At 44.3% G+C, this 48,871-nt stretch carries 44 protein-coding genes (1 of these 44 only partly in view); 25 read left to right on the top strand and 19 right to left on the bottom strand.

Annotated elements, in window-relative coordinates; all coding sequences use genetic code 11:
- Nucleotides 1-203: 203 nt before the first annotated feature.
- Together WS40_RS05695 and WS40_RS05690 are read right to left on the bottom strand one after the other, a co-directional pair.
- On the bottom strand, nt 204-395 hold the full coding sequence (locus WS40_RS05695) for a hypothetical protein (protein ID WP_046440873.1): 192 nt from the start codon (nt 393-395) through the stop codon (nt 204-206).
- A gap of 17 nt (nt 396-412) precedes the next feature.
- Nucleotides 413-1,405 (bottom strand): replication protein, encoded by a 993-nt coding sequence (locus WS40_RS05690; protein ID WP_278642573.1) that lies wholly within the window; start codon nt 1,403-1,405, stop codon nt 413-415.
- A 325-nt stretch (nt 1,406-1,730) separates the two neighbouring features.
- Here WS40_RS05690 and miaB point away from each other — a divergent pair, with 325 nt between their 5' ends.
- The 17 genes from miaB (at nt 1,731) to WS40_RS05605 (ending at nt 18,251) form a co-directional block, all read left to right on the top strand.
- The gene (gene miaB, locus WS40_RS05685; RefSeq protein ID WP_046440871.1) at nt 1,731-3,131 is read left to right on the top strand and encodes a tRNA (N6-isopentenyl adenosine(37)-C2)-methylthiotransferase MiaB; all 1,401 of its coding nucleotides are present in this window, start codon (nt 1,731-1,733) and stop codon (nt 3,129-3,131) included.
- A gap of 36 nt (nt 3,132-3,167) precedes the next feature.
- Nucleotides 3,168-3,578, top strand: a complete 411-nt coding sequence (locus WS40_RS05680) for a YlbF family regulator (RefSeq protein ID WP_022287374.1) — start codon at nt 3,168-3,170, stop codon at nt 3,576-3,578.
- Between the two features lie 216 nt (nt 3,579-3,794).
- A complete protein-coding gene (mutS, locus tag WS40_RS05675; RefSeq protein WP_022287373.1) occupies nt 3,795-6,410 on the top strand; it encodes a DNA mismatch repair protein MutS in 2,616 nt (871 codons plus the stop codon).
- 9 nt (nt 6,411-6,419) lie between these two features.
- Nucleotides 6,420-6,773 (top strand): TIGR04076 family protein, encoded by a 354-nt coding sequence (locus tag WS40_RS05670; protein ID WP_046440906.1) that lies wholly within the window; start codon nt 6,420-6,422, stop codon nt 6,771-6,773.
- A 14-nt stretch (nt 6,774-6,787) separates the two neighbouring features.
- Nucleotides 6,788-8,866 (top strand): DNA mismatch repair endonuclease MutL, encoded by a 2,079-nt coding sequence (gene mutL, locus WS40_RS05665; protein WP_046440868.1) that lies wholly within the window; start codon nt 6,788-6,790, stop codon nt 8,864-8,866.
- Between the two features lie 21 nt (nt 8,867-8,887).
- Nucleotides 8,888-9,832 carry a tRNA (adenosine(37)-N6)-dimethylallyltransferase MiaA gene (gene miaA / locus WS40_RS05660; RefSeq protein WP_046440866.1) on the top strand — a complete coding sequence of 315 codons (945 nt, stop codon included), beginning with the start codon at nt 8,888-8,890 and terminating at the stop codon, nt 9,830-9,832.
- A 72-nt stretch (nt 9,833-9,904) separates the two neighbouring features.
- Entirely contained in the window at nt 9,905-10,147 is a 243-nt protein-coding gene (hfq, locus tag WS40_RS05655; protein ID WP_022287370.1) for an RNA chaperone Hfq, read from the top strand.
- A 14-nt stretch (nt 10,148-10,161) separates the two neighbouring features.
- Entirely contained in the window at nt 10,162-11,397 is a 1,236-nt protein-coding gene (locus tag WS40_RS05650) for an HlyD family efflux transporter periplasmic adaptor subunit (RefSeq protein ID WP_046440864.1), read from the top strand.
- The gene (locus WS40_RS05645; RefSeq protein WP_325208441.1) at nt 11,345-12,091 is read left to right on the top strand and encodes a YggS family pyridoxal phosphate-dependent enzyme; all 747 of its coding nucleotides are present in this window, start codon (nt 11,345-11,347) and stop codon (nt 12,089-12,091) included. Before WS40_RS05650 ends, WS40_RS05645 begins: the two co-directional genes overlap by 53 nt.
- 2 nt (nt 12,092-12,093) lie before the next feature.
- Nucleotides 12,094-12,543 carry a cell division protein SepF gene (locus WS40_RS05640; protein ID WP_022287367.1) on the top strand — a complete coding sequence of 150 codons (450 nt, stop codon included), beginning with the start codon at nt 12,094-12,096 and terminating at the stop codon, nt 12,541-12,543.
- A gap of 2 nt (nt 12,544-12,545) precedes the next feature.
- Nucleotides 12,546-13,328 carry a YlmH family RNA-binding protein gene (locus tag WS40_RS05635; protein WP_046440862.1) on the top strand — a complete coding sequence of 261 codons (783 nt, stop codon included), beginning with the start codon at nt 12,546-12,548 and terminating at the stop codon, nt 13,326-13,328.
- Nucleotides 13,329-13,347: 19 nt separating this feature from the next.
- On the top strand, nt 13,348-14,124 hold the full coding sequence (locus WS40_RS05630) for a DivIVA domain-containing protein (RefSeq protein WP_046440860.1): 777 nt from the start codon (nt 13,348-13,350) through the stop codon (nt 14,122-14,124).
- Nucleotides 14,125-14,180: 56 nt separating this feature from the next.
- Nucleotides 14,181-14,696: a signal peptidase II gene (gene lspA / locus WS40_RS05625; protein ID WP_046440859.1), complete on the top strand. Its 516-nt coding sequence runs from the start codon at nt 14,181-14,183 to the stop codon at nt 14,694-14,696.
- Nucleotides 14,683-15,600, top strand: a complete 918-nt coding sequence (locus tag WS40_RS05620) for an RluA family pseudouridine synthase (RefSeq protein WP_046440856.1) — start codon at nt 14,683-14,685, stop codon at nt 15,598-15,600. The genes lspA and WS40_RS05620 overlap by 14 nt, the downstream gene beginning before the upstream one ends.
- A 17-nt stretch (nt 15,601-15,617) precedes the next feature.
- Nucleotides 15,618-16,439 (top strand): Cof-type HAD-IIB family hydrolase, encoded by an 822-nt coding sequence (locus WS40_RS05615; RefSeq protein ID WP_041337186.1) that lies wholly within the window; start codon nt 15,618-15,620, stop codon nt 16,437-16,439.
- Between the two features lie 21 nt (nt 16,440-16,460).
- The gene (locus WS40_RS05610; protein WP_046440854.1) at nt 16,461-17,300 is read left to right on the top strand and encodes a transketolase; all 840 of its coding nucleotides are present in this window, start codon (nt 16,461-16,463) and stop codon (nt 17,298-17,300) included.
- A gap of 3 nt (nt 17,301-17,303) precedes the next feature.
- The gene (locus tag WS40_RS05605; RefSeq protein ID WP_022287360.1) at nt 17,304-18,251 is read left to right on the top strand and encodes a transketolase family protein; all 948 of its coding nucleotides are present in this window, start codon (nt 17,304-17,306) and stop codon (nt 18,249-18,251) included.
- Nucleotides 18,252-18,337: 86 nt separating this feature from the next.
- Here the strand turns inward: WS40_RS05605 and WS40_RS05600 are convergent, their stop codons facing one another.
- Entirely contained in the window at nt 18,338-18,952 is a 615-nt protein-coding gene (locus WS40_RS05600) for a TetR/AcrR family transcriptional regulator (protein ID WP_022287359.1), read from the bottom strand.
- A gap of 278 nt (nt 18,953-19,230) precedes the next feature.
- On the opposite strand from WS40_RS05600, the gene WS40_RS05595 reads away from it, so the two are divergent.
- Together WS40_RS05595 and WS40_RS05590 are read left to right on the top strand one after the other, a co-directional pair.
- A complete protein-coding gene (locus WS40_RS05595) occupies nt 19,231-21,330 on the top strand; it encodes an efflux RND transporter permease subunit (protein ID WP_046440851.1) in 2,100 nt (699 codons plus the stop codon).
- A gap of 20 nt (nt 21,331-21,350) precedes the next feature.
- The gene (locus WS40_RS05590; RefSeq protein ID WP_046440850.1) at nt 21,351-23,783 is read left to right on the top strand and encodes a hypothetical protein; all 2,433 of its coding nucleotides are present in this window, start codon (nt 21,351-21,353) and stop codon (nt 23,781-23,783) included.
- 123 nt (nt 23,784-23,906) lie between these two features.
- Here the strand turns inward: WS40_RS05590 and purD are convergent, their stop codons facing one another.
- From purD to WS40_RS05535, 11 genes are all read right to left on the bottom strand, one after another.
- Complete coding sequence (purD, locus tag WS40_RS05585; RefSeq protein ID WP_046440848.1) at nt 23,907-25,262, bottom strand: phosphoribosylamine--glycine ligase; 1,356 nt, start codon at nt 25,260-25,262, stop codon at nt 23,907-23,909.
- A gap of 89 nt (nt 25,263-25,351) precedes the next feature.
- Nucleotides 25,352-26,059 carry a PsbP-related protein gene (locus WS40_RS05580; protein ID WP_046440846.1) on the bottom strand — a complete coding sequence of 236 codons (708 nt, stop codon included), beginning with the start codon at nt 26,057-26,059 and terminating at the stop codon, nt 25,352-25,354.
- Between the two features lie 55 nt (nt 26,060-26,114).
- Entirely contained in the window at nt 26,115-27,296 is a 1,182-nt protein-coding gene (locus WS40_RS05575; RefSeq protein WP_022287354.1) for a phosphoribosylaminoimidazolecarboxamide formyltransferase, read from the bottom strand.
- 42 nt (nt 27,297-27,338) lie between these two features.
- Nucleotides 27,339-28,055 carry an IMP cyclohydrolase gene (locus tag WS40_RS05570; RefSeq protein ID WP_046440844.1) on the bottom strand — a complete coding sequence of 239 codons (717 nt, stop codon included), beginning with the start codon at nt 28,053-28,055 and terminating at the stop codon, nt 27,339-27,341.
- A gap of 22 nt (nt 28,056-28,077) precedes the next feature.
- A complete protein-coding gene (purN, locus tag WS40_RS05565) occupies nt 28,078-28,710 on the bottom strand; it encodes a phosphoribosylglycinamide formyltransferase (RefSeq protein ID WP_046440842.1) in 633 nt (210 codons plus the stop codon).
- Between the two features lie 12 nt (nt 28,711-28,722).
- A complete protein-coding gene (gene purM, locus WS40_RS05560) occupies nt 28,723-29,763 on the bottom strand; it encodes a phosphoribosylformylglycinamidine cyclo-ligase (RefSeq protein ID WP_046440840.1) in 1,041 nt (346 codons plus the stop codon).
- Nucleotides 29,764-29,785: 22 nt separating this feature from the next.
- On the bottom strand, nt 29,786-31,210 hold the full coding sequence (purF, locus tag WS40_RS05555) for an amidophosphoribosyltransferase (RefSeq protein WP_022287348.1): 1,425 nt from the start codon (nt 31,208-31,210) through the stop codon (nt 29,786-29,788).
- A 5-nt stretch (nt 31,211-31,215) separates the two neighbouring features.
- Nucleotides 31,216-32,637, bottom strand: coding sequence for an amidophosphoribosyltransferase (locus WS40_RS05550; RefSeq protein ID WP_046440838.1), 1,422 nt, complete (start codon nt 32,635-32,637; stop codon nt 31,216-31,218).
- Nucleotides 32,638-32,642: 5 nt separating this feature from the next.
- On the bottom strand, nt 32,643-33,359 hold the full coding sequence (purC, locus tag WS40_RS05545) for a phosphoribosylaminoimidazolesuccinocarboxamide synthase (protein ID WP_022287346.1): 717 nt from the start codon (nt 33,357-33,359) through the stop codon (nt 32,643-32,645).
- Between the two features lie 167 nt (nt 33,360-33,526).
- The gene (gene purE / locus WS40_RS05540; RefSeq protein ID WP_041337200.1) at nt 33,527-34,024 is read right to left on the bottom strand and encodes a 5-(carboxyamino)imidazole ribonucleotide mutase; all 498 of its coding nucleotides are present in this window, start codon (nt 34,022-34,024) and stop codon (nt 33,527-33,529) included.
- A gap of 412 nt (nt 34,025-34,436) precedes the next feature.
- Nucleotides 34,437-34,655 (bottom strand): YdeI/OmpD-associated family protein, encoded by a 219-nt coding sequence (locus WS40_RS05535; protein ID WP_022288720.1) that lies wholly within the window; start codon nt 34,653-34,655, stop codon nt 34,437-34,439.
- A 721-nt stretch (nt 34,656-35,376) separates the two neighbouring features.
- Here WS40_RS05535 and rsmA point away from each other — a divergent pair.
- The 6 genes from rsmA to WS40_RS05500 all read left to right on the top strand — a co-directional run bounded on the left by rsmA (nt 35,377) and on the right by WS40_RS05500 (nt 44,886).
- On the top strand, nt 35,377-36,237 hold the full coding sequence (gene rsmA / locus WS40_RS05530) for a 16S rRNA (adenine(1518)-N(6)/adenine(1519)-N(6))-dimethyltransferase RsmA (RefSeq protein ID WP_046440836.1): 861 nt from the start codon (nt 35,377-35,379) through the stop codon (nt 36,235-36,237).
- A 270-nt stretch (nt 36,238-36,507) separates the two neighbouring features.
- On the top strand, nt 36,508-38,784 hold the full coding sequence (locus WS40_RS05525; RefSeq protein WP_325208440.1) for a PP2C family protein-serine/threonine phosphatase: 2,277 nt from the start codon (nt 36,508-36,510) through the stop codon (nt 38,782-38,784).
- 243 nt (nt 38,785-39,027) lie between these two features.
- Nucleotides 39,028-41,055, top strand: coding sequence for a 1,4-alpha-glucan branching protein GlgB (glgB, locus tag WS40_RS05515; protein ID WP_046440832.1), 2,028 nt, complete (start codon nt 39,028-39,030; stop codon nt 41,053-41,055).
- 35 nt (nt 41,056-41,090) lie between these two features.
- The gene (locus tag WS40_RS05510) at nt 41,091-42,293 is read left to right on the top strand and encodes a glucose-1-phosphate adenylyltransferase (RefSeq protein ID WP_022287953.1); all 1,203 of its coding nucleotides are present in this window, start codon (nt 41,091-41,093) and stop codon (nt 42,291-42,293) included.
- Nucleotides 42,294-42,310: 17 nt separating this feature from the next.
- Nucleotides 42,311-43,438: a glucose-1-phosphate adenylyltransferase subunit GlgD gene (gene glgD, locus WS40_RS05505; protein WP_046440830.1), complete on the top strand. Its 1,128-nt coding sequence runs from the start codon at nt 42,311-42,313 to the stop codon at nt 43,436-43,438.
- A gap of 35 nt (nt 43,439-43,473) precedes the next feature.
- Nucleotides 43,474-44,886, top strand: coding sequence for a glycogen synthase (locus WS40_RS05500; protein WP_022287951.1), 1,413 nt, complete (start codon nt 43,474-43,476; stop codon nt 44,884-44,886).
- Nucleotides 44,887-45,046: 160 nt separating this feature from the next.
- Here WS40_RS05500 and WS40_RS05495 read toward each other — a convergent pair whose 3' ends face one another.
- From WS40_RS05495 to WS40_RS05475, 5 genes are all read right to left on the bottom strand, one after another.
- Nucleotides 45,047-45,577 (bottom strand): HDIG domain-containing metalloprotein, encoded by a 531-nt coding sequence (locus WS40_RS05495; RefSeq protein ID WP_022287950.1) that lies wholly within the window; start codon nt 45,575-45,577, stop codon nt 45,047-45,049.
- A 232-nt stretch (nt 45,578-45,809) separates the two neighbouring features.
- On the bottom strand, nt 45,810-46,706 hold the full coding sequence (locus WS40_RS05490; protein ID WP_046440828.1) for a radical SAM protein: 897 nt from the start codon (nt 46,704-46,706) through the stop codon (nt 45,810-45,812).
- Nucleotides 46,703-47,797, bottom strand: a complete 1,095-nt coding sequence (locus WS40_RS05485) for a hypothetical protein (RefSeq protein ID WP_046440826.1) — start codon at nt 47,795-47,797, stop codon at nt 46,703-46,705. The genes WS40_RS05490 and WS40_RS05485 overlap by 4 nt, the downstream gene beginning before the upstream one ends.
- Nucleotides 47,798-47,810: 13 nt before the next feature.
- Entirely contained in the window at nt 47,811-48,692 is an 882-nt protein-coding gene (ispE, locus tag WS40_RS05480) for a 4-(cytidine 5'-diphospho)-2-C-methyl-D-erythritol kinase (protein ID WP_046440824.1), read from the bottom strand.
- A protein-coding gene (locus tag WS40_RS05475) for an aminotransferase class I/II-fold pyridoxal phosphate-dependent enzyme (protein ID WP_022287946.1) crosses the window boundary here: on the bottom strand, nt 48,676-48,871 show its 3' end. 989 nt of this gene lie beyond the right edge of the window; 196 of the gene's 1,185 nt are visible here — the last part of the coding sequence; its start codon lies beyond the right edge, outside the window — the gene reads right to left on this strand; its stop codon occupies nt 48,676-48,678. The genes ispE and WS40_RS05475 overlap by 17 nt, the downstream gene beginning before the upstream one ends.

Raw genomic sequence — 48,871 nt, 5'->3', positions numbered from 1 at the left:
CTTGCCGTTTTTAAGCGTTCCAGAGTTTTTCTTAAAACCTTTGATTATGTACATAAACGTACACTCCTTTCATTTACTGTACAATTATTTGTACTCTTTGCTATGCTTAGATATTAACACACATCACGCGAAATGTCAATACAAATCAAGATTTTTCGTATGTTTATATTTTTGTAGGGTGTTTTTTTGTACACATTGTACAACTAGCACGATTGTATTTTCTTTTTGAAATAAAGAGCCTTTTTCCTGCACTCATATTCACCGCTAAGAAAATACTTAGCCATATGAATATTATAGCTGTCAAGATACGGCTTAAGGAATTGGTGGGAAAGCACAAACCTTTCAAGGCTGTCTGCCTCATAACGGAACATTTTCGGATTGTCATAGTTTTTCATTTTCATTCGTCCTTTCGTTATGGTTGTAAGTTTTCATCTTTATCAAGATTATACTTCAATTTATATGATTTGAGGTCAATTTCCTCAAAAATCATGCCGTCTTTATATGTAACAATCTTGTCAATACGTCTAACAAAGGCGTTCCACGTTTCATAATACTTGTGCTGAATAGCGGTGTACTGTTCTTCAAAATTCCAATTTGATATGATGTACACCTTTGTAAAACAAGCTATCCTATTCATATATCTTGCAGGAAGTTCAAGAGGGTAACCGTCAAGGTAGTTAAGCATATTATCAATAGGCAGGCTGTTTCTGAACTCCTCAAAGACAATAACGTCCTGCCCGTGGTAACTGTCAAAAGGGTGTTTGTAGTCGGTGATACGATAAACTTTATCATAGCCGTATTGCTCCATAACACTTCTTGTTTTACCTGTTCCCGATTGTCCACAGATATATGTGACCTGAACATCACGGAACACATTTCGCCATTTATCAAAGACGTATAAATCACGGACTTTTTGCAGGCGGTCAATTTGATTCCAAAGTTGCGGAAATTCTTCAAGAAGTCGGATATCGTCAGCACCTTCTTTTATACGTTGTAGGATATCCTCATTTGTAAGTTGCTTACCGCCTTTTGTTACACGCAGTTCGCCCCACTCATGAACCTCGCCAATGCGAGTATCTGACTTCTTGCAATAGTCACTTGCTTGCTGTGCTGTGCCGTTGGCGAACTCTCCGTGAAAAAACTGTGGTGGAAACATATTCTGCAAGGTTGTACCACGCTTGCGGTTTTTAAATTGGATAAAGCCTTGAATATGTTCGGTATTCTCGTTGTGACCTCGTTCACGCTGAAAGACGTAATAGTTTACTTCCTCATACTGCATAATGAATTTTATCACCTTTTCATCAGTATCAAACGTGAGGTCTTTAAATTTATCCTTTTCTCCACAGGTCTTGACCTTTGACGGATTATTTATTGTAAAACACCAATTACAAGATTGTTTCGGCATTATTTTTCACCTCTGTGCGATTATATTTGTGCGTGTGCGATTGTTATTGCATATGACCGCACAGCCGTAAACGGCGTGTTTACTTGCCTTACTGCCTGCTTGTGCGCTTGTGCGACAGGGGGTAAAGGGTAATACTAACCTTTACCCCCTGCATACCTACTTCCGATTTTTCAAGATTTAGGCATAAAAAAAAGATGTGATACGTTTCGTAACACAACTATTGTAAACCTACAATCTGTTTGGCTCTTCGCTCCCAAAACGCTTGACAAGAAGCCTTAAAAGATTTATAATTAAAAGGAATGTACGAAATGAAATGAGGATATCAATGACTGAGAATTTTTCGGAAATAATAAATGAGGAAACCGCTCCGCAGAAGCTGCTCCAATGGTCTGGTGAATACGAAAGAACTTGCGGTCACAAGCCACTTGCCCTTATCCATTCATACGGCTGTCAGCAGAACGTCAGCGACGGTGAGAAAATAAAAGGTATGCTCTCAAAGGTGGGCTATGACTTCACATCTGACGTGAACGAGGCTCAGCTTATATTGTATAATACCTGTGCGGTAAGAGAAAATGCCGAGGACAAGGTGTTCGGCAAGCTTGGCGACCTTAAACATCTCAAAGAAAACAATCCCGAGCTTATTATAGGTATCTGCGGCTGTATGGCTCAGCAGAAGCACGTTGCCGAGAAGATAAAAAAGACCTACCGTCAGGTGGATCTTGTTTTCGGAACTTTTGCATACAACGATATGTACAATATGCTGTGGGAGATAATATCAAAGCATGACAGGATTTTCAATCTGTCAGAAAATCATGTTGACATAAACGAGGACTTCTTGCAACTCCGTGACGATAAGATAAGAGCGTTCGTGCCTATCATGTATGGCTGCAACAATTTCTGCACCTATTGCATAGTGCCTTACGTCAGGGGCAGAGAACGCAGCAGAAAGCCTGAGTCCGTTATCGCAGAGGTAAAAGCTCTTGTGAAAAACGGCTATAAGGAAATAACATTGCTTGGTCAGAACGTTAATTCATACAGTTATGGTTTTCCTGAGCTTTTGAGAGAGCTTGACAAGATAGAGGGCGATTTTCGCATAAGATTTATGTCAAGCCACCCAAAGGACGCAAGCCATGAGCTTATTGACGCTATACTTGAATGCAAAAAGGTGTGCAAGCATTTGCATCTTCCTGTGCAGGCAGGCTCAGACAGGATACTAAAGCTTATGAATCGCCGCTATACCACGGCGGATTATCTGAAAATAATCGACTATGCCAGAAGCAAAGACCCTGAGTTTTCATTCACAACAGACCTTATCGTAGGCTTCCCAAGTGAAACATACGAGGAGTTCTGCGAAACTAAGGAGCTTATCAAAAAGGTAAAGTACGATAATATCTATTCTTTTGTGTATTCAAGACGAAGCGGCACAAAGGCTGCCGAAATGGAGGATCACATCTCAGACAAGCAGAAGGGTCTGTGGCTGAGAGAACTGCTTTTGGAGCAGAGAGAGGTGTCAACAGCGTGGCTTTCAAGATTTGTGGGAAGAACTGTAACCGTGCTGCCAACAGGCGAGGGCAGAACTGGCGCTGATTATCTCACAGGCAAGAGCGACGAGGATATGATCGTCGAGGTGAAAGCGGATAAAAAATATATCGGTAAATTCATTCAGGTTCGCATAACAAAAGCAATGAACTGGGCTTTGAGAGGCGAGCTTGTTGAAGATAAATAACAGCGAAAGCTGAATAATATTTAAAGGAGAATTACCATGGATGTAATTGAAATGACAAGAAAGCTTGGACAGGCTATTCAGGAAGACGAGAGATACAAGGCTTATATGGAGGCTTGTTCTATCAATGATACAGATGTTGAGATACAGAACAAAATAGGCGAGTTCAATCAGCTCCGTTCACAGCTCAGCGTTGAGATGCAGAAGCCTGATAAGGACGGCGAGAAGATGACAGCACTTGACACTCAGATCAGAGAGCTTTATGACGAGATCATGGCTATGCCTAAGATGATCGCATTTAACGAAGCTAAAGAAGTTATGGATAAGCTTCTCGGCTCTGTAAACTATATCATCTCAATGGCTGCAAACGGCGAAGACCCAATGACTTGCCCGGAGGAAGCTCCTCATAGCTGTTCAGGAAGCTGCGCATCATGCGGCGGCTGTCACTAAGACAGTATCAAAAAACGAATAACAGTCAGGGGGAGCTTATCCCCCGTCTGCCCGAATCTGAAGATACCTTCGGACTGGGGCGGATAATTTCTATGGCGATATGACACCAAAAGTGTTCGTATCGAAAAAACAAGTAGGGGCGAACAGTGTTCGCCCGCATTTTGAAAGCATGAGAATATTGCGGTATGATAAATATATGAAACGGAGTGAGTTTGAGTGGAAACCAAAGATATAGATTTTTCAAAGCTGTCACCAATGATGAAGCAGTATTTTGAAGTAAAGAACAAATATAAAAACCATATACTGTTCTACAGACTGGGAGATTTTTATGAAATGTTCTTTGATGACGCTATCATTGCGTCAAGAGAGCTTGAACTTACTTTGACAGGCCGTGACTGCGGACTAGAGGAAAGAGCGCCTATGTGCGGTGTGCCTCACCACGCCTGCGACGTTTATCTGAAAAAGCTTATTGAAAAAGGCTACAACGTGGCTATCTGCGAGCAGACCATGGACCCTGCAATGTGCAAGGGTATAGTGCCGAGAGAGGTCATAAGAGTAGTCACCCCCGGTACGCTTATAGAAAGCAGTATGCTTGATGAAACGTCCAACAACTATATCTGTGCATTTTATATGAGAGCCAAGGAAAGCGCATTGTGCCTTGCGGATATTTCCACAGGCGAGGTGCATCTGTTTGAGTTCGAGGGCAAGGAAATGACAAGCTCGGCTATAAATGAGCTGTCGAGATTTTCCCCTGCGGAGATTCTTATAAATGACGCTTTTCTTTCAAATAAAGAGCTTTCAAGCTTCATAAGAGAAAAGCTCAAGACCAGCGTTCAGCTTTTGGAGGAGAACGATTTTTCCCCTGAGATACATACAGAAGAGGTGCTGAAACAGTTTTCCACAAACAGCCTTGAATCTATCGGCGTTAAGCCTGACACAGTTGCAGCATTTGCAGTGTGCGGACTTTTTGCATACATACACGATACACAGAAAGCACTGGTGGGCAGATTTTCCGAGATAATAAAGCATGACGCCGACCCTATCATGACTATCGGCTTCACTGCAAGAAGAAATCTGGAGCTTACAGAAACTCTCAGAAATAAAGAGAAAAAAGGCTCGCTCCTATGGGTGCTTGACCATACCAAAACTTCCATGGGCAAGCGTATGCTAAAATCCTTCCTTGAACAGCCACTTGTCAATCCTGCAAAGATAATCGACAGACTTGACGCTGTTGAACAGCTCACAATGAAGCCTGTTGAACTTGGAGAGCTAAAAGAGATACTGGGAGGAGTCTATGACCTTGAAAGACTCATGACAAGGGTAATGTATAAGACCGCTACCCCTAGAGATCTTAAATCATTGTCGCTGACAGCACTTAAACTCCCTGAGATAAAGGAGCTTCTCAAAGGTTTTGATTCAAAGCTTCTTGCAAACTGCAACAATAAAATATCCACCCTTGAAGCTATCTCAAACCTTGTTGAGAACGCCATTGTTGACGAACCGCCTGTTAATGTCAAGGACGGCAACGTTATCAAAGACGGCTTCAACGAACAGCTTGACGGACTGAGAAATATAATCTCAGGAGGCAAGGGTATAATTGATGATATCGCGGAGCGTGAAAGAGAAAAAACGGGTATCAAAAATCTGAAGATAGGCTATAACCGAGTTTTCGGATATTATATCGAGGTAACAAAGTCTTACTATGACCTTGTGCCTGACAACTATATAAGAAAACAGACCCTTGCCAACTGCGAGCGTTTTATCACGGACGAGCTTAAAGTCGCAGAGAACACTATCCTCGGTGCAAGCGATAAGATAGTTACTCTTGAGCAGGAAATATTTGCGGAGATAAGAGATTTTGCAGCCACACAGCTTAGACTTGTGCAGGAAACTGCCACAGCAGTGGCGCAGATAGACGTGCTTTGCTCGTTTGCAACTGCGGCGGTGAACAATAACTATACAAAGCCTGAAATAGCCATTGACGGCATTATTGATATCAAAAACGGCAGACACCCCGTTGTTGAGCTTATGCAGAAAGACGAGGTGTTCGTGCCTAACGATACATATCTTGATCTTACAAGCAACAGAATGGCTGTCATCACAGGTCCGAATATGTCAGGTAAATCAACTTATATGCGTCAGGTTGCTCTTATCACACTTATGGCGCAGATAGGCTGTTTTGTGCCTGCAGACTATGCAAAAATATCTGTGGTCGACCAGATTTTCACAAGAATAGGTGCGTCTGATGATCTCACCGCAGGTCAGTCTACCTTCATGGTGGAAATGAGCGAGGTTGCAGATATCGTAAAGCACGCCACCAAGAACAGCCTTGTTATCCTCGACGAGGTGGGCAGAGGTACTTCAACCTTTGACGGAATCTCCATTGCAAGGGCAGTGTCGGAGTATATCTCCACCAACAGATCAATGGGTTGCAAGACCCTGTTTGCAACACACTATCATGAGCTTATCAGCCTTGAAAAAGAGCTTGACGGCGTTAGAAATTTCTCTGTCGCAGTAAAGCGTCAGGGGGATAGTATCAAGTTCCTTAGAAAGATAGTTCCGGGCGGAGTTGACGAAAGCTACGGCATAGAAGTTGCAAAGCTTGCGGGTCTGCCAAACAAGATAATAAACAGAGCCAAAGAGCTTCTCGAACAGCTTGAAGCGGAAAACAAAAAGGCAAGACTTGCCGCTCAGCAGATAGAAAGCGACCAGATATCCTTTGACAAAATAAGCGACAGCATCGTTACCGACAGACTTAGAAAAACCAACATAGACGAAATGACCGACAGCGAGCTTAGAGATTTTGTGAAAGACTTGCTGAAATATGTTTAGGTGAGCGTTATGAAAAAGTGGTATGACGAGGAGTACGAGTTTGAAATAGAGGTCACGGGCTTTCTCCGTGGCGACCATACCGAAAGATATTGCCGAAACGGCGAGGAGATAGGGGATAAATATTTCTGCACCTATGGCTGTCCTGTGAATAAGAACGGCTATGGCATTTGCAGTAAAATAATGATGATGCTTTATCCCATTATGGAAGCTGTCCGCAGCGGAGGAGATCTCACTAAGATAGGCGGCGACAGCAAATATACAAAAACTATCGTTTGTCCTGACGGCTGTGTCATGTTCCGCTTGACAGCAAAGCCGACAGGCAAGGAGAATTTTCATACAGGCGGCTTTTGGAAAGAGCCATAGAAAAGGATAGAAAAATGTCAGAAATAAAAGTTCTGAGCAAGGAAGTTTCCGAGCTTATTGCGGCAGGCGAGGTAATAGACAGACCTGCTTCAATAATAAAGGAGCTTCTTGAAAACGCAATAGACGCAGGTGCGAACGTCATAACAGTTGAGATAAAAAACGGCGGCCGCACCTATATAAGAGTGACGGATAACGGCAAGGGTATCTCAAAAGATGATCTGCCTATAGCCTTTCTTCGTCATGCAACAAGTAAGATATCAGTAAAAAATGACCTTGACAGTATTATGACCCTCGGCTTCAGAGGTGAAGCACTTGCTTCTATCTGTGCCGTATCAAAAGTGGACGTGCTCACGAAACGTCCTGAGGAGGATTACGGCACGCATTATGTTATCGAGGGCGCAGTGGAAAAGACCTGCGAGGAGTGCGGCTGTCCTGACGGCACAACATTCGTTGTGAGGGATATTTTCTATAATGTTCCTGCAAGACTAAAGTTTCTGAAAAAGGACGTTTCAGAGGGCAATTTTGCCGCAGACCTTGTTACAAAGCTTACCCTTTCACACCCTGAGATATCATTCAAGTTCATCAGGGATAATAAAGTTGAGATATTGACAGCAGGGGACGGCAAGATATATTCCGCAGTTTATTCAGTTTATGGCAGAGATTTTGCAAACTCCATGCTTGAAGTTGACTATACATGGCAGGGTATGCACATAACAGGTTTCACCGTCAAGCCACTGTCTGCAAAGCCTAACAGACGTTTTCAGAATTTCTTTGTGAACAAAAGATATGTGAAATCAAGGGCTTGTGCGGCGGCACTTGAAGAAGCCTACAGAAATCTTCTTATGACGGGAAAATTCCCGGCTTGTGTGCTTTATATCGATATCCCACCGAATACCATAGATGTGAATGTCCACCCTACTAAAATAGAAGTGCGTTTTTCAGACGAAAAGCTTATGCACGAGGCTGTGTTCTTTGCGGTGAAAAATTCCCTTATGAAGAATGACAGACCTAATGAGATGCACCTTGAAAACAAGCGTAATTTCACCGACAGAGAGCTTTTTGATATACCTAAAAAAGATAACAGCGTTCAGCTTAAATTCGCCATGGAGGATAATAGTCAAAAGCCTGCCGTTCAAAAGACTGAAACGCCTGCACCGATACCGCAGGCGGATAAAGTGTACGATAATTCGTACAGCTATCAAAAGCCTGCACCAACGCTTAAAACAGTCGAGAGCAGGAGCATAACTGAGGAAGAAAAAGAAAAGCTCAGCGGCAGTGACGATATGTTCCTTGCAAGCCTTGAACAGCCTGCAAAGAAAGAAACAGCTGTCACAGAGCTTTCAGGCCCTGAGCCGAAACCCCATAAGGTGACAGTGGAGGAGATAAACAAGGCGATAAGCGAGATACCTCTCCCCGAAGAGCCGGAGGAGCAGAGCGGAGAAGCTTTCAAGTTTATCGACGCTCAAAGCTTCACAAAGAAAAAGCCTGTTTCCGTTATCGTGGAGGAGAAAGAACCTGAAAAGCCGAAGCCTGTTGTGGTGGGCGAGCTTTTCAAGACCTATGTTGTGGCACAGGTGGGCGACGAGATGATACTTATGGATAAGCATGCCGCCCATGAGAGATATATTTTCGAGAGGATAAAAAGCGATGCCGAACAGCTTGAAACGCAAATGTTCCTAGAGCCTATCATGGTGTTGCTTTCCTATGACGAGTATGACGCTCTCACCGCAAACCTCGATAAGGTGTCACAGCTTGGCTTTGAGATAGAGCCTGACGTTGCGCCAACTGTTGCAGTAAAGGGCGTGCCTATCATTCTTGGTGACGATAACCCTGCGGATATAATCAGCGAACTTGCAAAGAATTTTATCGAGAATAAACTCAATCCGCAAATAGAGCTTTTTGACGACCTCTACCATTCTATCGCCTGCAAAGCGGCAATAAAGGCGAACGATACCAACAGCGGAATAGAATTGCAGGCGCTCGTGAATGCAGTTTACGGTCAGGAAAATATCAGATATTGCCCTCACGGCAGACCTGTTATGATAACCCTCACCAAAAGAGATATCGAAAAGCAGTTCAGACGAGTTCTATAAAAAATGCAGGAGGCGAAAGCTATGGAAAATAAAATACCTCTCCTTGTCATTGCAGGGCCTACCGCCAGTGGAAAGACCGCTTGCGCAGTGGAGCTTGCAAAGATATATGACGGTGAGATAGTTTCCGCAGACTCTATGCAGATATATAAGGGTCTGAGCATCGCCACTGCAAAGCCTACCAAAGAGGAAATGCAGGGCGTGCCACATTATCTTATAGATTTTCTCGAGCCTGAGCAGGCTTTTTCCGTGGCAGATTATGTGAAGCTCGCAGGTGAGCGTATCAGAGAGATACACAGCCGTGGCAAAGTTCCTATTCTCTGCGGGGGAACAGGACTATATATAAGCTCACTTGTGAACAACGTAATCTTTGACGATACCGAAACGGACGGCTTAGTCAGAAAACGTCTTGAGGAGGAAGCCAAGACGCTGGGTGGTCACGCTTTGTGGGAAAGGCTCAGAGAGGTCGATCCCGAAACTGCGGAGAAAGTCCATGAGAACAACCTGCCAAGGGTCATACGAGGACTTGAAGTCTTTGAAACTACAGGTATACCGCTTTCACAGCATAAGGTGAACAGCCGTCGTGAGAAGTCACCATATAACGCCTGCATTATCGGTCTTACAGCTTCCGACAGACAGTATCTCTATGACCGTATAAACCACCGTGTTGATGTAATGGTGGAAAACGGGCTTATAGAGGAGTGCAGAGTTTTTTATGACAGCTTTACCCCTGCTACAGCTTATCAGGCGATAGGCTATAAGGAGCTCGTGCCGTATTTTGAAGGCAAAGCTGAGCTTTGTGAATGCCTCGACAAAATCAAACAGGAAAGCCGTCATTATGCCAAAAGACAGCTTACTTGGTTTAGACGAGTTGACGGAATTCAGTGGGTGGAAACAGATAAATTTGATAGTTTTCAAAAAATTATAGAAAATATCAAAAATATTATAGCCAAATCGGAAATTATGTGATATAATATAATTTGAAAGATTTTATAGTAAAAAAGCAATACATTGCTGTAAAAATTTTTAGGAGTGTTATTTATGAATAAGAATCTTAATCTTCAGGACGTTATACTCAACCAGATCAGAAAAGACAAGATAGCGTCTACTTTTATCCTTATGAACGGCTACCAGTTCAAAGGCGTTGTAAAGGGCTTTGACAGCTATGTTGTAGTTCTCGATTGCGAGGGCAAGCAGAACATAGTTTATAAGCATGCTATCTCAACTATCGTTCCGTCAAGATATATCAACGTTCTTGACGCCGCAGGCAATTCAGATATTTAAGAGGGCAGTAAAAAATGAATTCTCTGACCGTTAAAATACTTACCGGTCTGCTTTCTGTGCTGATAATCACAACTATCGGCAGTCAGATATACAGTGCACTTACAGAGCGTCATGACACCGAGGAAGCTGTGCTTGTTACTATCAATGAGGATATTGCTTTTAAGGGCGTTATAATCAGAGATGAAAAGGTGGTCAACTATGACGGCGGCGGAGTTTTGGATTATACCTATTCCGACGGCAGTAAAATATCTGTTGGCAATACCATAGCGTCAGTTTATTCTTCTGAGGACGCTGTTACAGCGAAAAACAAGATAAAGATACTTGAAAGCGAGATAGCCGCCCTTGAAAGAGCACAAAATCCTGGTACAACGAATTATGTTCAGCCTGAAACGCTCAAAAGCAAGATAGATAAGGAATATAAGGAGCTTCTCTCATATTCTTCTCAGGATAATTTCTCTGAGTTTGCAAAAACAAGAGAGGATATGTCCCTTGTGATGAATATTTATAATATCGTCACAAAGACCGAGCAGAGCTATGACGAAAGGATAAGCCAGCTTCAGGCGAAAGTCAAGGAGCTGGAGGAACAGACCTCAGGCTCAGGAAAAACGATCACTGCTGACGAAACAGGCTATTTTGTTTCCTATGCAGACGGCTATGAGAGCGAGCTTACTATGGAGAACGCTTCCCAGCTCACTGACAAGGATATCCAAAAGGTCATCGACCAGCCTAGTAAGGACGCACCGAACGCCATTGGCAAAATGTTTTCTGACTATTCATGCAGGATAGCAGGGATCATGGAAAACGATAAAAGGATAACAGAGGGCGCATGGCTTAGAATGACGCTCAGTACCACAAAAAACATCTATGACGTTCAGGTGGAGTCTGTTAAGCCTTGTGAGGACGATGAGAACAAAGTGGTCGTCGTGCTTTCCTGTGACAGACTTGACGAAGCTCTTGTTGAGTCAAGAGTGCAGTCTGCGGAGCTTATCTTCGACGAGTATCAGGGTCTTAAAGTACCAAGAAGTGCGATACGTTTTCAGGGCGATCAGAAGGGCGTTTATGTGATACTCGGCAAGGACGTTACCTTTAAAAAGATCAATGTTATTTATGAGGGCGATGATTATGTGCTCTCTGAAAATACCTCAAACGAGGATTATCTGCTGCTTTACGATCAAATTTTGTTAGAGGTGGTATCAGATGAAGATGTGCAGCAAAGTAGATCAGACAGCAACGCTGTCACCTCAGGATAATTATTTTCCGGAGGTTCTTGAAAACTGTAAGGAAATATGTTATAATGTAGAGAACGCCAAAGCAAAATGGCGTAAGCCTGACGAAGAAGTCAGGATAATGGCTGTCACAAAGACAGTGCCGCCTGAAAAGGTGAATTTCGCTGTAGCTCAGGGCTTTAAGCTGCTGGGCGAAAACAGGGTGCAGGAGTTTCTTTCCAAGAAGGAAGCTTACGATAAAAGTGCAGAAGTGCAGTTTATCGGACATTTGCAGACCAATAAGGTGAAATATATAATCAATGATGTTACTCTGATACAGTCTGTCGATAGCCTGAAGCTTGCCCATGAGATAAGCAGGCTTGCAGTGAAGAATAATAAAACTATGAACGTCCTTGTGGAAATAAATATAGGCGACGAGGCTACTAAAAGCGGCGTTTCCGCTGAAATGGCGGAGGAGCTTGTAAGACAGACCGCGCAGCTGCCTAACGTTTCTGTTAAGGGTCTTATGGCAATACCGCCTGTAGGCTCAGGGGAGGACGTTTTTGAGAAAATGCACGGTATTTTCCTGAGGGTGAAAGAGCAGGATATACCAAACGTGTCTATGGATATTCTCTCAATGGGAATGTCTGGGGACTATGAGCTTGCCATAAAGCATGGCTCAAATTTGGTGAGGATCGGAACAAAGCTTTTCGGAGCTAGAAAATATTTGGAGGATTAAAAATGGGTGCAATGCAGAAATTAAAAAATCTCTTTGTAGGCGAAGATGAACTTGAGCAGGAGGACGCAATGTATCAGCAGCCGGTGTATGAGAATAAAACAGAATACAACGAAGCACCAAAGAACACAGGTGCATATGGTAATAACGCACGTCCGGTAAGAATGGAGCAAACTACGACTTTGCAGATAGTTCTTGCAAGACCAAACGATTTTTCAGAGGTCAAGTCTATCGGCGGCGATATAAATGAGGGAAAGACAGTTCTTCTCAACTTGGAAACTGTCAAGAGCGAGGACGCAAAGAGAATACTTGACTTTATCTCAGGCGTTGCGTATGCAAATGGTGCAGACATCAAGATGATGGCTCAGAAAACTTTCGCTATCATGCCTAGAAACGTTGGCTTCTCAGGAGTTGACCTTATGAGCGAGCTTGAAAATAACGGCTACAGCTTCTAAAAATGGCTCGTGCTAAATATCAGTTTTTGCCCGACCTGTCTGAGGACGATATCCGTCTGTTAGACAAAGTGTCCGATTGGATAATGGCGGCTGATGAAAAGTATATAACAAAGTTTTCTGCGTTTCTCGATGAAAGGCAGTGCCTGCTGTGCGAAAAACTCATGGCGTCTGTGAAATATGAGAATTATAGGCTTTGGGGCGGATATGAAAACGCCGCAAGGCGTATGCTGTGCGTCTATCCTGAATATGGCGAGGCAGAAAGTGAGGATTATCCTATCACCGCAATTACACTGCTGTATCGCAAAGAGGATAAAATAACTCACAGAGATATCCTAGGTTCGCTTATGGGACTAAGAATAAAAAGAGACAGCGTTGGCGACATTCTTGTGGGAGAGGGAAAGTCAGCGGTGTTCCTGCGTTCTTCTGTGGCAGGCGAGGTTACAAGCGCCCTGACGAAGGTCGGCAGAGCAGGAGTGAAACTCCGGGAGGGCTATGACGGCAGTATACATATTGAGCAGAAAACTCAGGAAATAAGCGGTACTGTGGCTTCCATGCGTGCAGATTGTATCTTAAGTCTTGCCGCAAGGATATCACGAGAAAAGTCAGCACAGCTTATAAAAAACGTTGGCATCGAAATAGACCATATGCCGAAAAATTCACCGAAAATACCTCTTGAAGAGGGCTGTACATTTTCAGTGAGAGGATACGGAAAATTCAAGCTGCTTTCAGTTGACGGCACAACTAAAAAAGACAGAATACATATAACTTTAAATAAATTTGTGTAAAGATCACGGAGGTCCTAGTATGTTAAATCCAAATAATATTAAAGGAAAAACTTTTGATACCGAGAAAAACGGTTATTCAAAAGAAGACGTAAAAGAATTTCTCGGACAGGTAGCCGAGGATTATGCCGAAGTCGTAAAGGCAAATCAGGATACCGAAGCTAAGATAATCAAGCTCGTTGAGAAGATAAACGAGTACAGAGAGGACGAGGAAGCTATCCAGCAGGCTCTTGTCGTGGCTCAGAAAGAGTCAAATAAGATACTTAATGAGGCCAAAACTCAGGCTCACGATATGATCGAGTCTGCCAAAACAGAGCAGGTAAGACTCGCAGAGCAGAGTGCCTCTGAGTGTGAGAGAATAGTTAAGGAGCATAAGGAAAAGTGCGCTGAGCTTATCAGAACTAATACCGAGATAACAGAAAAGAAGATAAATGAAGTAAGAGCCGCTTATGACGAGGAGCTTGCTAAGTTTGAGAACCTCAAGGCTGAGGTAACTCAGTTCAAGGCTGACCTTACTCAGCTTTATAATAAGCAGATAAGACTTATTATGGAAATTCCTGCGTCCGAGCCTGCCGAGGATACAGCAGAGGAGCATGAGGAAGAAGAAACCGTCGAGGAAACTCAGGAAGCTGCAGAGGAGCAGGCAGAGGAAACAGCCGAGCCGGAGGAAACTGTTGAGGCTGAATCTGCACCTGTTACTGATAGTGAGCACGTTGAGAAGATACTTAACACTGGTTCTTTCGACCCTGTTATACCAAAGACAGCTCCTGCTGAGCTTAAATTTGGTAAAAATAATTAATTCAAAGGCTCTGTTTTTCGCAGAGCCTTACTGTTCATAAATGGAGTAGGGAATAGATGTTTGTAATTTCGCTTGTTATCATGGCAGTTCTCGTTGCCGCCGACCAGCTCATAAAGCTTGCCGTGACAAATAACCTGCCGTTGAATGGTCAGCCTGTGGAGGTCATAAAGTTCGGTAGCTTTAAGGTGTTCAGCCTGACCCATATAAGAAACTCAGGTGCAGCATGGAGCATGATGTCAGGAAAGACCTGGTTTCTTATCGGTCTGCCTGTTGTCGTATTGATCGTGGCGGTGATCTATATGTATAAGATACGCAAAGGCTCAAAGCTGGAGCTTGTGTCGTTGGCTATGGTGCTTGCAGGCGGTATCGGCAACCTTATCGACAGAATAAGGGTAAAAGAAGTTGTGGACTATATCAAGTTCGAGCCTATCAATTTCCCTATTTTCAACTTTGCGGATATCTGTATCGTTATCGGCGGAATTCTGTTCGTTATCTGCTTTTGCTTTCTTGACGAAAAGAAAAAGCCGATTCGTGACGATATAAAGGTCAAAGACGAAAATGACAAAGCTTGATTTTATTGCCACTGCCGAGCAAACAGGCGAGCGTATCGACAGATTTTTGTCAGCGCAGGATACAGGTCTTACACGTTCTGCTGTGCAGAAGCTTATCGAGGACGGCAGCGTCACAGTTGGAGGCAAAAAAGTATCGAAAAATTATAAGCTGCATAATGGTGACAGCGTTGAGATAATTATTCCCGACCCTGTGGAGCTTGACGTCAAGCCACAGGATATCCCCGTGGAAATAGTCTATGAGGACAGCGAGCTGCTTGTGGTGAATAAACCTAAAGGCATGGTGGTGCATCCAGCCGCAGGCAATCCCGATGGCACTTTGGTGAACGCATTGCTTTATCATTGTCAGGGCAGGCTTTCTTCAATAAACGGTGTCATTCGCCCTGGGATAGTCCATAGGATAGACAAAAATACAAGCGGTCTGCTGATTGTCGCCAAGACCGACAGCGCACATAACTTTCTTGCGGCTCAGATAAAAGAGCATAGCTTTACAAGAGAGTATGAAGCTGTACTTACAGGCGGTCGCCTAAAGACCCCTACCGGCACAGTTGACGCACCTATCGGCAGAAGCAAATATGACAGAAAGAAAATGTGCGTGACAGAGCAAAACTCCAAGCACGCAGTAACCCATTATGAGGTGCTGGAGGAGTTAGGTCAGTATTCGCTGGTGAAATTCCGCCTTGAAACAGGTCGAACCCACCAGATAAGAGTACATTCCGCCTATATCGGTCACCCTGTCTACGGCGACGATGTTTACGGCAAAGCTGTAAAGGGAATCGAGGGGCAGTGCCTCCACGCAAAGAAAGTTGGTTTTATACACCCTGCGACCAAGGAATATATGGAGTTTGACAGCGAATTGCCCGATTATTTTCAGGCGGTGCTGAAAAAACTCAGAGCAGGGAATTGACCCACGGAAGTGATTTTATGTTTGAAGATATATCAAAAGTCCTGCTTATAACGGATATGGACGGAACTTTTCTCCCCGCAAGCAAGATACCTACCCCGAAAACTCTCGCCGCTGTCAAGCGTTTTGAAGAGGCTGGGGGCAGATTCTCTATCGCTACAGGCAGAGCCATTCAGGCGGCTAGACAGTATTTTGACATGGTGAATGTGAATTGTCCTATCATAATGTCAAACGGCGGAATGGTCTATGATATACATACGAAAGAGCAGATATATAACGTCTTTCTGCCAAGCTTTGCGGCGGATATCGTCAAGGAGATACTTGCCGATAATCCTTATGTTGGCTGTGAAGTGCTTACTGTCAACGAGGTCTATGTGCCGAGCATGACCCCTATGGAAAAGCGCCATAACGAGATCTGTAAGCTCATTCCCGTTCAGTGTGCCGTTGATGAGATACCTGACAAGAACTGGTATAAGGTGCTTTTTGCAGTTGAGCCTGAGCGTATGGACGAGCTTATAAACTATGTGGCAAAAAAAGGCTACAAAGGAGTAGATTTTGTGCGTTCAAGTATCGAGTATTACGAGATACTTCCACAGAATATATCAAAAGGTACGGCTCTTGAGGAGCTGAGAAAAGCTTGTGGCATGGAGGATTTTACTTTCGTGGCTGCAGGCGACTATAATAATGATATTGAACTTCTTCAAGCGGCTGACGTGGCATATTGCCCGTCAAATGCGGCAGAGGAGGTCAAAAAGGTTGCGGATAAGGTCTTTGAGCAGTCCTGCGAGGAAGACTTCATAGCCGCAGTCATAGATGAAATTTTTGAAAAACTGAAGAAATAATATTTTTTGGAGGTCAAAAGTATGGACGAAACATTAAAGAAACAGCTTGAGATCACAGCCTGCAAGGTTCGTCTTGGAATACTCGAGGGAGTATTCAACGCAAAGTCGGGTCATCCGGGCGGATCGCTCTCTATCGCAGATCTGCTCACTTATCTCTATTTTGCAAAGATGAACGTATATCCTGATAAGCCGGAAGAGCCTGAGAGAGATAGACTCGTGCTTTCAAAGGGTCACACAGCACCTGCACTCTATGCAACTCTTGCAGAAAAAGGCTTTTTTCCAAAGGAGGAGCTGAAGTCCCTCAGACATATCGGTGCAATGCTTCAGGGTCACCCTTGTATCTCTATCCCTGGCGTAGATATGTCCTCTGGATCCCTTGGACAGGGCATTTCTGTTGCCTGTGGTATGGCGCTTTCAGGAAAGCTCACAAGCGATACCTATAAGGTGTATACTATCCTTGGCGATGGTGAGATCGAAGAGGGTCAGGTATGGGAGGCTGCAATGTTTGCTGCTCATTATAAGCTTGATAACCTCGTTGCTGTTGTGGATAATAACGGACTTCAGATCGACGGAAAGATAGAGGACGTAATGTCGCCATATCCTATCGTTGACAAGTTTGCAGCATTTGGCTGGCACGTTATCACAGTCGACGCTCACGATTTTGACTCACTTGAAAAAGCATTCAACGAGGCAGAAACAGTATGCGGTCAGCCTTGCGTTATCGTAATGAAGAGTATCAAGGGCAAGGGCGTTTCATTTATGGAAAACAACGTTTCATGGCATGGCTCAGCACCTAACAAGGAGCAGTATGAGCAGGCTGTGGCAGAAATAAACGAACAGCTTAAAAGTCTGGAGGGTTAAGCAATGGCAGAATTGAAGAAGAAAGCTACAAGAGAAAGCTACGGCGAGGCTCTTGCAGAGCTTGGCGATAAGTATGATAACCTCTATGTTTTTGACGCAGACCTTGCTGCTGCAACAAAAACAGGTATATTCAAAAAGAAATTCCCTGACAGATTTTTTGACTGTGGTATCGCTGAGTCAAATATGATGGGCGTTGCAGCAGGTATGGCTGCAACAGGCAAGATACCATTTGCTTCTACATTTGCAATGTTCGCCGCAGGCAGAGCATTTGAGCAGGTTAGAAACTCTATCGGTTATCCTCACCTTAACGTGAAGATAGGTGCAACACACGCAGGTATCTCTGTAGGCGAAGACGGTGCAACACATCAGTGCAACGAGGATATCGCTCTTATGAGAACTATCCCTGGCATGGTGGTAATAAACCCTGCCGACGACGTTGAAGCAAAGGCTGCCGTTGAAGCCGCTATCCTCCATGAAGGTCCGGTTTATCTTCGTTTCGGCAGACTTGCCACACCTGTTTTTAACGACCCTGAAACATATAAGTTCGAGCTTGGCAAGGGCGTTAAGCTCCGTGACGGCAAGGATATAGCTATCGTTGCAACAGGTCTTATGGTTTATGAGGCTATCGAGGCTGCAAAAACACTGGCAGCCGAGGGTATCGAAGCAACAGTTATCAATATCCACACTATCAAGCCAATCGACGAGGATATCATCGTTGAAGCCGCAAAGAACACAGGACTTCTTCTTACAGTTGAGGAGCATAGCGTTATTGGCGGACTTGGCTCAGCCGTTGCAGACGTTCTTGCAGCAAGACACCCTGCAAAGCTTGTTAAGATCGGCGTTAATGACGAGTTCGGTCACTCAGGCCCGGCAGTTGATCTTCTTAAAGAATATGGCCTCTGTGCAGACAATATCGTTGCAAAGGCAAGAGATGCTGTTAAGGCAAAGTAATAAAAACACCAAACGGACGGATATCTTCCGTCCGTTTTTTTGTACACAAAAAAGACACGCTTACGATCTCGTAAACGTGTCTTTTCTTATGCTTTTACAGTGCCTGCATGAGTGTCGATAATGTTGTTTATACATATGTAAAGATAAGGCTTAAGCTCGCCAATGTCCACAGGCTCGTTGTAAAGTATGGACGAGTAGCAGGTTGAGCTTACAAGCTCAACTATCATGAATATCATGACCTCAGGCTGAACAATATCATATGGAGCGTCAGCAAGCATAGCGTCATAAATGTTGCGGAAGTCGATGTCATCGTCCTTTATAGGCGACGTAAGAGCGTGCTTGAAAACGCCCCAGCTAAGATTCTTTGCAATAAAAGTCAAAAGCGACTTGTTCTCGTTTAGCTGGTTGATGATGTTGTCAACAATAAAAATAATTCGTTCGTTAAAGGTAAGCTTCTTGCCGCTCGCATTTAATGCCTCGATAGCGTTTCTGAAAAGCTGTGACGACTTGTGAGAAACAAGCTTGTTTCTTATGTCATATTTGTCCTTGAAATAAAGATAAAACGTTCCTTTCGCCACACCAGCGTTGTTCACAATGTCTGAAATAGAGGTCTTGCTCACGCCCTTGGTGGTAAAAAGACTAAAAGCCGTGTTAAGCAGAGAGTCCTCCTTTACCTTTTTATTGGTATCAAGCTTGCCCATTTTAACACGTCCTTCCTTATTATAATATATACAATTTGTATGCCACACATACACAGGTTTACTGTGGTTGACCTTAAATCTATTATAATACAAAACCGACTCAAAGTCAACGGAGCAAAATGACCAATAGTCACTTGTGACCGTTGGTCATTTTGTGCAACTCTACAAAAAGAATGACTAATGGTCATTTTACTATTGACTGTTGGTCATTTTTGATGTATACTATGAGATGTAATAAGACCGAAAGGTCAAAAACTATGTGAAGGGAATGACATTTGATGCAGAAATTTGGCAGAGGAGTTGTAAAGCTCCGAGTACCGATACTCATAGTCAGCGTTCTGTTGCTGATACCGTCAATATTCGGTTTTCTCAGCACAAGAATAAACTATGATATTCTTTCATACCTCCCGTCAGACATTGAAACCATGAAAGGTCAGGATATAATGCTTGACGAGTTCGGCAAGGGTGGCTTTTCGCTGGTAATGCTTGACGGCATGGAGGATAAGGACGTTGAAAAGGTCAAGGAGAAGATCGAAAAGGTAGACCACGTTTGCGATGTTCTCTGGTATGACACCCTGGCAGACGTTTCACTTCCAAAGGAAGTTCTTCCTGATGATATTTACGATTTCTTCAATACAGATAACTCCACAATGATGGCTGTCTTTTTTGACGAGGCGACCTCCGCTGACGGCTCACTTGAAGCTGTCAAGGAGATAAGAAGCATCGCCGGTGAACAGTGTTTCGTAAGCGGTATGTCGTCAGTCGTTGAGGATATCAAGGATCTGACAATGCAGGAAGCTCCGATGTATGTTGTTATCGCAGTAATACTTACAAGTATCATACTTGCACTTACAATGGATTCGTTCCTTATCCCACTGTTCTTTATGCTCAGCGTGGGCATGGCGATAGTCTATAACATGGGAACGAACTTCATACAAGGCGAGATATCGTTCATCACCGAAGCTCTTGCAGCCGTGCTTCAGCTTGCGGTAACGATAGACTACTCGATCTTCCTGTGGCACAGCTACAAAGAGGAGAAAGAAAAGCACCCTGGTGACAACAAAGAGGCAATGGCAGTGGCCATCGGCAAAACTATCACCTCAGTTGTTTCAAGCTCCATAACAACAGTTGCAGGTTTCCTTGCACTTTGCTTCATGAGCTACGAGCTTGGCATGGACATGGGTATCGTAATGGCAAAGGGCGTTGTTATTGGCGTTATCTGCTGCATAACAGTTCTCCCGTCAATGATACTTGTCTTCGATAAGGCACTTGAAAAAACAATGCACAAAGACCTTGTTCCAAGCCTTGAAAAGCCTTCAAAGTTCATTATCAAGCATCATGCAGCATTTATCGTACTCTTTATAGTTGTACTTATCCCTGCCATATATGGTCAGATAAACACCAATGTCTACTATAACCTGACAGATACTCTTCCAAAGGATCTCAACAGTGTTATCGCAAACACAAAGCTAGATGAGGAATACAACATGGCAACGACCCATATGCTCCTGGTTGACGCTGATATGAAGCCAAAGGAAGTAAACTCTATGCTCGACGAAATGGGCAAGGTTGATGGTGTAAGCTTCTCAATGTCACTGGATACTCTTATCGGTCCGTCTATCCCTCGTGAGATAGTTCCTGAGTCAGTAACAAAAATACTCAAGAGCGATAAATGGCAGCTTATGCTAATAGGTTCTGAATATAAGGTAGCTTCTGATGAAGAGAATGCCCAGATAGATGAGCTTAGCAAGATACTTAAATCCTACGATAAGGACGGAATGCTTATCGGTGAGGCGGCGGCAACAAAAGACCTTATCGACATAACAGATCATGACTTCAAGGTAGTAAATATAGTTTCTATCGCCGCTATCTTTATCATCATTCTTATTGCACTGCGTTCAGTTTCACTGCCTATCATTCTGGTAGCCGTTATCGAATTTGCTATCACAGTAAACATGGGTGTTCCGTGCTTTACGAATACCACCATACCGTTCATAGCGTCGGTAGTAATCGGTACTATCCAGCTTGGTGCAACAGTTGACTACGCTATCCTTATGACAACAAGATATAAGACCGAGCGTAACGCAGGCAAAGATAAGCACGAAGCTGTCACTATCGCACTTACAACTTCAATGAAGTCCATCATGGTCAGCGCACTTGGCTTCTTCGCTTCAACATTCGGCGTTGGCGTATATTCAAGCGTAGATATGATCTCACAGCTTTGTACGCTCATGTCAAGAGGTGCAATAATCAGTATGATAACTGTTATCTGCATACTTCCTTCAATGCTTATGCTGTTTGATAAGGTAATAATCAATACAACAATGGGCATGAAGAAAAAAGAAAATAAGCTTTATAAGCTTCCTGAAATAAACTAATTCGTAAAGGAGATATAGTTATGAAAAAGTATTCAAGAGTTCTTGCAGGCATACTTGCCGTACTTCTTTCCGCAGGCTGCACAGGTCTTTATGCAGCAGCTCAGTCAGACAGCTCTTCCGCTGCCAACAGCACTGCCTCAACAACAAAGAACGAATCAGATAAAAAAGATACAAAAGATACAAAGAAAGCTGATAAGTCTGACAGTGATACAGAAAAGCAGGCTAAGGAAGAAACAGTTTATGTTATCACTGACGCTTCCGGCAACAAGACAAAAACAGTCGTTTCCAACTGGCTGAAAAACCCACAGGGCGTAAAGAAGCTGGAGGACGTTTCCGACCTGACAGATATCGAGAATGTTAAAACAGACGAGGGCTTTACAGCCAATGGTGATAAGCTCACATGGGATACCGAGGGCGGAGATATCTACTATAAGGGCTATACCGATAAGGCACTCCCGGTCGATGTAAAGGTAACATATACCCTTGACGGCAAGGAGATAAAGCCTGAGGACCTCGCAGGCAAGAGCGGTAAGCTTACCGTAAGATATGACTATACGAACAACGATAAGAAAACTGTCAAGATAAACGGCAAGAAAACAGATATCTATGTTCCATACCTTATGGCAACAACAGCTATCCTTGATACTAACGTTTATTCAAACGTTGAAGTAACAAATGGCAAGCTCATTTCAGACGGAAGCAGACAGATACTTATAGGCGTTGCAATGCCTGGCCTTACAAAGAGCCTTGATCTTCAGGATAACGAAGATATCGAGATACCGGAGTACGTTGAGTTCACAGCAGACGTAAAGGACTTCGAGTCAACAACTGCTCTCACAGTCGCAACATCTGACATCTTCTCAAAGCTTGACCTTAGCGATATCGGTGATGCTGACGATCTTCAGGATAAGCTTGATGAGCTTTCTGATGCTACAGACGAGCTTGTAGACGGCACAGCAGAGCTTTACGCAGGCATCAAGAAGCTGTCCGATTCCTCAGGAACACTTATCACAGGTATCGACAAGCTTTATTCAGGCTCTAAGTCACTTGACGATGGTGCAAAGACACTTAACAGCGGTGCAACAAAGCTTCGTGACGGAGCAAAGACCCTTGATTCTTCAACAGGTGAGCTTATGAGAGGTATCTCCACAGCTCATAGTGGTTCAACAGCCCTCCTCGGTGGTTTTGATCAGGTAAACAGTGGTATGTCAACCTTGAAGAATGGCTCATCATCACTTTCAAGCGGACTTTCACAGGTATCCTCAGGCGCACAGCAGGTAAATAACGGTGCTGCAAGCCTTGCCGCAGGCACAAATAAGCTTGTTACAGGTGTAGGCGACCTCCAGGCAGGCTCTAAAAACCTTGCCGCAGGCACAAAGCAGACCTATGACGGTTCAACTGCACTGAAAAAAGGCGTTGCAACACTTAATGCAGGCGTTTCCACACTCTATGAAAAGGTGCAGTCACTCCCTGCAAGCGTTGAACTTCTTTCAAATGGCATAACAAAGGTAGATAACGCACTTACACAGTCTATCGCATACGACCAGCAGGTACTCGCAGGACTTGAGCAGCTTCTCGGCAATTACGAAGAAGGCTCAGCAGAGTATACGAGCATAAGCAATATGATAGCAGCCGTAAATGGCTCTATCCAGTATCAGCAGGGCGCACAGAGCGGCCTTGGCGATGTTTCAACAGGTGTCGGCACAATGGCTACCGAGGGCAAACAGCTTGTTGACGGCGTAACTCAGATATACAATGGTCTTAACGATAAGAAGAAAGGTCTTGTCGCAGGCGTTGATAATTTGAATACAGGACTTAAAACAGTAAACGAGGGTGCTTCTGCACTTAAAACCGGTATCGGCACACTTGCTAAGTCCAGCAAGGATCTTAACAATGGTGCAGCTACACTCTCCGCAGGCACAAAGAACCTCTCCGCAGGAGTTAACTCAGCACAGGCAGGCGCAAGCAAGCTTGATAAGGGCGTTGACAGCCTGAACTCAGGCGTATCAAAGCTTTCAAACGGTGCAAAAACTCTTGACAGCGGTCTTGGTCAGCTTGACAACGGCAGCAAGCAGCTAAAAGACGGTACTGCAACACTCTATTCATCACTTGTAGAGCTTGCACAGGGTACAACAACACTTTCAAGCGGCAGTGCAGAGCTGTTCAGCGGTATCGGTCAGCTCAAAGACGGCAGCTCACAGCTTTCATCTGGTGTTAAGAAACTTGAAAGCGGTGCAAAGACCCTTAAAGACGGCATGGCTAAGTATAAGGACGAGGGCATCGGCAAGCTCCTTGACATCTACAACAACGACCTCAAGGGACTTATCGACAGACTTGACGCTCTCAAGACAGCAGCCGAGGATTCAACAACATTCTCAGGCGCAGCCGATGGCGTTGAAAGCTCAGTTAAGTATATTTACGAAACTGCGGCTATTGAAAAAGCAGACGAGTAATTTTTACTTCCCACACATAGCAAAGACCCCCTTGGACAGAAATGTCCGAGGGGGTCTTTGTATTTATAAACGTATTATCTGTACAAAAAAACGGACGGAATCTCTCCGCCCGTTTTATATATCCTACTGTCTTAGATAAACACCGTTTTCTTCGATGTAGTCCTCCATGTCCTGCTTGTATTCAAGATCAAGAGAATCTTTAGGAAGTGCCTTGAGTGCTTTCTGACCAATGTCTTTTCTGAAATGCTCTCCCTCGAACTTTATCTTGGAAACAGCCTCGTAAGACTTGTCCAGTGCACCCTGAAGCGTGTAAGCATTGCAGGTAACACCAAGAACACGTCCGCCGTTTGTGTAAAACTTGCCGTCCTCGTACTTAGTGCCTGCGTGATAAATAAACGCTCCGTCTACCTGACCCTTGTCGTCCATACCGAACATCTCGATACCCTTTTTGTACTTAACAGGATATCCTCCGCTGGCCATAACAACACAAGTGCAGTAACCCGACTTCCAGCCGATCTTGACATCAGCCAGCCTGTGTTCATAAATAGCCTCAAATATCTCGCAAAGATCGCCCTCCAGCATAGGAAGAACTACCTGCGTTTCAGGGTCGCCGAAACGGCAGTTGTATTCAATTACCTTTGGACCATTAGGGGTGAGCATAAGTCCGAAATACAAACAGCCCTCAAAAGTCCTGCCCTCAGCATTCATTGCATTGATAGTCGGCAGGAAGATCTTCTCCATGCACTCCTTGGCAATGTCCTCAGTGTAGTAAGGGTTAGGTGCAACAGTACCCATTCCGCCTGTGTTCAGACCCTTGTCGCCGTCCAACGCTCTCTTGTGATCCATTGAAGAGATCATAGGAACAACAGTCTTGCCGTCAGTGAATGAAAGCACAGAAACCTCAGGACCTGTGAGATATTCCTCCACAACGATAGTCGAACTGCTCTCACCGAACTGCTTGTCGTCTATCATTGAGTGTATAGCTTCCACAGCCTCTTTCTCATTCTCCGCCAGAATAACGCCCTTGCCAAGTGCAAGTCCGTCAGCCTTTATAACAGCAGGGTATGTGTTCTGTTCCTTGACATATTTTATAGCGTCCTCACTGTTTGTGAACACCTCGTATTTGGCTGTAGGAATATTGTATTTCTTCATAAGATCCTTAGAAAAGACCTTTGAACCCTCGATTATAGCCGCATTTTTCTTAGGACCAAAGGTCTTGAAACCCTCAGCCTGCAAAGCGTCTACCATTCCAAGTACAAGCGGATCGTCAGGTGCAACAGCCACCATGTCTACTTTAAGCTTCTTTGCCAGAGCCACAACGCCCTCGATATCTGTTGCCGCAACATCAAAACATTCTGCATAGCGTGAAATGCCACCGTTTCCGGGTGTGCAGTAAAGCTTTCCTACCTTAGGGGATTCCGCAAGCTTCATAACGATAGCGTGTTCACGTCCGCCTCCGCCAACAACTAATATGTCCATTTTCAGACCTCCTCAGTGTGTTTTTCCAATTATAACAATACCGCACACCTATGCTGTGCGGTATCGTCATTTATTTACTTCGTATATTATTACTTAAGCTCAAAGCTGTCAAGAACTGTCTTGAACTCGTCAGAAAGCTTGCCGTAAGCGTTCTCGCTTGCACCATATGTGATAACAACAAGGTTGCCGTTGTCAGAAGTGATTATCTGATTGAGCAGTACCTTCTGTGAGCCGATCTCGCCTGTTACGTCAACAATGTAAGCGTCCTTGCCTGCAAACTTATCTTCCTTGTCGTTTGTAACAGTGTAGCCGTCCATGGAATTATATGTTTGCTTGATCTGGTCAGCATAATCACTTGCTGTAAGACCATTGAGCAGATCGTTTGACATTGAGATAACGTTGATAGAAGCAGACTCAAGCTCAGCATCATCGCCTGCATCAGCGTATGTGAACATTACGTCAACACCAGCGGATTCCTGCATTGCCCACTTCTTTGAGTCGATCTTGAAAGTATACAGATCGCTTGTGTAAACGTCATTCTCATATGTGCCTTTAGCCTCGTCGCCAGTGCTTGTTGTGTCGTCAGCAGAAGTTGTTGTGTCAGCAACTGACTCCTCAGGTGCAGCAGTTGTAGTTGTTGTGTCAGCCTTAGACTCGACAGCAGGTGCGGCTGTAGTTGTAGTAGTTGTTGTTTTAGCCTCCGCCTTTGACTCGTTCTCAGAATCATTTGACTCTGAGCAGCCTGTAACTGCGAATACCATTGACAGTGCCATGAGTGATGCAAGTAACTTTTTCATAATAAATTTTTCCTTTTTTTCTTGACCTTTATTGTTTTGCATTAATGCACAAAAATTAGTGATGGAACAATCTTATTCCAGTGAATGCCATTGCCATGTTGTACTTGTTGCAAGTCATGATAACATGATCGTCCCTGATAGATCCGCCCGGCTCGGCAATGTAAGCCACACCGCTCTTTTTAGCTCTCTCGATGTTGTCACCGAATGGGAAGAAAGCGTCAGAACCAAGGCAAACGCCTGTGTTCTTTGCAAGCCATTCCTTCTTTTCAGCCTCAGTGAGCACCTCAGGCTTTACCTTGAATGTGTTCTGCCATACGCCCTCAGCCAGTACATCATCATGCTCGTCAGAAATGTAAACGTCGATAGCGTTATCTCTGTCAGGACGTCTTATGTTGTCAACGAACTGAAGTCCCAGAACCTTTGGGTGCTGTCTGAGCCACCAGATGTCAGCCTTGTTTCCTGCCAGTCTTGTGCAGTGTATTCTTGACTGCTGACCTGCACCGATACCGATAGCCTGACCGTCCTTTACATAGCAAACGCTGTTAGACTGTGTGTATTTAAGTGTGATAAGTGAGATAACAAGATCAGTTTTCTTGTCCTCAGGGATCTCCTTGTTGTCTGTCACGATATTTGTGAGCATATCGTTGTCTATTTTCAACTCGTTTCGACCCTGTTCAAAAGTTACGCCGAAAACCTGCTTTCTCTCAATAGGTGCAGGAACATAGTTCTCATCTATCTTGATGATGTTGTATGTACCCTTTCTCTTTGACTTGAGTATCTCAAGAGCCTCGTCAGTGTAGCCCGGTGCAATGATACCGTCAGAAACCTCTCTCTGTATCATCTTTGCAGTGCAAGCGTCACACTCGTCAGAAAGTGCGATAAAATCGCCGTATGATGACATTCTGTCAGCACCTCTTGCTCTCGCATAAGCGCTTGCAAGTGGAGTAAGCTCTCCCAGATCGTCAACAAAATATATCTTCTTTTCGACCTCGCTCAAAGGCTTGCCGATAGCAGCGCCCGCAGGTGAAACGTGCTTGAAAGAAGTTGCCGCACACATACCTGTTGCCTTTTTAAGCTCTCTTACCAACTGCCAGCCGTTGAATGCGTCAAGCAGATTGATGTAACCGGGCTTGCCGTTGAGTACCTCGATAGGGAGATCCTTGCCATCCTCCATAAATACTCTTGACGGCTTCTGATTAGGGTTGCAGCCGTATTTCAAAAGCATTTCATTTGCCATAATTTTTACCTCCGTTTATTTAACCTATTCACTCCGCAGATATTACTTGCTGTACTTATTAACGATCTTAGAAACAGCCTTGCCGCTTGCGATATCAATGTATCTTACAAACAGCGATACCTTGTTGTCCTCGTTGAGTGCTTCCCAAAGCTTGCCGGTGAACTCCTCGATATCGTTAGGTATCTCCACCTTCTTAGGCTCGCCCTCAAAGCTTGGCAGAGGATTGCCGTCACCCATGTAAGTGTGAATAAAATGACCCACGCCGTCAAGAGGGTTGGTGTATGTGTAAGTAAATCTCTCGCAGCAGTCAGGGTTTCCGTCAGCGGACTTGAGTATGCTCATAGCATAATTATATGCGCCGTTCTCAACGTGCATGATACCTGAAATACGAGGAGTGTAGTTTGGAGCGTCGTCCTCATACTCTCTCGTCCTCAGAGATTGCTCAAAAGTCTGCTGCTTGTCCATAAGCTCATAAATAGTGTCCGTCTGATCGCCGTTTGTAACGATAGTCTTGTTTCCAAGCACACGAACAGGGGAGTATATAATAAGGTGTGGGTCAGAAAGCTTGCTAGGGTCAGCAGCTTCTGTCTTGATGCCGTCCTCAGTTTCCGTGAAAACTCTGTTTCTGGAATTAACACTTCTGCCCATGATAAAATAAGCCGTTACCGCACTCTTTCCGTCAGCAGACTTGCCTATAACTATTCCTCTGCCCGGATATGAGTTGCTTTTAAGCTCGTCATAAATATTAAGGGTCTTCATATCTTGTCCTCCATAATTTTTCTCAGTCTTTAAGGTCAACGTAAGCCTTGCCGTCCTTAATGCTTATCCTGTCCTCGCAGAACAGCGAAACCGCCTTAGGCAAAAGCTTCCATTCAACGTTTTCCATTATCTTCTTCTGTAAGCTTTCAGGCGTTTCGTCATTTGCAACATCCACAGCGCCCTGCAAAATAATAGCTCCGGCGTCAGCCTTTTCGTTTACAAAATGTATAGTCGCACCCGATACCTTAACGCCGTATTCCAAAGCCTTTTCATGAACTTTAAGCCCATAAAAGCCCTCGCCGCAGAATGACGGTATCAGTGCAGGGTGAACGTTTATTATCCTGTAAGGATAAGCTTTTGTAACGCATTCGTCAAGAATTATCATAAATCCAGCCAGCACCACAAGGTCAGCACCCTGTCTGTTAAGCTCAGCCAGAATAGCCTCGCTGTAACTCTTGCTGTCAGCATATTCCTTTCTCGGAATAACGACAGTGCCGATACCTGCATTTTTCGCCCTCTCCAGAGCATAAGCACCCTCCTTCGAGGATATAACGCAGGTTATCTTGCCGTTTTTTATAATGCCGCTTTTTTCAGCGTCAATAAGCGCCTGTAGGTTTGTTCCGCCGCCCGAAACAAGAACGCATATCTTCTTCATATCTCTTTACCCTTAGCAGATGATAACGCCCATGTCAGAGTCAACAAGTTCGCCCAGAACGTAAGCTTCTTCGCCTGCCGCCTTGATAGCTTCGATAGCCTTGTCAGCGTCAGCCTTGTCAACAACAACTGTCATACCAACGCCCATGTTGAATGTGTTGAACATATCTCTCTCAGGAATGTTTCCTGTCTTTGCGATAACGTCGAAAATAGGAAGCACCTGAACGTCGCTTCTTGCAATCTTTACAGACAGTCCGTCAGGAAGTGAACGTGGAATGTTCTCATAGAATCCGCCGCCTGTGATGTGAGATATAGCCTTTACCTTAACAGAATCAAGCAGGCTCATAACAGCCTTTACATATATCTTTGTAGGTGTGAGAAGTGTCTCGCCCAGTGTCTTGCCAAGCTCGTCATAGTGAACAGAAAGGGTCTTTTCGTCAACGCTGAATACCTTTCTTACCAGTGAGAAGCCGTTTGAGTGTACACCGCTTGACTTGATAGCTATCATAACGTCCCCGGCCTTCTGAGTGCTTGGGTCAAGTATCTTGTCCTTGTCAACAACGCCAACAGAGAAGCCTGCAAGGTCATATTCGTCAACAGGGTAGAAACCAGGCATCTCAGCCGTTTCGCCACCGATAAGCGCACAGCCTGACTGTACACAGCCCTCAGCAACACCTGAAACTATCTGAGCTATCTTTTCAGGATAGTTCTTGCCAACAGCGATGTAGTCAAGGAAAAACTGTGGCTTTGCACCGCAGCAGATAATGTCGTTTACGCACATTGCCACGCAGTCGATACCAACTGTGTCATGCTTGTCCATAAGAAAAGCTATCTTGAGCTTTGTGCCAACGCCGTCTGTGCCTGAAACGAGAACAGGCTTTGTGATACCTGTCATGTCAAGCTCAAACAGACCGCCGAAGCCGCCGATGCCGCTGAGAACACCGCTCGTCATGGTCCTTGCAACGTGCTGCTTCATAAGCTCAACTGCCTTGTAGCCTGCCGTTACGTCAACGCCTGCTTCCTTGTAGCTGTTTGAAAAACTGTTTGTATTCATGATAAAATATCCTTTCAGTTATTTACTTCTTTTCCGATATCTTCGATTCAAATTTGTCCTTAGGCATATCCTTAGGAACTTCGATAGGGTATTTCTCTGTAAAGCAGCCTACGCAGAAATCACACTTTGAATTTCCCGCAAGCTTTTTAACGCTTTCAACACTGAGATATCCCAAGCTGTCTGCACCGATATATTCGCATATTTCTTCATTGGTCATCTTGCAGGCGATAAGATTTTCCTTGCTGTCTATATCCGTTCCGAAATAGCATGGTGCAATGAATGCAGGGGAGGAGATACGAACGTGAACTTCCTTTGCACCTGCGTCCCTCAGCAGCTTGACTATACGTCCCGAAGTCGTTCCTCTGACGATACTGTCGTCTATCATAACGACCCTCTTGCCCTTAACAGTGCTTGAAATAGCGTTGAGCTTTATCTTGACGGAGTTCGTCCTCTCTGTTTGGCTAGGCTGAATGAACGTCCTGCCTATGTATCTGTTCTTGATAAATCCAATGCCGTATGGTATGCCGCTTTCCTGAGAAAATCCCAGCGCAGCGTCAAGTCCCGAGTCAGGCACGCCTATGACGATATCAGCGTCAACAGGGTGTTCTCTCCAAAGATATTTACCTGCCCTGAGCCTTGCCATGTGAACGCTCGACCCCTCGATAACAGAGTCAGGTCTAGCAAAATATACATATTCAAATACGCATATAGTACCCTTTTTACCACAGTGAGTCGTGATAGAGTTCACACCGTTTTTGTCAATAACTATCATTTCACCTGGTTTAAGATCTCTTATGTATTCAGCGCCGATGCTGTCAAAAGCACAGGTCTCCGACGCTACCACATAGCCGTCGTCTATCTTTCCGAGGCAAAGGGGTCTGAAGCCGTCAGGATCTCTCGCCGCAATAAGCTTTGTCGGCGACATAACGAGCAGCGAATACGCACCCTTTATCCTGTACATAGCCTTTTCAAGAGCCGCCTGTATAGACGGTGCTCTAAGACGTTCCTCGGTTATGGCGTATGATATGACCTCAGTATCATTTGTGCTGTGGAATATCATGCCCTTGTTTTCATATTGCTCTCTAAGTTCTCTTGCGTTAGTAAGATTTCCGTTGTGAGCGATAGCCATAGGACCCTTTATGTGACGAACAACAAGCGGCTGAGCGTTTGAAGCATTGCAGTTGCCTGTAGTCGAATATCTCACATGACCTATAGCAATATTGCCCTTGCCGAGCCGTTCGAGAGTTTCCTTGTCAAAAACCTGATTGACAAGACCCACGTCCTTGTGATAGCTGAACACGCCGTCGTCGTTTACAACGATACCGCAGCTTTCCTGACCTCTGTGCTGTAATGCGTAAAGAGATACATAAGTCTGAGCCGCAACATCGCTTGTCTTGTTAGTATAAATGCCGAAAACGCCGCATTCTTCATGGATACCTGTTACCAATTAAATCATTCCCTTCCGTTCCAGCAGTAGGTGCAAAGCTCACAGCTTGGCAGACCCACAGCCTTTACAGTGCCTTCAAGCGACTGGAATTCAACAGAGGTAAGTTTAAGTCTCCTGCATATCTCGTCCCTGAGGAGCTTGCCACGCTCAGTGCTTGAATCGCTGTATTCTTCAATGTATTTAACTCCCTCGATACCCTCGTTCTCATCAATGATCTGTCTTGCGATAAGTTCAAGTTCCGAGGTGCTGCGTGAAAAGTTAAGATACTTGCAGCCATACATGATAGGAGGACAGGCTGATCTCATGTGGACTTCCTTTGCACCGTTCTCATAAAGAAACTCAACAGTTTCCCTCATCTGAGTTCCTCTGACGATACTGTCGTCAACGAACAGAAGCTTCTTGCCCTCGATAAGTTCGTGAACAGGTATAAGCTTCATCTTCGCAACTCTGTTTCTCATAGACTGGCTTGTTGGCATAAAGCTTCTAGGCCATGTAGGAGTGTACTTGATGAACGGTCTTGCAAAAGGTATGCCGCTTTTGTTTGCATATCCTATAGCGTGAGGAACGCCAGAATCAGGTATTCCGCAAACGAAATCAACGTCAGGGAGTCTGCCGTTTTTCATATCGTTCTCCGCCATTATCTCGCCGTTGCGTGTTCGCATAAGTTCAACGTTCACGCCCTCATAGCAAGCGGTAGGGTAGCCGTAATAAGTCCAAAGGAAAGTGCAGATCTTTTTATTGTCTGTACCCTCGCTGAGGATATTGTAGCCGTCCTTGGTTATCTCAGTTATCTCTCCCGCCTTTAGTTCGTGACAGGTGGAGTATCCAAGCTTCTGATATGCAAATGATTCAAAAGAAAAGCAATATCCGTCAGAACGCTGTCCTATTATAATAGGAAGCCGTCCGTCCTTATCTCTGGCAACGATCATCGACTTGTCTGTCATTATTGCAAGTGACATCGTGCCTTCTATCTTGTCCTGTGCGTATCTTATGCCGTCAACAAAGCTGTCCTTCTGTGCGATCAGCGCACCGATAAGCCCTGCGGAATTGATAGCGCCGCTGCTCATTGTTTCAAAGTTTGCGCAGCCCTTTTCAAGCAGTTCGTCAGCCAGTTTAGCGGCATTTTGTATTACACCGATAGAGCACACTGCGTAAAGTCCTAACTTGGAGCGTACCATTATCGGCTGAGGATCTGTGTCGCTTATGCAGCCGATACAGATGTTTCCTCTCATTTTGTCAACGTCTTTTTCAAATTTAGTACGAAATGGTGAGTTTTCAATGCTGTGAATATTTCTCTGAAAGCCAAGCTCAGGGGAGAATGAAGTCATTCCGCCCCGCCTTGTGCCTAAGTGTGAATGATAGTCGGTCCCGAAGAAAACGTCCTGAATACAGTCATTAGCTGAAACAGCTCCGAAAAAACCGCCCATAAAAATTATTCTCCCATTACTCTCTTTATCATCTCATGGTAAGCCTCTTCAACGCCGCCCATGTCTCTTCTGAATCTGTCCTTGTCGAGCTTCTCATGTGTCTTAGAATCCCAGAAACGGCAAGTATCAGGTGAGATCTCGTCAGCAAGAAGTATCTTTCCGTGGAATCTGCCGAACTCGATCTTGAAGTCGATAAGGTCAATGCCGATGTTCTTGAAGAAGCCAAGCATGAACTCATTTACCTTGAAAGCATACTTTGTGATATCCTCGATCTCTTCCTCAGTAGCAAGACCAAGACCAAGAGCATAATACTTGTTGATGAATGGGTCGCCAAGCTCGTCGCACTTGTAGCTGAACTCAAGTGTAGGCTGCTTGAGCTTTGTGCCTTCCTCGATACCGAGCTTCTTTGAGAAGCTTCCTGCTGCAACGTTTCTTACGATAACTTCCAGCGGAACGATCTCGACCTTCTTAACGATAGTCTCTCTGTCAGAGATCTCCTCAACAAGATGAGTAGGGATACCCTCTTTTTCAAGAAGCTTGAACATATAGTTTGTCATTTTGTTATTGATAGCACCCTTGCCAACGATAGTGCCTTTCTTCTCGCCGTTGAAAGCAGTAGCGTCGTCCTTGTAATCAACGATAACAAGATCAGGGTCGTTAGTAGCGAATACTTTCTTAGCCTTGCCCTCATAGAGCTGTTCTGTCTTTACAATGTTTTCCATAGATTTATTCCTCCATAAAATTATTTACATTATTTATATGATATACCGAAAACATATCCACTGCCGTTTTAATATGTAGGGGCGAACATCGTTCGCCTGCCGACAGCAGAACTTCCCCGATATATCAAATATAACATACAGCCGAGCTATATGTCTGTATCAAAAAATCAAAGCGCAGCAAGCTTGTCTTGTAAAGCTTTGTCCTTAGCCACAACACCGTCTATCATATCCTGCTTAGCCTTTTCAAGCTTCTCAGCCAGACCCTCGTCAGAAAGAGCAAGCATCTGAATAGCAAGTATAGCAGCGTTCTTAGCGCCGTCAACTGCGACAGTGGCAACAGGGATACCACTAGGCATCTGAACGGTAGCAAGCAGAGCGTCCATGCCGTCGAAGTTAGCACCCTTGCAAGGAATACCGATAACAGGAAGCGTTGTGTGACCTGCAATAACTCCCGCAAGATGAGCCGCCATTCCGGCAGCGCAGATTATAACTCCAAAGCCGTTTTCCTTAGCCTTGTCAGCAAAATCGCTTGCAAGCGCAGGCGTTCTGTGAGCAGACATAACGTGACATTCGTAAGGAACACCATAAGCCTTAAGTTCAGCAACAGCCTTGCTGACAACAGGAAAATCGCTGTCAGAACCCATTATTACCGCAACTTTTTTCATAAATTTATACCTCCAAGTAAAACAAAAAATTACAAATAAAAAACTGCAACAATGGCGTTGCAGTTTTAGTCAGTGCATAATTATATTGTTAGAGTGCAAAAAATCAAGGCAGGACGCAATTATACTTAAAGACCTACCCATAAAAGAATATGTAATTGATGAAAAACAGCACATTTCAGTCATACATCTCTCCTGAATACATACAAAAAATACTGCACAATATTACCAGACAGTAAAGCGGAGCAAAACTGTCTGCGAAAGCTTTTTTTTACTGATTTTCTCCATAACAGCATACAAAGCCTTACAATAATATTGTACAATATTTATAGATAAATTTCAACACATATTTATATAAAATTTATATCAATTAATCTTTGATTTATTGTGAAATTTGTCTACATTAACTTTTTGTTCAGAAAATACTTGTATCAGTGATCTGACCGTTTGACAAGCTGTTGACGAGACCACGCATTTCCTCTTTGGAGCGAATACAGTGTGCCGAGTCGATTATCTGCTGTCTTTGAAGCGGATCCAGCTTAGCAAAGTAAGCATATGCCGCAGGCACCTGAGCAAGAGCCATAGACAGCCCCAGCGGTAATTCCTGCCCGTGAGCAAAAGAGTTATTTTTCATTTTTATCACCTCCGCATATATTATTTCCCGGGCAATAAAAATAATAAACCCTTACGATCTTATATGTGATACTGCACAATTTATCACATCGTAATTTGTGCGAACAAATGATTTATATTTTAATTTGGCAACATTTCTGCAATTGTTGCATTTTTTATGCAACAAAAGTGGTGATTTTTGGGATAAGTATAAGGATATTATCCCAAATCGAATATCCTGCAAGGTAGCAGTGTATGAGGAAACATTTTGTCAACGTGAGTTAGGTGAACACGATGAGAGGTTCTGATCGTACAGAAAAGCACTTCCTGCACCTTGTTTGAAGCTTGAAAATTGAATAAAAATCGTACAAAACCACAAAATTACGGCAACAAATCTGTAGGGGCGAACAGCGTTCGCCCGTCGAAGAAACAAGTCCACGATTACAACCATTGTAGGACAGAACAAAAAACTATCCTATCACGCTTGTAGGGGCTGGCGCCCTCGACAGCCCGCTCGAAGTGACGAGGTTTGAATTTACCATAAAGTCATGCAGATGTACAAAGACGTGCGAGGGGGTCGGGACGTCGGATTTCTGCAAAGCAGAAATCGCTCCGCTGGGTCATTCCTTACTTCATAGGAATATTATTCTTTTCCAAATCAGTTGACAATCTTTTGTTAATATGATATAATTATTTTGTTAATTTTTTGTCGATTTATCAGTTAATCTGAGGTGTATTAATAAATGGATAATCTTTCTAATATAAGTGTGATAAAAGATGTTCTCGCAAGACACAATTTCACTTTCTCCAAGGCTCTCGGTCAGAATTTCTTAGTGAATCCCTCCGTTTGCCCCAAGATAGCCGAAATGGGCAATGCAAAAAAAGGCTTCGGCATAATCGAGATAGGCACAGGCATAGGCGTTCTCACAAACGAGCTTGCCAAGCGTGCCGACAAGGTGGTGGCTATCGAAATTGACGACAGGCTTATGCCGGTCCTTGCAGAAACTCTTGCAGAATATGACAATGTGAAGATAATAAACGCCGACGTCATGGAAACTGACCTCCATAAGCTTATTGCCGAGGAATTTCAGGGTATGGACGTTGCCGTTTGTGCAAATCTACCTTACTATATAACCTCGCCCATATTAATGATGCTACTTGAAGAACGTCTGCCCATAAAGTCTGTTACTGTCATGGTGCAGAAAGAAGCAGGCACACGTCTTTGTGCCTCTATGGGTACAAGAGATATGGGAGCAGTCACAGTGGCTATAAATTATTTTTCTGTACCGAAACTCCTTTTTAACGTATCACGGGGAAGCTTCATGCCCTCGCCTAACGTTGATAGCTGCGTGGTGAGGTTTGATATCCGTGATAAGACCCCCGAGGGCGTGACGGACGAAAAGTTCTTTTTTAAAGTCGCTAGGGGAGCATTTTCACAGCGAAGAAAGACCCTCTCAAATTCCGTATCATCATCAATGGGCATAGATAAATCTATAGTAAATCAGGCGATAGAGCAAAGCGACCTGCCTGCCTCCGTCCGTCCTGAAGCTCTTTCCATGGAACAATTCATAACCTTTTCCGAAGCCCTTAGAAAGCTTATCTAATTGTACATATTTTCGTATAGTTATACTTCATTACTTGTAGAGGAGCGTCTCAGTTTCTGCAAGCAGAAATGCGACGTCCCATTTCGTTCGCCCGTTGCTCGGCAACTATCCCGAATTTCAACAGCAGATTTTCATGACGTTGAAAGTTACGAGATCTGTCCGTAAATTTGGTCAGTATTTCAATTTCAAGCCCATATTGCGACACCTTTCGCTTGATAGTCCTGCTAAAATGTAATTATTACATTTTGGAAACATAGGACGTGATAAGCAATGGAAAAAATACGGCATACGGCAAAATTTCATACCTCAGGCAAAACGAATGTACTTATGGCTGTTTTATCGGCGGCAGCAGCGTTTGCGGCAAGCTTCGGAAAGATCTTAGGCTTCCCCTCGTCAATGAACGTGGCGGTTGCAGTGCTTTCGGGAACTAATGTGATACCTGCTTTTTTAGGTTCTGCACTTGCATATTTTGTAAGCGGAACATTCTCAGAGGGTATCGTTCAGCTTTGTGCGATACTTGTTATAGGGGCGGTAAGGCTTGTGATGCCCTCTGCCGACCATAAGGACGACCCCGTTTTTGTGTCGCTCATCACAACAGGAGCAATGCTTCTTTTCAGCTGTGTAATGTCGGTTGCAATGCCGTCGGATACATATACGGCTTCACTGCGAATGATAAGCTCGCTCATGTGTGGCTGTGTTGTTTTTATTGCATTGACCGTAAAACGTCAAAGAAACCGAAGCGGTGTTTTTGACCTTACAGGAATAAACGGAGTTTTCACAGCTATACTTTATATTATGTTTATCTCGACCATCACTGCCGCACCGCTCCATGTGGTGAACCTGGGCAGGATAGCAGGCACTTTGTTTATGCTTATGGCAGTGCGAAAGTATAGAAATATAGGCGGTGCAGTCGTTGGTGCATTGACCACCTGCGGTGTACTCCTTTGTGCTCCGTCACTTGCGAGAAATACACTTTTGCTTGCCACGTCAGGACTTATCTGCGGAGCTTTTCTGCAATTCGGCTCTCTTGTGATAGTGTTTGTTTTCCTTGCAGTTTCACTTGTGAGCCTTGTGGCAATGGGCGTGAACGGTGATACATTTTCAATGTTTGCTGATTTGCTTATAGGCTCTGTGCTTTTTATCGCCCTGCCTGTTCCTGTGATAAAAAGGGTGGCAAAAAAAGTGGTGGGAGTGAAAAATTCCGTTGACCTTGTAGGGCAGACCACTTCTTCAAAGCTCAACATGGCTTCGAGAACTCTGGGCGGTATCAGAGGTCAGCTTACAATGGTCACTGCGGCGATAGATAAACGCTCAAAGGAAGCTACACTGTCAAAGCGTGTACGATCTGTTGTTTGTACCGATTGCGATATGTACTCAGTGTGCAGTAAGCGTTGTGTACAGCTTGATGACAGCTTTTCAAAGCTTGAAAGCATAGTTTGTACATATAATAACCTCAGCCTTGACGACGTTGAAAAGCATTTGGGAGGCTGTGTGAGAAAGTCGCTTCTTTGCAAAAGCTTCAATGAATTGTATACCGACTTTGTGGCAGAACGTGCCGACAGCATGAGAGTTCGTGAAATGCGTGAGTTTTTAAGCGAACAGCTTTCCTCCATGGAGGATATCTTATCCGACCTTTCTTTCAGGGCAGGTCAGGTGAGAAGCGTTGATCCTCAGCTTTCAGCAAGAGTAAGGGAGCATTTCTCAAACCTTGGCTATCCAAATGTGAAAGCCTGCGTTTACATAGACGAAAACCTTTGTCAGCGTGTGGACGTTTTTATAACTGCGCAGTTCAGGGGTGATCTTGTAAGGCTCACAGCAACGCTGTCAGAAATGATAGATTATGACCTTGATATGCCTGTGATAGTCAAGGTGGATAATATAACCAGAATGTCCTTTGCGGAAATACCGAAATTCACAGTTGATATAAAAAGCTTTTCAGCTTCGTCAAGCGGAGAATATTCGGGTGACAGCTTTGAAGTCTTCAATTCAAGCGTCAACGAAAAGTATATCGTCCTTTCAGACGGCATGGGAACAGGAAAAAGAGCAAGACTGGATTCATTGTTTTCCGTAAGTCTTGTTACAAGGCTCATACGATCGGGAATGTCTATGCAGACAGCCCATAGGCTTATAAATTCCATGCTCAGAGTTAAGGGCTGGGAGGAATCTTTTGCGACCCTTGATATAATGCGGCTGGAGCTTAATGGCGGAACGGTGCAGTTTCTGAAATCGGGTGCGGCGCAAAGCTTTCTTTTCCGTGACGGCGGTCTTAAAGCTATCGGCGGACAGGCTTTTCCTGCTGGGATACTTGCGGAGTGTACTCCTGATGTGAGCGAGCTTAAGCTCTTTGACGGGGACGTTCTGCTTATGACCTCAGACGGTGTCGAGGACGCTACAGCACGAGAGATACTCCGCTGTAACGGAATGAACGCTCAGGAGATAGTCACGGCGCTTGGCGCAAAGGCGCTTGCTCAGCGAACAGGAGGCAGGCGTGACGATATAACTATTATTGCCGCAAAAATTTTCCTTCGTGATGAGAATGGAAAATGAATGTAAATGACTTTGCCGACTTTTGCCTGCAATTTTTTACTTTTGTATACTTTGACTTTACTTTTTCTATGTTATTATATAAAATCTATTGTGCAAAATGTATAAAACTATCTGTTGAAATATGTGCGAATACGAGAATAACTACTAAAACTATTGCAAATTTGTTCAAAAAAGATTAAAATGTAAGTATGAAACACCGAAATTATTCAGCGGTTTTCACAAAAAGACAAGGGAGGCTGAATTATGATAGATATTATTCCAAAGGATTATGAACTGCCGCTCTATCTTTTCCACAATGGCACAAACTGCGAAACATATAAGTTTCTTGGCTGCCATAAGGGAGAGAAAGACGGCGTAGAAGGATATTATTTCAGAGTCTGGGCAGCACACGCTGAGGGCATTTCTGTTGTGGGAGATTTCAATGACTGGGACGAAAATGCCACTCCAATGGAGAAGATAGACGACTCAGAGGTGTGGGAGGCTTTTGTTACAGGGCTTCAAACTTATGATACATATAAATACTGTATCCACGGCTGTGACGGCAAGACCCATTATAAGGCTGATCCGTACGGCACACACATGGAGGTCGCTCCGAACACCGGCTCAAAGGTTTTCGATATAGACGATTATCTTTGGAGCGATAAAAAGTGGATGACCGAGAAGAAGTCTAAGGATATCTACAATTGTCCTATGAATATCTATGAGGTACATCTCAATTCATGGAAGGCTTGTCCTGACGGAAAATATTTCTCATATGTTAGATTTGCAGATACTATAATCCCTTATATAAAGGAAATGGGCTATACTCATATCGAGCTTATGCCGCTGGCGGAATATCCTTTTGACGGCTCTTGGGGCTATCAGGGTATCGGCTATTTTGCACCGACTTCACGTTTTGGCACGCCTTATGACTTCATGAAAATGATAGACCTTTTCCATTTGGCGGGAATAGGTGTTATCCTTGATTGGGTGCCTGCACATTTTCCTAGAGATGAGGCAGGACTGTTCGAGTTTGACGGAGGTCCGTCATATGAATACTCTGACCCGAAAAAGGCAGATCACCTCACTTGGGGAACGAGAGTTTTCGATTATTCAAAGGGCGAGGTAAAGTCATTCCTTATCTCGAACGCTCTTTACTGGATAGAAAAATATCACGTTGACGGTCTGAGAGTTGACGCTGTTGCGTCTATGCTTTATCTTGACTATGACAGACGTGACGGAGAGTGGACGCCTAACAAGTTCGGTGGCAAGGAAAATCTTGAAGCTGTTCAGTTCTTCAAGGATCTCAATACCGCTGTGTTCGGAAGAAACCCTAATACCCTTATGATAGCCGAAGAGTCAACTTCATGGCCTATGGTAACAAAGCCTGCAAGCGACGGCGGTCTTGGTTTCAACTTCAAGTGGAACATGGGCTGGATGAACGATATGCTCAAATATATGGCTCTTGACCCTATTGACAGAGCTTTTCATCATGATATGCTCACGTTCTCATTCTTCTATGCTTTCTCTGAAAACTTTATTTTGCCTATCTCTCATGACGAGGTGGTGCATGGTAAGGCTTCATTGGTAAATAAAATGTATGGTGGAGATATCGACAATAAGTTCAAGCAGTGCAAGCTGTTCATGGCTTATATGATGGCTCACCCAGGTAAGAAGCTTCTGTTCATGGGTGCTGATTTTGCTCAGTTCAGAGAGTGGGATTACGAGAATGGTCTGGAATGGTTCATGGTGGACGAATATGAGAACCACCGCAATTATCTGAACTACTCCAAGAACCTCAATCACTTCTATCTTGACCACCCTCAGTTCTGGGAGAGAGATTTCTCTTGGGAGGGCTTTAGCTGGATATCAAATGACGACTTCAAGCAGAGTATCATCATCTTCAGACGTTTTGACAAAAACGGCGGAGAGGTCATCGTTGTGTGCAACTTCGTTCCTGTGGAAAGAAAGTCATACTGCTTTGGCGTTCCTTACTGGGGCAGCTATACAGAGGTGTTCAACTCGTCTTCTGTTGACGGTGCTCCTTGCACGAATGGCACTGTAAAGGCTGTTGATGAGAAGATGCACGGCTTTGATCAGTCTGTTTGTATCGACATTCCTGCGTTCTCTTGTATGTATTTCACGGTGAAGAAAGAGGAAAGACCTGTGCCTGAGAAAAAGGCAGAGAATAAGAAAAAGACAAAGACAAAGACGGCGGCTAAGAAAACTGCTGTCAAGAAAGCCTCTAAGGCGAAAACAACTAAGAAGTCCACAGCTAAAAAGGCTGAGTAATATAGACTTAATAAAAATTGGTGGGTGAATTAATTATGTTCAACAAAAAAGAATGTGTTGCAATGCTGCTGGCAGGCGGTCAGGGAAGCAGATTGTATGCCCTGACACAGAGCGTTGCAAAACCGGCAGTACCTTTCGGTGCTAAGTATCGTATCATTGATTTCCCTCTCTCGAACTGTATCAATTCAGGTATCGACACAGTGGGCGTGCTGACACAGTATCAGCCATTGGTACTCAATGAGTACATTGGAAACGGTCAGCCTTGGGATCTTGATAGAATACACGGAGGCGTTCATGTGCTTCCTCCTTATCAGACAGCTTCAGGCGCTGACTGGTATTCGGGTACTGCAAACGCTATTTATCAGAATATCGCTTTTGTAGACAGATATGACCCTGAGTATGTTGTTGTTCTTTCAGGCGACCATATCTACAAAATGGATTACAACAAGATGCTTGAATATCACAAGGCTAAGAACGCTGACGCTACTATCGCTGTTCTGGACGTTCCAAAGGAAGAGGCGTCACGTTTCGGTATCATGATAACAGACGAGGACGACAACATCATAGACTTCGAGGAGAAGCCAAAGAACCCTCGTTCAACTCTTGCTTCAATGGGTATCTACATATTCACTTGGAAGAAGCTGAAAGCTTATCTTATCGCTAATGAGAACGACAAGGAAGCTTCAAAGGACTTCGGCAAGAACATTATCCCTGACATGAGAGAAGCAGGCGAGAAGCTTGTGGCTTATCGTTTTGACGGCTACTGGAAGGACGTTGGAACTATCGACTCTCTTTGGGAAGCAAATATGGACCTTATCAATCCTAACATTCCTATCGATCTTTATGACACAAGCTGGAAGATATACTCAAGAAACCCTGTTATGCCACCTCAGAGCATAGGCAAGAATGCTCAGGTACAGAACTCTATGGTAACAGAGGGCTGCGTTATCGACGGCTCTGTAGAGTTTTCAATGATCTCTGACGGCGTTACTGTTGAGGAAGGCGCTGAGATACTGGATTCTATCCTTATGCCTGGCGCAGTTGTCAAGAAGGGTGCAAAGGTCGAGTATGCTATCGTTGGCGAGAACACTGTTATCGGTGAGAACGCTCAGATCGGTGCAAGACCTGAAACTATCGAGGACAAGGACTCATGGGGCGTTGCTGTAGTGGGCAATAATCTGACTGTTTCTGACGGCAGTGTTGTTGCACCAAAGGCAATAATTTACGAGAATATCTAAGAAAGGACCGAGTAAACATGGATGTAAATATGGGTAACGTACTGGGTCTTGTTTTCGCTAATATGCACGACACGACTCTTGGCGACATGACAAAGAACAGAACTATGGGTTCTGTAATGTTCGGCGGAAGATACCGCCTTATCGACTTCCCACTGTCTAACATGGTAAACAGCGGCATAAGCGAGGTCGGTGTTATAACAAAATCTAACTATCAGTCACTTCTGGATCACCTCGGCTCTGCAAGAGAGTGGGATCTGGCCAGAAAAAAAGGCGGACTTTACATTCTGCCTCCATTCGGCAACGTTGAAAGCACTCTTTACAGAGGCAGGATCGAGGCTCTTTATGGTGCGATGAGCTTTATCAAGCACTCAAGAGCTAAATATGTTATCCTTTCAGACTGCGACGTTGTAACTAATATTGATTACAAGCCTATCGTTGCGGCTCACATCGAGAGCGGTGCTGATATTACTGCTGTTGCACACACAGGCGTTTACAGCTCTGATGATATAAAGACTTCAACTGTATTCAACGTTGACGCTGACAAGAACGTAACCTCTGTTCTTATCAATCCTGACATCAGCGGCACTTGCACAACGAGCCTTAATGTGTTCGTTATGTCAATGGATTTCCTTATTGAAACTGTTAATGACGCAATGGCTAGAGGAAATGTAAGCTTTGAGAGAAATATTCTTCAGGAGAAGTGCAGAGAGCTTAAGATAAAGATCTACGAGTACGATAACTATTTCAGCAAGCTCAACAGCCCTGAAAGCTACTTTAAGTCAAACATGGCTCTGCTTGAACCTGAGAATGCACGCAAGCTGTTCGTTCCAAAGCGTTCTATCTACACAAAGGTAAGCGACAACGCTCCTGTTAAGTACGATCTGGACAGCAAGGTATCAAATTCTCTTATTGCTGACGGCTGTATCATAGAGGGCGAGGTAGAGAACTCTGTACTGTTCAGAGGCGTTAAGGTAGGCAAGGGTGCAAAGGTCAAGAACTGTATCCTTATGCAGGGTACTGTTGTTGGTGACAATGCTGAGCTTAGCTATCTTATCACAGACAAGAACGTTTCTATCTGTGAAAACCATATCCTTACAAGCTCGCCACAGTATCCTATGTATGTAGGAAAGGGAGCTTCTGTATAAAAAGGTCGCAATGACTTAGGAAAGAGGGTTCGGATATGAACATACTTTATACTGCAAGTGAGGCTTTGCCTTTTATTGCTTCAGGTGGATTGGCTGATGTTGCAGGCTCACTGCCTGCGGCTATCAATGCCGAGGGTCACGATTGCAGAGTCGTGATACCTTATTACAGCTCTATCAGGCAGGAGCTTAAGGACAAGCTGACATATGTTACGAATTTCACTGTGCCGGTGGCATGGAGAAATCAATACTGCGGCGTTTTTACAGGCGTTGTGAACGGAGTGACTTATTATCTTTTGGATAATGAGTATTACTTCCAGAGAAACGGCTTGTATGGCTTTTATGATGATGCTGAGAGATTTATATTCTTCTCAAGGGCAGTTCTCGAACTGCTGAGATACATCGACTTTAAGCCAAATGTTATAAACGCCAATGACTGGCAGACGGCACTTGTTCCTGTTTATTATGATATTTTCTACCGCTATCAGCAGGGTTATGAGGATATCAAGACGGTATTTACCATACACAATATTCAGTATCAGGGACAGTATGGCTTAGAACTTATCAACGATATTATGGGCATTCCGCTTTATCATACGGATCTGCTTTCGTATGACGGTGATGTGAACTTTATGAAGGCTGCTATTGAAACGGCTGACAAGGTGACGACAGTTTCGCCAAGCTATGCTTGGGAGATACTTGATCCGTGGTATTCACATGGTCTTGACAGGGAGCTTGTTAACAAGCAATACAAGCTTTGCGGAATACTTAATGGTATAGATCAGAAGATCTATGATCCTGCAACTGATCCTGTTATTGCTAAGAATTATAGTTTGAATGACAAGACGGGCAAGGCTGTTTGCAAGCACGCTTTGCTCAGCGAGCTTGGCATGGCACATGGAAAAGAGCCTGTTATCGGTATCGTAACGAGATTTGTTTCACACAAGGGTCTTGACCTTATCAAGTATGTGTTTGAGGACATCATCAGGCTTGGCTGCAAGTTTGCTATTCTTGGTTCGGGCGAGAAGATATACGAGGACTTTTTCAGCGAAATGCATTATCGTTATCCTGACAGAGTGGGTCTGACCATTGGTTTTGTGCCTGAGCTGTCCAAGAAGATATACGCTGGTGCGGATATGTTCCTTATGCCGTCGCAGAGCGAGCCTTGCGGTTTGGCTCAGATGATCGCTCTGAGATATGGTACTATACCTATCGTAAGAGAGACAGGCGGTTTGAGAGACAGTATCCATGATGCAGGCGACAAGAATGGAAACGGCTTTACTTTCAAGTCCTACAACGCACATGATATGCTTGACGCTGTTGTTAGAGCCAGGGCATACTATGATGACAAGATGAAGTGGGGCAGGCTTGTGAACACTGCGCTCAAGCAGAATTTCAGTTGGACAAAGTCCGCCAAGGATTACATTGCACTTTACAACGACATTCACTAAACACCAATATCCGTTTATTTTGCCTGATAAACGGGAAAGACCGTCCCTTATCTTAGGGACGGTCTTTTTGCATTTATATAAGTGTACGATCAATTGTACATTTATTCAGGGATTTGTCAACAAACTGAAAGCGGACAGGTGTGTGCCTGTCCGCTTTGGTTTAATGCTGTTTTGTTCGCATTGCTTTCGCTTTTTCTTTCATTTTCTGACCCAAATAAGAGCCTATTTCCAACATTGCGGTGTATTTGTCGATACACACGATAACGTAAGATTCAGCGTATTTAGGGAATTTCAGGGTCAGCGGCCACATATGCTTGACTATCATATCCTCCTCACGCTTGCCTATCTCAAAATGCTGTTTCGCATTGTTGAGTGCGACCTTTGGGTGGGTCATTCCGTGAGGCATTTCGCCTTTTTTCTTCTCACGATCCCGCCAATCATAAAGAAACAGATCGTGAAGCAGACCTGCTCTTGCTGCGGATCTTGAATTTAGTCCCAATTTTCTGCAAACGAGATAGTTATAGTAGGATACATTGATGCAATGCTGATAGCAAGTCGTACTATAGTGATGACGAAAATTTTTCATTTCGTTTACAACATCGCTGTCAAGCAGGTCCTTTACAAACTCAAAATACTCCTTTGCTTCCTCGGAATTTTCAATGGAATATCTTGAACCGAAAGCCTTTGACATTTGCATGACCTCTTTTCGATAACTTATACGCAGGCGGCAATTTTGCTGCCCTTTTTACGGTTGGTGACTAATGTTTACCCCATAAGTTACCCCATTCAAGTTTGTTTTACCAAACTTACATTAACATTATAAACTTTTTTGTTCAAAATGTCAATAGGGAATGTATAACAATTTTATTACAAAAATATCGGGCTGTCTGTGTTAGCATGGCAGTCCGATAAAAAATTGGATATCAGTAGTATTTTTCGTCATAAAATTTGGGGATAAAATCTTTGGCAGCGGATGTGCGGCTTTGGACAAAACCCTCAAAACCGTATTTGTTCACGGAGTCAATGACGGTGTTATACTCGAAAGTTGATGTCTTACGGCAAAGCTCTTTGTAGTCAAAGGCTTTATACACGGGGGTGAACTGGCTCATAAGACTTATCATTATCTCGTCTTTGGCAAAATTTTTGCCTAGCCACTCCATAAGCTTTATGGAGTCTTTACGGTGGGTAGGGAGGACAAGGTGGCGGACTATTGTGCCGCTCTGCATTATGCCCTTTTCGTCAAAGGTTGGCTTGCCTGAAAGCTCCGCCATTTTATGTATTGAAGCAGCGGCGTTTTCAAAATAGTCTGCGGCTTTGGAATATTTATCCGAAAGTGTAGGATCAAAATATTTAAGGTCGGGTAGAAATATCTGCACATAGCCACGAAGAAGCTCCAGCGTTTGGGGCTTTTCATAACCGCCGCTGTTATAGACCACGGGGATAGTGAGCTTATCTTTACAGAGGTCGAGCGCTTTGATTATTTGCGGAACGAAATGGGTGGGATTGACGAGGTTTATGTTGTTTGCGCCCATTGATCGAAGCCGCAGAAAAGTGTCGGCAAGTTCTTGTTCGGTAAGCTCAAAGCCTTTGCTTTGAGCGGATATCTCGTAGTTCTGGCAGAAACAGCATTTCAGGCAGCAGCCTGAGAAAAACACTGTTCCTGAGCCTTCTGTGCCACTGATACAAGGTTCTTCCCACATATGAAGCTCGGCTCGGGCTATCCTTACTTTGGCAGTTTCACCGCAGAAACCTCTATGCTCGTATCTGTTCACTTTGCACTCTCTTGGGCAGAGGGTACAGCTTTTAAGGATATCGTTCATGCCGCTGTGTCAGCTCCGCTTATTTTGGTGTAGGAGTCAGAGGATAGGTCGCCTGATGAGTCTGTGTTTTCGTCAAGCGGGATATTGAACTGGAATGAATCTGTTATCAAATCGTCGTTCTGGAAGCAGGCTGTGAACGTGGTGCGCTTTGAATCGGCTGGGACAAGGAACTTGATCGTATAGGTCATATCGTCGTCGTAGTCGCTTTCACCGGGGAAGAAGTTGTTTGAGAAAAACGAATTATCGTTTTCGTCATAGGCGGTGTTGTAGGCAAAGGTGAATTTTACCTGTCTGTTGCTATCGCTGATATTAACATCAAGGTCGAGGTCTATTTCCCATACTGTGTCACCGCTTATAATACCGCCTGAAAGGGAGTTTCTTTCCTCATCGGTCAGGTCGCTTACTTTGCGTTCGGTGAGGGTATAGCCTTGATACTGAACGCTGTAGGTACCGTCCTCAGCGTCTTGCGCTACATAGAGGTTGGAATGGTCGGTGTAGTCATCTTCGGCTTCACTATAGGTATCGTCATAATCGTAGTCATAGTTATAGTCGTCATATTTGCTTGAAATTATTTTTGATGAGACAAAGCCTATGATAGTTGGGAGGATAGCCATAAGGATTATTATGACCACAACGGCGGTGGCACAGCCTTTGCCGCCATTCTTTTTGTTAGAGTGGTTTATGTTCGTGGCGTTGAAGCTATAGGAGCTGTTGTTTGGGCGGTTATAGCTTGTGCGCTGTTGGCTGTAGTTATTGAGGGCGGCAAGCTTTTCGGCTCTTGAATTTGAATAGCTTGGGGGAGGGGTCGGGTTTTTAGGTGGGGTATAGGTGCTTTGGAAATTCTCGTCCCTTGCTTCCTCTTTACGTTCCTCGGAAACGAAATCGTTCTTTTCTTCTTTGAAGGTGTCGTTTTCAGACTGACCGAACCAGCCGTCCTGCTCGTTATCGGCACGGAGATCATGAGAGTGCAGGTCACCTGAAAGGCTGTTACAGCTTATATCCTCGTCACGGGCTGTGAAGCACTCAGGACAAATTATCTCATCATCGCTTTTAAAGTGGTATCCGCAAATTCTGCATTTATTTCTGCTCAATTATTTCACCTCATTAATATACAAATTCCCAGCCCTGTTTTACAGGCTGACAAACGCACTTATAGCTCCAGCCTGACAGCTTTTCTGCGGCTGTTTGTGCGGAAGCGATATCGGGGAAAACTCCAAAAACGGCTGAGCCGCTTCCTGTCATAAGGGCGGAGAGAGCTCCGCTGTTTTTAAGCTCATGCACTGCATGAGTTATCTCCTCACGGTCGGCGGCATATTCCAGCACATTGAAAAGGTTTGAGCATATGCCGAAAAGCTTTCCGCCGCCGATATATCTCAGCAAGACATCCATATTACAGCGTTTTGGGTTTGAAATGCTGTCATACCTTTTGAAAGCTTCGGGGGTGGAGATACCCACGTCTGGTTTTATTATTACGAAAGCGCAGTCGGGTGAGGGCAGGTTGCTCATTATTTCGCCAACGCCCTGACAGAGCCTTGTGCCGCCTGTAATACAGAAAGGCACGTCTGCACCCAGAGCCACGCCTATGGAGCAGAGCTGTTCATCGGTGAGCCTTGTATCAAACATGAAGTCCAAGGCTCTAAGGGTAGCGGCGGCGTCTGCACTTCCTCCGCCCATGCCGGCTTGTGAGGGGAGGTTTTTCTCCACATTCACTGTTATTTTACAGCCGAAGTCAATATGGGTGAAGTCGGCAAAGGCATGGTAGGCTTTTGTGATGATATTATCCTCGCCTTTTGGAAAGCTGTCAAGTTTGCAGGTAAGCTCTATGCCCTCGCCCTCAGAGAGGGTGAAGTCCAGGAGGTCGAAGCAGGACACTGACTGCATGACAGTATTTAGCATATGGTAGCCGTCATCACGTTTACCAACGATATCCAATGCAAGATTTATTTTTCCGTAGGCTTTTATTTTTAAATTACTGCACGTTACCATTTTTGATATCCTCTAAAAATTCTCCGATACGTTTGATAGCCTCTCTCAGGTGGTTAAGGGAATAGGCGTAGGAGACACGCACATAGCCTTCTCCGCACTCGCCGAAAGCATCTCCCGGCACGACGGCTACCTTTTTGGTGTACACAAGCTTTTCGCAGAAGTCGGTGCTTGTCATGCCT

This window comes from Ruminococcus sp. N15.MGS-57 (assembly GCF_000980385.1).
GTDB lineage: Bacteria > Bacillota > Clostridia > Oscillospirales > Ruminococcaceae > Hominimerdicola > Hominimerdicola aceti.
Note: the sequence above shows the minus strand (reverse complement) of the source record. Positions and strands in the feature narration are given on the sequence as shown.

Bases quoted from the DNA above. Each gene is read 5' to 3' on its own strand.
- WS40_RS05695 (WP_046440873.1), bottom strand. From the start codon at position 395: ATGAAAAACTATGACAATCCGAAAATGTTCCGTTATGAGGCAGACAGC.
- WS40_RS05690 (WP_278642573.1), bottom strand. From the start codon at position 1,405: ATGCCGAAACAATCTTGTAATTGGTGTTTTACAATAAATAATCCGTCA.
- miaB (WP_046440871.1), top strand. From the start codon at position 1,731: ATGACTGAGAATTTTTCGGAAATAATAAATGAGGAAACCGCTCCGCAG.
- WS40_RS05680 (WP_022287374.1), top strand. From the start codon at position 3,168: ATGGATGTAATTGAAATGACAAGAAAGCTTGGACAGGCTATTCAGGAA.
- WS40_RS05670 (WP_046440906.1), top strand. From the start codon at position 6,420: ATGAAAAAGTGGTATGACGAGGAGTACGAGTTTGAAATAGAGGTCACG.
- mutL (WP_046440868.1), top strand. From the start codon at position 6,788: ATGTCAGAAATAAAAGTTCTGAGCAAGGAAGTTTCCGAGCTTATTGCG.
- miaA (WP_046440866.1), top strand. From the start codon at position 8,888: ATGGAAAATAAAATACCTCTCCTTGTCATTGCAGGGCCTACCGCCAGT.
- hfq (WP_022287370.1), top strand. From the start codon at position 9,905: ATGAATAAGAATCTTAATCTTCAGGACGTTATACTCAACCAGATCAGA.
- WS40_RS05650 (WP_046440864.1), top strand. From the start codon at position 10,162: ATGAATTCTCTGACCGTTAAAATACTTACCGGTCTGCTTTCTGTGCTG.
- WS40_RS05645 (WP_325208441.1), top strand. From the start codon at position 11,345: ATGAAGATGTGCAGCAAAGTAGATCAGACAGCAACGCTGTCACCTCAG.
- WS40_RS05640 (WP_022287367.1), top strand. From the start codon at position 12,094: ATGGGTGCAATGCAGAAATTAAAAAATCTCTTTGTAGGCGAAGATGAA.
- WS40_RS05635 (WP_046440862.1), top strand. From the start codon at position 12,546: ATGGCTCGTGCTAAATATCAGTTTTTGCCCGACCTGTCTGAGGACGAT.
- WS40_RS05630 (WP_046440860.1), top strand. From the start codon at position 13,348: ATGTTAAATCCAAATAATATTAAAGGAAAAACTTTTGATACCGAGAAA.
- lspA (WP_046440859.1), top strand. From the start codon at position 14,181: ATGTTTGTAATTTCGCTTGTTATCATGGCAGTTCTCGTTGCCGCCGAC.
- WS40_RS05620 (WP_046440856.1), top strand. From the start codon at position 14,683: ATGACAAAGCTTGATTTTATTGCCACTGCCGAGCAAACAGGCGAGCGT.
- WS40_RS05615 (WP_041337186.1), top strand. From the start codon at position 15,618: ATGTTTGAAGATATATCAAAAGTCCTGCTTATAACGGATATGGACGGA.
- WS40_RS05610 (WP_046440854.1), top strand. From the start codon at position 16,461: ATGGACGAAACATTAAAGAAACAGCTTGAGATCACAGCCTGCAAGGTT.
- WS40_RS05605 (WP_022287360.1), top strand. From the start codon at position 17,304: ATGGCAGAATTGAAGAAGAAAGCTACAAGAGAAAGCTACGGCGAGGCT.
- WS40_RS05600 (WP_022287359.1), bottom strand. From the start codon at position 18,952: ATGGGCAAGCTTGATACCAATAAAAAGGTAAAGGAGGACTCTCTGCTT.
- WS40_RS05595 (WP_046440851.1), top strand. From the start codon at position 19,231: ATGCAGAAATTTGGCAGAGGAGTTGTAAAGCTCCGAGTACCGATACTC.
- WS40_RS05590 (WP_046440850.1), top strand. From the start codon at position 21,351: ATGAAAAAGTATTCAAGAGTTCTTGCAGGCATACTTGCCGTACTTCTT.
- purD (WP_046440848.1), bottom strand. From the start codon at position 25,262: ATGGACATATTAGTTGTTGGCGGAGGCGGACGTGAACACGCTATCGTT.
- WS40_RS05580 (WP_046440846.1), bottom strand. From the start codon at position 26,059: ATGAAAAAGTTACTTGCATCACTCATGGCACTGTCAATGGTATTCGCA.
- WS40_RS05575 (WP_022287354.1), bottom strand. From the start codon at position 27,296: ATGGCAAATGAAATGCTTTTGAAATACGGCTGCAACCCTAATCAGAAG.
- WS40_RS05570 (WP_046440844.1), bottom strand. From the start codon at position 28,055: ATGAAGACCCTTAATATTTATGACGAGCTTAAAAGCAACTCATATCCG.
- purN (WP_046440842.1), bottom strand. From the start codon at position 28,710: ATGAAGAAGATATGCGTTCTTGTTTCGGGCGGCGGAACAAACCTACAG.
- purM (WP_046440840.1), bottom strand. From the start codon at position 29,763: ATGAATACAAACAGTTTTTCAAACAGCTACAAGGAAGCAGGCGTTGAC.
- WS40_RS05550 (WP_046440838.1), bottom strand. From the start codon at position 32,637: ATGGGCGGTTTTTTCGGAGCTGTTTCAGCTAATGACTGTATTCAGGAC.
- purC (WP_022287346.1), bottom strand. From the start codon at position 33,359: ATGGAAAACATTGTAAAGACAGAACAGCTCTATGAGGGCAAGGCTAAG.
- purE (WP_041337200.1), bottom strand. From the start codon at position 34,024: ATGAAAAAAGTTGCGGTAATAATGGGTTCTGACAGCGATTTTCCTGTT.
- WS40_RS05535 (WP_022288720.1), bottom strand. From the start codon at position 34,655: ATGAAAAATAACTCTTTTGCTCACGGGCAGGAATTACCGCTGGGGCTG.
- rsmA (WP_046440836.1), top strand. From the start codon at position 35,377: ATGGATAATCTTTCTAATATAAGTGTGATAAAAGATGTTCTCGCAAGA.
- WS40_RS05525 (WP_325208440.1), top strand. From the start codon at position 36,508: ATGGAAAAAATACGGCATACGGCAAAATTTCATACCTCAGGCAAAACG.
- glgB (WP_046440832.1), top strand. From the start codon at position 39,028: ATGATAGATATTATTCCAAAGGATTATGAACTGCCGCTCTATCTTTTC.
- WS40_RS05510 (WP_022287953.1), top strand. From the start codon at position 41,091: ATGTTCAACAAAAAAGAATGTGTTGCAATGCTGCTGGCAGGCGGTCAG.
- glgD (WP_046440830.1), top strand. From the start codon at position 42,311: ATGGATGTAAATATGGGTAACGTACTGGGTCTTGTTTTCGCTAATATG.
- WS40_RS05500 (WP_022287951.1), top strand. From the start codon at position 43,474: ATGAACATACTTTATACTGCAAGTGAGGCTTTGCCTTTTATTGCTTCA.
- WS40_RS05495 (WP_022287950.1), bottom strand. From the start codon at position 45,577: ATGTCAAAGGCTTTCGGTTCAAGATATTCCATTGAAAATTCCGAGGAA.
- WS40_RS05490 (WP_046440828.1), bottom strand. From the start codon at position 46,706: ATGAACGATATCCTTAAAAGCTGTACCCTCTGCCCAAGAGAGTGCAAA.
- ispE (WP_046440824.1), bottom strand. From the start codon at position 48,692: ATGGTAACGTGCAGTAATTTAAAAATAAAAGCCTACGGAAAAATAAAT.